This window comes from Ensifer sp. VA4, from assembly GCF_055710065.1.
Map to the genome: position 1 here is coordinate 111606 of NZ_JBVQPO010000010.1, position 54693 is coordinate 166298.

At 62.5% G+C, this 54693-nt stretch carries 57 protein-coding genes and 1 tRNA gene (2 of these 58 running past the window's edge); 28 read left to right on the top strand and 30 right to left on the bottom strand.

The window, feature by feature from the left end; translation table 11 throughout:
• The 5 genes in view from AC0C6X_RS18615 to hemP are tightly spaced (at most 21 nt apart) and all read right to left on the bottom strand, a layout consistent with a single transcriptional unit that may run on beyond the window.
• Positions 1–790, bottom strand: partial view of a heme ABC transporter ATP-binding protein gene (locus AC0C6X_RS18615; protein WP_472954546.1) — the 5' portion only. The gene continues 2 nt to the left of window position 1, outside the view; only the first 790 of its 792 coding nucleotides appear in the window; its start codon is at positions 788–790; its stop codon straddles the left edge of the window (only 1 of its three bases is visible, at position 1).
• A gap of 8 nt (positions 791–798) precedes the next feature.
• Positions 799–1917, bottom strand: a complete 1119-nt coding sequence (locus AC0C6X_RS18620; RefSeq protein WP_247958633.1) for a FecCD family ABC transporter permease — start codon at positions 1915–1917, stop codon at positions 799–801.
• Entirely contained in the window at positions 1904–2854 is a 951-nt protein-coding gene (locus tag AC0C6X_RS18625) for a heme/hemin ABC transporter substrate-binding protein (RefSeq protein ID WP_472954549.1), read from the bottom strand. The genes AC0C6X_RS18620 and AC0C6X_RS18625 overlap by 14 nt, the downstream gene beginning before the upstream one ends.
• Before the next feature lie 21 nt (positions 2855–2875).
• Entirely contained in the window at positions 2876–3934 is a 1059-nt protein-coding gene (locus AC0C6X_RS18630; RefSeq protein ID WP_472954550.1) for a hemin-degrading factor, read from the bottom strand.
• A gap of 10 nt (positions 3935–3944) precedes the next feature.
• On the bottom strand, positions 3945–4214 hold the full coding sequence (gene hemP, locus AC0C6X_RS18635; protein ID WP_173517555.1) for a hemin uptake protein HemP: 270 nt from the start codon (positions 4212–4214) through the stop codon (positions 3945–3947).
• A gap of 117 nt (positions 4215–4331) precedes the next feature.
• Here hemP and AC0C6X_RS18640 point away from each other — a divergent pair, with 117 nt between their 5' ends.
• From AC0C6X_RS18640 to hmuQ, 5 genes are all read left to right on the top strand, one after another.
• A complete protein-coding gene (locus AC0C6X_RS18640; RefSeq protein WP_472954553.1) occupies positions 4332–4769 on the top strand; it encodes a hypothetical protein in 438 nt (145 codons plus the stop codon).
• 77 nt (positions 4770–4846) lie between these two features.
• The gene (locus tag AC0C6X_RS18645) at positions 4847–5761 is read left to right on the top strand and encodes an energy transducer TonB family protein (protein WP_472954554.1); all 915 of its coding nucleotides are present in this window, start codon (positions 4847–4849) and stop codon (positions 5759–5761) included.
• Positions 5762–5973: 212 nt separating this feature from the next.
• A complete protein-coding gene (locus tag AC0C6X_RS18650) occupies positions 5974–6387 on the top strand; it encodes a DUF2325 domain-containing protein (RefSeq protein ID WP_173517552.1) in 414 nt (137 codons plus the stop codon).
• A 28-nt stretch (positions 6388–6415) separates the two neighbouring features.
• Complete coding sequence (locus AC0C6X_RS18655; protein WP_173517551.1) at positions 6416–6685, top strand: hypothetical protein; 270 nt, start codon at positions 6416–6418, stop codon at positions 6683–6685.
• A 98-nt stretch (positions 6686–6783) separates the two neighbouring features.
• Entirely contained in the window at positions 6784–7098 is a 315-nt protein-coding gene (hmuQ, locus tag AC0C6X_RS18660) for a heme-degrading protein HmuQ (RefSeq protein WP_472954556.1), read from the top strand.
• An 84-nt stretch (positions 7099–7182) separates the two neighbouring features.
• Here the strand turns inward: hmuQ and AC0C6X_RS18665 are convergent, their stop codons facing one another.
• From AC0C6X_RS18665 to AC0C6X_RS18675, 3 genes are all read right to left on the bottom strand, one after another.
• Positions 7183–7548, bottom strand: a complete 366-nt coding sequence (locus tag AC0C6X_RS18665) for a DUF423 domain-containing protein (protein ID WP_173517549.1) — start codon at positions 7546–7548, stop codon at positions 7183–7185.
• 6 nt (positions 7549–7554) lie between these two features.
• Positions 7555–7947: a group II truncated hemoglobin gene (locus tag AC0C6X_RS18670; protein ID WP_173517548.1), complete on the bottom strand. Its 393-nt coding sequence runs from the start codon at positions 7945–7947 to the stop codon at positions 7555–7557.
• Positions 7948–8156: 209 nt separating this feature from the next.
• Positions 8157–9179, bottom strand: coding sequence for a substrate-binding domain-containing protein (locus AC0C6X_RS18675; protein ID WP_173517547.1), 1023 nt, complete (start codon positions 9177–9179; stop codon positions 8157–8159).
• Positions 9180–9542: 363 nt separating this feature from the next.
• On the opposite strand from AC0C6X_RS18675, the gene AC0C6X_RS18680 reads away from it, so the two are divergent.
• The 6 genes from AC0C6X_RS18680 to AC0C6X_RS18705 all read left to right on the top strand — a co-directional run bounded on the left by AC0C6X_RS18680 (position 9543) and on the right by AC0C6X_RS18705 (position 15911).
• Entirely contained in the window at positions 9543–10805 is a 1263-nt protein-coding gene (locus AC0C6X_RS18680) for an ABC transporter substrate-binding protein (RefSeq protein WP_173517546.1), read from the top strand.
• 189 nt (positions 10806–10994) lie between these two features.
• Positions 10995–11981, top strand: a complete 987-nt coding sequence (locus AC0C6X_RS18685; protein ID WP_472954559.1) for a carbohydrate ABC transporter permease — start codon at positions 10995–10997, stop codon at positions 11979–11981.
• Complete coding sequence (locus tag AC0C6X_RS18690) at positions 11981–12811, top strand: carbohydrate ABC transporter permease (protein ID WP_173517544.1); 831 nt, start codon at positions 11981–11983, stop codon at positions 12809–12811. The genes AC0C6X_RS18685 and AC0C6X_RS18690 overlap by 1 nt, the downstream gene beginning before the upstream one ends.
• 123 nt (positions 12812–12934) lie before the next feature.
• Positions 12935–13963: an ABC transporter ATP-binding protein gene (locus AC0C6X_RS18695; protein ID WP_247958625.1), complete on the top strand. Its 1029-nt coding sequence runs from the start codon at positions 12935–12937 to the stop codon at positions 13961–13963.
• Positions 13964–14070: 107 nt separating this feature from the next.
• Complete coding sequence (locus tag AC0C6X_RS18700) at positions 14071–14862, top strand: ThuA domain-containing protein (RefSeq protein WP_173517542.1); 792 nt, start codon at positions 14071–14073, stop codon at positions 14860–14862.
• A 5-nt stretch (positions 14863–14867) separates the two neighbouring features.
• Positions 14868–15911, top strand: a complete 1044-nt coding sequence (locus AC0C6X_RS18705; protein WP_173517541.1) for a Gfo/Idh/MocA family protein — start codon at positions 14868–14870, stop codon at positions 15909–15911.
• A 235-nt stretch (positions 15912–16146) separates the two neighbouring features.
• Here AC0C6X_RS18705 and AC0C6X_RS18710 read toward each other — a convergent pair whose 3' ends face one another.
• Entirely contained in the window at positions 16147–17346 is a 1200-nt protein-coding gene (locus AC0C6X_RS18710; protein WP_472954710.1) for an alpha/beta hydrolase, read from the bottom strand.
• Between the two features lie 361 nt (positions 17347–17707).
• Between AC0C6X_RS18710 and AC0C6X_RS18715 the strand changes: the two genes are divergently transcribed.
• The 6 genes from AC0C6X_RS18715 to AC0C6X_RS18740 are packed head-to-tail and all read left to right on the top strand — an operon-like array spanning position 17708 to position 24078.
• Entirely contained in the window at positions 17708–18763 is a 1056-nt protein-coding gene (locus AC0C6X_RS18715) for a dipeptidase (protein WP_247958624.1), read from the top strand.
• A 47-nt stretch (positions 18764–18810) separates the two neighbouring features.
• The gene (locus AC0C6X_RS18720; protein WP_247958623.1) at positions 18811–20451 is read left to right on the top strand and encodes an ABC transporter substrate-binding protein; all 1641 of its coding nucleotides are present in this window, start codon (positions 18811–18813) and stop codon (positions 20449–20451) included.
• 60 nt (positions 20452–20511) lie between these two features.
• A complete protein-coding gene (locus AC0C6X_RS18725) occupies positions 20512–21555 on the top strand; it encodes an ABC transporter permease (RefSeq protein ID WP_173518188.1) in 1044 nt (347 codons plus the stop codon).
• Positions 21552–22484 (top strand): nickel transporter permease, encoded by a 933-nt coding sequence (nikC, locus tag AC0C6X_RS18730; protein WP_173517538.1) that lies wholly within the window; start codon positions 21552–21554, stop codon positions 22482–22484. The genes AC0C6X_RS18725 and nikC overlap by 4 nt, the downstream gene beginning before the upstream one ends.
• Positions 22481–23314 carry an ABC transporter ATP-binding protein gene (locus tag AC0C6X_RS18735; protein WP_173517537.1) on the top strand — a complete coding sequence of 278 codons (834 nt, stop codon included), beginning with the start codon at positions 22481–22483 and terminating at the stop codon, positions 23312–23314. The genes nikC and AC0C6X_RS18735 overlap by 4 nt, the downstream gene beginning before the upstream one ends.
• The gene (locus AC0C6X_RS18740; RefSeq protein WP_472954564.1) at positions 23311–24078 is read left to right on the top strand and encodes an ABC transporter ATP-binding protein; all 768 of its coding nucleotides are present in this window, start codon (positions 23311–23313) and stop codon (positions 24076–24078) included. Before AC0C6X_RS18735 ends, AC0C6X_RS18740 begins: the two co-directional genes overlap by 4 nt.
• 76 nt (positions 24079–24154) lie before the next feature.
• On the opposite strand, the gene AC0C6X_RS18745 is transcribed toward AC0C6X_RS18740, so the two are convergent.
• The 4 genes from AC0C6X_RS18745 to rfbF all read right to left on the bottom strand — a co-directional run bounded on the left by AC0C6X_RS18745 (position 24155) and on the right by rfbF (position 28144).
• On the bottom strand, positions 24155–24892 hold the full coding sequence (locus AC0C6X_RS18745; RefSeq protein ID WP_472954565.1) for a glycosyltransferase family 2 protein: 738 nt from the start codon (positions 24890–24892) through the stop codon (positions 24155–24157).
• Between the two features lie 179 nt (positions 24893–25071).
• A complete protein-coding gene (locus tag AC0C6X_RS18750; RefSeq protein WP_472954567.1) occupies positions 25072–26304 on the bottom strand; it encodes a methyltransferase domain-containing protein in 1233 nt (410 codons plus the stop codon).
• An 8-nt stretch (positions 26305–26312) separates the two neighbouring features.
• A complete protein-coding gene (gene rfbG, locus AC0C6X_RS18755) occupies positions 26313–27380 on the bottom strand; it encodes a CDP-glucose 4,6-dehydratase (RefSeq protein ID WP_472954568.1) in 1068 nt (355 codons plus the stop codon).
• Complete coding sequence (rfbF, locus tag AC0C6X_RS18760) at positions 27377–28144, bottom strand: glucose-1-phosphate cytidylyltransferase (RefSeq protein WP_173517532.1); 768 nt, start codon at positions 28142–28144, stop codon at positions 27377–27379. The genes rfbG and rfbF overlap by 4 nt, the downstream gene beginning before the upstream one ends.
• 215 nt (positions 28145–28359) lie before the next feature.
• On the opposite strand from rfbF, the gene AC0C6X_RS18765 reads away from it, so the two are divergent.
• Complete coding sequence (locus tag AC0C6X_RS18765) at positions 28360–29580, top strand: glycosyltransferase family 2 protein (RefSeq protein WP_472954570.1); 1221 nt, start codon at positions 28360–28362, stop codon at positions 29578–29580.
• Positions 29581–29639: 59 nt separating this feature from the next.
• Here AC0C6X_RS18765 and AC0C6X_RS18770 read toward each other — a convergent pair whose 3' ends face one another.
• The 7 genes from AC0C6X_RS18770 to AC0C6X_RS18800 are packed head-to-tail and all read right to left on the bottom strand — an operon-like array spanning position 29640 to position 35585.
• Positions 29640–30752 carry a DegT/DnrJ/EryC1/StrS family aminotransferase gene (locus tag AC0C6X_RS18770; RefSeq protein ID WP_472954572.1) on the bottom strand — a complete coding sequence of 371 codons (1113 nt, stop codon included), beginning with the start codon at positions 30750–30752 and terminating at the stop codon, positions 29640–29642.
• Between the two features lie 15 nt (positions 30753–30767).
• Entirely contained in the window at positions 30768–31478 is a 711-nt protein-coding gene (locus tag AC0C6X_RS18775; protein ID WP_173517529.1) for a metallophosphoesterase family protein, read from the bottom strand.
• On the bottom strand, positions 31475–32473 hold the full coding sequence (locus tag AC0C6X_RS18780) for an ATP-grasp domain-containing protein (protein WP_472954574.1): 999 nt from the start codon (positions 32471–32473) through the stop codon (positions 31475–31477). The genes AC0C6X_RS18775 and AC0C6X_RS18780 overlap by 4 nt, the downstream gene beginning before the upstream one ends.
• On the bottom strand, positions 32470–33342 hold the full coding sequence (locus AC0C6X_RS18785) for an NAD-dependent epimerase/dehydratase family protein (protein WP_173517527.1): 873 nt from the start codon (positions 33340–33342) through the stop codon (positions 32470–32472). Before AC0C6X_RS18785 ends, AC0C6X_RS18780 begins: the two co-directional genes overlap by 4 nt.
• A complete protein-coding gene (locus tag AC0C6X_RS18790) occupies positions 33339–34064 on the bottom strand; it encodes a class I SAM-dependent methyltransferase (protein WP_173517526.1) in 726 nt (241 codons plus the stop codon). The genes AC0C6X_RS18785 and AC0C6X_RS18790 overlap by 4 nt, the downstream gene beginning before the upstream one ends.
• Positions 34061–34774 (bottom strand): WbqC family protein, encoded by a 714-nt coding sequence (locus tag AC0C6X_RS18795; RefSeq protein ID WP_173517525.1) that lies wholly within the window; start codon positions 34772–34774, stop codon positions 34061–34063. Before AC0C6X_RS18795 ends, AC0C6X_RS18790 begins: the two co-directional genes overlap by 4 nt.
• Before the next feature lie 58 nt (positions 34775–34832).
• Positions 34833–35585, bottom strand: a complete 753-nt coding sequence (locus tag AC0C6X_RS18800) for a cephalosporin hydroxylase family protein (RefSeq protein ID WP_173517524.1) — start codon at positions 35583–35585, stop codon at positions 34833–34835.
• Positions 35586–35774: 189 nt separating this feature from the next.
• Here AC0C6X_RS18800 and rfbC point away from each other — a divergent pair, with 189 nt between their 5' ends.
• From rfbC to AC0C6X_RS18820, 4 genes are all read left to right on the top strand, one after another.
• Entirely contained in the window at positions 35775–36320 is a 546-nt protein-coding gene (gene rfbC / locus AC0C6X_RS18805) for a dTDP-4-dehydrorhamnose 3,5-epimerase (RefSeq protein WP_247958618.1), read from the top strand.
• An 88-nt stretch (positions 36321–36408) separates the two neighbouring features.
• Positions 36409–36879 (top strand): aminoacyl-tRNA deacylase, encoded by a 471-nt coding sequence (locus tag AC0C6X_RS18810; protein ID WP_173518187.1) that lies wholly within the window; start codon positions 36409–36411, stop codon positions 36877–36879.
• Between the two features lie 565 nt (positions 36880–37444).
• Positions 37445–38122, top strand: a complete 678-nt coding sequence (locus tag AC0C6X_RS18815; RefSeq protein ID WP_173517522.1) for a L,D-transpeptidase — start codon at positions 37445–37447, stop codon at positions 38120–38122.
• Complete coding sequence (locus tag AC0C6X_RS18820) at positions 38119–38673, top strand: OmpA family protein (RefSeq protein ID WP_247958617.1); 555 nt, start codon at positions 38119–38121, stop codon at positions 38671–38673. Before AC0C6X_RS18815 ends, AC0C6X_RS18820 begins: the two co-directional genes overlap by 4 nt.
• Here AC0C6X_RS18820 and AC0C6X_RS18825 read toward each other — a convergent pair.
• The 3 genes from AC0C6X_RS18825 to AC0C6X_RS18835 form a co-directional block, all read right to left on the bottom strand.
• Complete coding sequence (locus AC0C6X_RS18825; protein WP_247958616.1) at positions 38647–38793, bottom strand: hypothetical protein; 147 nt, start codon at positions 38791–38793, stop codon at positions 38647–38649. The genes AC0C6X_RS18820 and AC0C6X_RS18825 overlap by 27 nt on opposite strands.
• 38 nt (positions 38794–38831) lie before the next feature.
• Positions 38832–39677: an arylamine N-acetyltransferase family protein gene (locus AC0C6X_RS18830; protein WP_472954579.1), complete on the bottom strand. Its 846-nt coding sequence runs from the start codon at positions 39675–39677 to the stop codon at positions 38832–38834.
• Between the two features lie 71 nt (positions 39678–39748).
• Complete coding sequence (locus AC0C6X_RS18835; RefSeq protein ID WP_173517519.1) at positions 39749–40225, bottom strand: cupin domain-containing protein; 477 nt, start codon at positions 40223–40225, stop codon at positions 39749–39751.
• A 99-nt stretch (positions 40226–40324) separates the two neighbouring features.
• Between AC0C6X_RS18835 and AC0C6X_RS18840 the strand changes: the two genes are divergently transcribed.
• Positions 40325–41218, top strand: coding sequence for a LysR family transcriptional regulator (locus tag AC0C6X_RS18840; protein WP_472954581.1), 894 nt, complete (start codon positions 40325–40327; stop codon positions 41216–41218).
• Between the two features lie 84 nt (positions 41219–41302).
• Here the strand turns inward: AC0C6X_RS18840 and AC0C6X_RS18845 are convergent.
• The 4 genes from AC0C6X_RS18845 to xylF form a co-directional block, all read right to left on the bottom strand.
• Positions 41303–41379, bottom strand: a tRNA-Arg gene (locus tag AC0C6X_RS18845).
• Positions 41380–41576: 197 nt separating this feature from the next.
• Positions 41577–42362 (bottom strand): ATP-binding cassette domain-containing protein, encoded by a 786-nt coding sequence (locus AC0C6X_RS18850; protein ID WP_173517504.1) that lies wholly within the window; start codon positions 42360–42362, stop codon positions 41577–41579.
• Between the two features lie 14 nt (positions 42363–42376).
• Positions 42377–43702 (bottom strand): sugar ABC transporter permease, encoded by a 1326-nt coding sequence (locus AC0C6X_RS18855; RefSeq protein WP_472954584.1) that lies wholly within the window; start codon positions 43700–43702, stop codon positions 42377–42379.
• A gap of 226 nt (positions 43703–43928) precedes the next feature.
• A complete protein-coding gene (xylF, locus tag AC0C6X_RS18860) occupies positions 43929–44966 on the bottom strand; it encodes a D-xylose ABC transporter substrate-binding protein (protein WP_173517502.1) in 1038 nt (345 codons plus the stop codon).
• Positions 44967–45312: 346 nt separating this feature from the next.
• Here xylF and AC0C6X_RS18865 point away from each other — a divergent pair, with 346 nt between their 5' ends.
• Positions 45313–46527: an ROK family transcriptional regulator gene (locus AC0C6X_RS18865; RefSeq protein ID WP_173517501.1), complete on the top strand. Its 1215-nt coding sequence runs from the start codon at positions 45313–45315 to the stop codon at positions 46525–46527.
• A 130-nt stretch (positions 46528–46657) separates the two neighbouring features.
• Positions 46658–49018, top strand: a complete 2361-nt coding sequence (locus AC0C6X_RS18870; protein WP_472954586.1) for a bifunctional diguanylate cyclase/phosphodiesterase — start codon at positions 46658–46660, stop codon at positions 49016–49018.
• Between the two features lie 91 nt (positions 49019–49109).
• Here AC0C6X_RS18870 and iolG read toward each other — a convergent pair whose 3' ends face one another.
• Entirely contained in the window at positions 49110–50102 is a 993-nt protein-coding gene (iolG, locus tag AC0C6X_RS18875) for an inositol 2-dehydrogenase (protein ID WP_173517499.1), read from the bottom strand.
• A 343-nt stretch (positions 50103–50445) separates the two neighbouring features.
• On the opposite strand from iolG, the gene AC0C6X_RS18880 reads away from it, so the two are divergent.
• Positions 50446–50700, top strand: a complete 255-nt coding sequence (locus tag AC0C6X_RS18880) for a hypothetical protein (protein WP_247958576.1) — start codon at positions 50446–50448, stop codon at positions 50698–50700.
• Positions 50701–50703: 3 nt separating this feature from the next.
• Here the strand turns inward: AC0C6X_RS18880 and AC0C6X_RS18885 are convergent, their stop codons facing one another.
• Complete coding sequence (locus AC0C6X_RS18885; RefSeq protein ID WP_247958575.1) at positions 50704–51153, bottom strand: hypothetical protein; 450 nt, start codon at positions 51151–51153, stop codon at positions 50704–50706.
• A gap of 118 nt (positions 51154–51271) precedes the next feature.
• Positions 51272–52252, bottom strand: a complete 981-nt coding sequence (locus tag AC0C6X_RS18890; protein ID WP_173517496.1) for a LysR family transcriptional regulator — start codon at positions 52250–52252, stop codon at positions 51272–51274.
• 288 nt (positions 52253–52540) lie between these two features.
• Here AC0C6X_RS18890 and chvE point away from each other — a divergent pair, with 288 nt between their 5' ends.
• Both chvE and mmsA read left to right on the top strand, forming a co-directional pair.
• Positions 52541–53608, top strand: coding sequence for a multiple monosaccharide ABC transporter substrate-binding protein (gene chvE, locus AC0C6X_RS18895; RefSeq protein WP_173517495.1), 1068 nt, complete (start codon positions 52541–52543; stop codon positions 53606–53608).
• 98 nt (positions 53609–53706) lie between these two features.
• A protein-coding gene (mmsA, locus tag AC0C6X_RS18900; protein WP_472954590.1) for a multiple monosaccharide ABC transporter ATP-binding protein crosses the window boundary here: on the top strand, positions 53707–54693 show its 5' portion. It continues 549 nt past the right edge of the window; only the first 987 of its 1536 coding nucleotides appear in the window; the start codon lies at positions 53707–53709; its stop codon lies off the right edge, out of view.

A 54693-nucleotide genomic window follows, 5' to 3' on the forward strand; every position in this document is an offset into this window, starting at 1 on the left:
AGAGCGATGCCGTCTGCGGCAGGACGAAAGGCACGTGCGGTGACGGCGCAACGCCCACCTGCATGCGGCAGCCGAAAACGGCTTCCATCGTCTCGTCGGTCAGAACCTCGCGGGGGGCACCGCCGGCGCGGACCTTGCCGGCCTTCATCATCACCATATGGTCCGCGAACATGGCCGTGAGATTGAGGTCATGCATCACGGCGACAACCCCGCCGCCCCGTTCGCAGAACTTGCGGGCGAGCTGCATGATCCCCAGTTGGTGGCGGATATCGAGGCTCGACACGGGTTCGTCGAGAAGCAGGTAGCGCGGCTCGCCGTCGATCACCGGATCGGGGATCTGGCAGAGGACGCGGGCAAGCTGCACGCGCTGCTGCTCGCCGCCCGACAATTCCTGGTAGAAACGCCCGGCAAAGCCCGCGAGATCCACCGCTTCCAACGCCTCGGCCGTGACGCGGTCGTGCGCGGCGGGATCCGCATTGGCACCGGCGGCAAGGCCCAACCTCACCACTTCGCGCACGGTGAAGGGGAAGGAAATGACCGTCGACTGGGGCAGCACGCCGCGCATCAGCGCGAGTTCCCACGGCTTCAGCCCGCTGAGGTCGCGGCCGTTGATGCGGATCGCTCCGCTCGACGGCGAAAGCTCGCCGGAGATCGCCTTCAGCGTCGTGGTCTTGCCGGAGCCGTTCGGTCCGACGATGGCGGTCAATGCGCCCGGCAATGCCTCGAGAGATACGCCGTGGATGACGGGTCGCCGGCCGAGTCGGACGGAGAGACTGGAGACGTTGATCATGCTTTCCTTCAGAGTCCCATGTTCGAACGGCCGCGCAGCAGGATCCAGAGGAAGAACGGCGCTCCGATGAAGGCGGTGACGATGCCGATCGGCAGTTCTGCCGGAGAAACGATGGTGCGGGCGATCATGTCGGCGAGGATCAACAGGGTGCCGCCGAGCAGCGCCGAGGCGGGCAGCAGGTAGCGATGATCGGGGCCGATGACGAGGCGCAGCAGGTGCGGAACGACAATGCCGACGAAGCCGATGCCGCCGCTGACGGCAACGGATGCGCCGGTTGCCGCCGCGACGCCGACGATCGCGATGTTCTTCAGGCGCTGGACGGGAATGCCCATGTGGAAGGCGGCCGCTTCGCCGAGCGTGATGGCATTCAGTCCGCGCGCCAGGAAGGGGGTCACCGCGAGCGAAGCGAGGATGATCGGCGCTGCGGCCAGGATTTTCGTCCAGTTGGCCCCCGCTAACGAGCCGAGCCCCCAGAAGGTGAGGTCGCGCAGTTGCTTGTCGTCGGCCCTGAAGACGAGAATACCGGTGATCGCGCCGGTCAGCGCGCCGAGCGCGATACCGGCGAGCAACAGGGTGGCGATCGACGTCTGGCCGTCGCGGGTGGCGATCCGGTAGAGCAGCAGCGTCGTGACGAGGCCGCCGACGAAGGCTGCGACCGGCAGCGCATAGAATCCGAACAGCGCGAAGAGCGGCCCGAACGCGGTGGTGCCGAGCACGATCAGCAGCACGGCGCCGAGGCTTGCGCCCGAGGAGACGCCGACGAGACCGGGATCTGCCAGGGGGTTGCGGAAAAGACCCTGCATGACGACGCCGGAAACGGCGAGCGAAGCGCCGACGAGCAGGCCGAGTACGGCGCGCGGCAGGCGGATATCGAGGATGATGATGCGGTCGCGGATGCTTAAGCCCTGGTCGGCCTCGCCGACCAGCCAGCGCCAGACATTGGCGAGCGATGCATCGGCGGCACCGGTCATGATCGAGCCGACGAAGGTTGCGACGGCAAACGCGATCAGGACGACGATCACCAGACGCGCCAGCCGCGAGCGGTTGCCCGCGCGCCATTCGTTGCGGATATCGGCGGCGAAAGCGGTCAGGCGCATGCCGCGGTCCACCGCCTCACTGCGAGGCATTGGCCTTCTTCCCGTAAATGGCGGCATTCAGTTCGCGCACGGCGCTTGCCGTACGGGGGCCGAAGCCGAGCAGGTGCAGGCCGTCCATGCGGATCAGCGCCTTGTTCTGGGCGGCAGGCGTGAGGCTCAGCGCCGGCAGGGCGAAAAGTTCGTCTGCCTTGGCGGAATGTTCGCCGCCGCGGTCCATCATCAGGACGATATCGGGCTTGGCCTCGACGATCGCCTCGTCGGTCAGCGCCTTGTAGCCAGGGAATGTCCCCACCGCGTTTACGGCGCCCGCAAGCTCGATGATGCCGTTGGCGGCGGTGCCTTGCCCCGATGCCATGACTTTTCCGCCCTGCGTGCTCAGGATGAAAAGCACGCGCTTGCGTTCGCCTTCCGGACGGGCGGCACTCTCGGAAACTGCCGCATCGAGATCGGCTTCGACACGCGTTGCCAGGGTTTCAGCCTTTTCCTCGACACCCAGGAAAGTACCGACGGCGCGGATCTTCGCGGGGATGCCGGCCTTGTCGAAGGTCTCGGGCACGCTGGTAAAGGCGATGTTCGCCTCCTTCAGCACCGCCAGCGCCTCCGGCGGGCCGCTGCCTTCGATGGCGATGATCGCGCTCGGGTTGGCGGCGATGATGCCTTCCGGTGCGAGCTGGCGCATGTAGCCGACATCGGGAAGCTTCTTTGCCGCTTCGGGATAGGTGCTGGTGGAATCGCGGCCGACGAGACGGCCTTCCTCGCCGAGCGCATAGATGATCTCGGTGATCGCTCCGCCGACGGAAACGACGCGCGAGACGTCGGCTTTCTGTATCTCCTCGGCCACCGCCGGCCGGATGAAGGAGGGGGCGCCGGGTGCGACCGCCGGCAGCAGGAAGGGTGCCGACAGGGCGAAGGCGGTAAGCACCAGTTCCCGGCGGCGAAGGCGACGGAAGTCGAGACCGTTGATCATCGAAGTGTTCCTATCCTGTTCTCAGGCGGCGACCGTCGTGTCGAGACGCGGCAGGCCTTCGGCGATCGAACGCCATTCCGGACGTTCGGCGAGACCTTCTTTCCGCTTGCCGAAGAACTGGATGATCATCTCGCCCTTTGCGTCGAGCGCCTCGATCGAGGTGACATGGCCGTCGGCCGTCGGCTTGCGCACGGCCCAGAGTTCGGCGATGTGGTCGGTGCGCAGGTGCAGGTGGAAGGTCGGGTCCATGACGTTGAGCCAGGGGCCCATCGGCGCGATCTTGGCGATCGGACCGGAATGGATCTGGATCATGCCGCGATTGCCGACAAAGCACATGATCGGCAGTTCGATCTCGGCGCTGGAACGCATCATGGCTTCGATGCTGGAGGGATCGAGCTGCCAGGCGAAATCCTCGCCGATGTTGCTGAGCGCCTGGCGGCGGCCGATCTTCAGCTTGCGCAGCATGCCGTGGAACTGATGCGTGTCGGTCATCTTCGTCCAGCGGTCACGCAGTTCGGTAACATCGACGACGGTCTCCGGCCTGTCATCGGTGGCGTGCACGCTGGCGTCGGCGGCGAATTCCTGCGACTGGTCGTCAAGGCGGAAATCCGCGACGATCTTGTCATAGGCTGCCACATTCGACTCCGGGCGCAGATGCACTTTGTGCACGGCATTGCCCCACTTGTCGAAGAACTGCAGGCTCTTGCGCGCTTCGCCCTGGTCGTCGGTTTTGGTCACGGCGAAGGCATGCGCCCAGGCGCTCGGGAAAACCCGGAGGTCGATCTCACTGCCGAGCACGATGCTTGCCATCTCGCCGGTGGTGATCTTCTCGTAGACGCCGATCTTTTCGTGGACCGCGCTTTCGTTGCGGGTCAAAGCCATGACTTCGCCGAGTTCCTCGACGCGCGAAAGGAAACGGTTGGCATCGGCATCGATGCGCACGGCGGTCAGCCCGCATTCGGCAGCGACGAGAGCGGCTTCGGAAACACCGAGCTGGGCTGCGATATCACGCTCGCGCATCTTCGGGTTCTCGGCGCGGTAGGCGCGGATTTCGGAAGGAGTGGGGCGGCTCTCGGTCATTTTCATCTGCCTATTTGTTCAGGATCAGTTTGCCTTGGCGGGTGATCTTCATGCGGTAGATCGCACCGTCGTGGGAAATGAGGATCTCGTTTTCGCTGCCGAAAAGTTCGCGACTTTCGATTATCCGTTGCGCCCGCCCGGCCTGGATCGGCGGCTCGGATGGGCGTGCAAGGTCATTGTCGTTGGTCACTGCGTTGGCCGTTTCGAGAGGGCAGGCCGCGCTGTTTTTCCAGCATTTCCTGCCGTGCAATTCGTTTACTATCTTGACTTCATTACTCATATTTATTTATGGACGCAATACCGGACTTTAGCACTCAAGTTAGTTATTGCCGGCTTGTGGACAAGGGCGTGCGGGCTCGTTCGGTGGCTCGCTGCAACCCTTTGGAGTGATGTCGTCATGAAGTTTTCCAGCCTTCCGATTGTTTCCGTTGCTCTTGCAGCCCTCATCGCTGCGAGCAGTGCCAAAGCGCAGGAGGCTGCGCCCGCCGCCGGGCTTACGATCGAATTGAACGACATCGCCCCTTCGCAGAAGGGCTGCAAGCTCACCTTCGTTGCCGGCAACGCCTTTGCGCAGTCGCTGAGCAAGGTTTCCTTCGAATTCGTGATCTTCGACCAGAAGGGGCTGGTCGAGCGCATGGCCGTGCTCGACTTCCGCGATCTTCCCGCCGGCAAGACCAAGGTTCGCCAATTCGATCTCCCCGGCACCAATTGCGATGCGGTGAAGAGCCTGCTGATCAACGACGCGCCGGCCTGTGTCGGCGACGGCGTGCAGCCGGGCGCCTGCATGAGCGGGATCAAGACCGGCTCGAAATCGGCGGTGGAACTCAAGGGCTGAGCGAACAGGGGCCGATTGAGACTGCTCCTTAGGGAGTGTGGGTTTGCGCCGTCCGCTGCGGCGAAGGTAAGGCTGTCATGAAGCGTATCGTCATCTGGACTGGGGCCGCGATCATCTCGCTTGCAACGCATGGCGTTGTTCTTGCCACCCTGTTCGCATCTTCGCCGCCGGAGGACGAATCGACGCTCATGATCGGCGGTACGGCGACGGAAGTTGCCGTTCTGGGTGACGCGTTTTCCGAAACGCTGCAGGCAGGTGATCCCTCCGAGATCGTCGAGCCGATTGAAGACGTTCCCGATGAGGTGAAGCCGGAGGAGCTTACGCCGGTCGAGGATCTGACTTCGACCACGCCGGAAATCGCTGCGGAAGAACCGCACGATCTGACGGCGGTCGAGGCCGACGTCATCCTGCCGGCCGAAGAGATGCCGACCCTCGAGGTTGCCGAAGCCATGGTCACCGCGAGCGTTGCGCCGGTCGAAGCCGTCGTGCCGGAAAAAAAGCCCGAGATCGTGGAGCCGAAGAAGCAGCAGGTGGAAAAACCTGAACCGAAGAAGGAACCGGTCAAGAAAAAGAAGGTCGCCCGCAAGAAGGCTGGCGACAAGGGTGAGCAGAAGCAGACCCAGGTCAAGGGCCAGGCGGACGGCGATATCAATGGTGCTTCCACGGCCGCCACCGGCCAGGGACGGGCAGCGTCGGTTGTCGGGAATGCCGGCGAGGAAAACTACAAGGGCAAGGTCCGCTCAAAGGTCCAGCGCGCTTTCCTCAGGAGGACCCGCGGGATCCGCAGTGACGAAGGCGATACAGCGACCGTTACGTTCGTCGTCGCCGCGAATGGAGGTCTGGCAGGGGTCAATCTCGTTCGCAGCTCCGGATCGGACCGTCTCGATAAGGCGGCCCTGGATTCGGTCCGCAGCGCAGCACCCTTCGCCGCCATCCCGGCCGGTTCCGGCAAGAGCAGCTGGAGCTTTACCGTCCCGATGTCCGTAAACTGACAGGCGGACGCGCCGTTTCCTGCCTGCGGGCGAAGAGCTGATTTTTTCTAGAAAAAATATGATTACAAAACTCATGTTTATACTTTACTCGGATTATCAGGTTTAATAGGTTGCGGCCGTCACGCAGCCGAAGGGCGTGTGTCGAGATGATGTCCCGATGCGACCGGCTGCCCATGAAGGCCCTTGTCGCACGATCAGACGGAGAGGATTGCATGCGCGGCAAGCGTCACCAGAATGCGGCGAAGAATGGCAAGGGTCGTTCGGGTTCGGAAGCGACCGAGGCACGCCAGGAGGCTGGCAAGGCAACGCTCGAAGGGCGCAGTTTCCTCTATGTCGGCGGCCGCGATTGTCAGGTGGCGCATCTGCGCGAAATCGCCAGCTCCTTCGGCGCCGAGCTGCTCCACCATGACGGCGGCCTGCGCGAGGCCGTCTCGCGGATCGATCGGGTGCTGCCGTCGGTCGACTGCGTCTTCTGCCCGATCGACTGCATCAGCCATGACGCATGTCTTCGCGTGAAGACCGGCTGCAAGAAGTGGGGCAAGGCCTTCGTGCCGCTGCGCAACGGCTCGAAATCGAGCCTGGAGCGCGCGCTTCAGGACCTGACCACCAGCCGCGACGAGCGGTAATCCTCCCAAGACAAGACGAGAGTTTGCAATGAACGAAGAACGTCCTGACCTCGCCATGATGATCGGCCTGCACAAGCTGGCGGTACAGAACGGCGATGGCCTGGTGCCGGAGCTCTACGAGATCCTGACGCGCCGCGCGCGCACGCTGGAAGAAACCACCAACGTCGCGGAGTTCCCAAGCTGGCAGGCGCGACCGCCGGTTCGCGATCCTCTCGGCCTTGCGGAGCCCAAGGAAGGAACTATTCTCGCCTTTCCGCGGGCCGCAAACGATGCCACCCGGAAAAAAGAAAGGGCCTGAGAGCAAGGCCAGGAAAAGTGCGATTTCCGTCCGGGATTGCGCCGTTTCAAAGAGCCGGATCGCTTCGCAGTTGGCGAAAGGGACCTACGGAGACCAAGATGTACGTTGCCATGAACCGTTTTCGTATCGCCATCAGCCAGGAAGAGGCTTTCGAGGCTGTGTGGAAGGGCCGCGAATCCAGTCTTTCGGAAATGCCGGGCTTCGTTTCCTTCCATCTGCTCCGTGGCGACAGCGTGCCGGAAGAGGGCTATACGCTCTTCGTCTCGAACTCGGTCTGGAAGGACAGGGGTTCGTTCTCGGCCTGGACGAAATCGGAAAACTTCCGGGCTGCGCACCGGAGTGCCGGCGATAACAAGGCGATGTATCTCGGTCCGCCGAAATTCGAAGGTTTCACTGCCGTCGAAGGTGCCTGATCCGCGCCGCGCCGGCTTGGTCCCTGATATCGCCTGTCATTCGCCTCCTGGATGGACCCGTCCGGGAGGCGCATTGCTTCTGAGCTAGGCCTTTCGCGGCAGGAAGGCGCCGAGCGAAACGGCGAGCCAGCCCGCCATGATCGTCGTGCCGCCGAGGGGCGCCGACATCGGGAACAGGCCGTGGCCCGAGGCATGGCGCATGGCGAGATCCGCCGAGAACAGCGCCGTTCCCGCGGCGATCAGCAAGGCCGCAGCAGGGGCGGTACGAAAGCTCGGCCAGGCTGCATAGAGCGCGACCAGTGCAGGCGCGTGCGCCAGGCACATCGCGGAAATGCCGGCGAGCAGTCTCGGATCGTTGCCGTGCGAGGCCGCGGCCGCGCTGACAACGCCGGTCAGCCCCATCAGCCCGGCAACAAAAAGCGTGGTTGCGCGAAATCCGCTCTGCGACATGTCACGTCATTCCTTGTTCTGCATATGAAGGGCGAGGCGGGTGATCGGCTCGAGAATGATCTGCCTGAGTTGCGGATGGGCGATCGTTTCCTCAAGCGCACGGGTGAAGCAGAGCAGCCATTCGTCCCGTTCCGCAGGGCCGATTTCGGCGACGAAATGGCGACGGCGCAGCATCGGGTGGCCGCGCTTCTCGACATAGATTGGCGGTCCGCCAAGCCAGCCGGTCAGGTACTCGTAGAACTTCTCCTCGCTGCCCGAAAGGTCGGGCGGATGCACGGCGCGGCATCGTGCCGCTTCCGGCAGCGTGTCCATCAACTCATAGAAGCGGCGCGTCAGCGCGCGAACCGTCGGGTCGCCGCCGATCGCTTCGTAAAGGGTGGTGGTTTCGGTTTCCGCCATGCTCGCGTCCTTCATTCCCGGCGGTCCTAGCGCGCGGCATCCGGTCCGACAACGGTTTTCCTGGCAACGGCTTTGCGGCGTTTCATCGCGGCCGGCCGGTGTCCCTTACGGCCGTTCGCGCCCGGGTCTCATCATGGCCGTGGTGGTGGTGGTGGGCCTCAACCCCTTTTCCAAGCCCGCCTTCCTTTGGGACTGTCAAAAGCCGGTCCTCACGCATCCTCGGGCGGCGGTGCTGTCGATTCCCGCAGGATCAGTTCGACCGGCCAGAGTTCATGAACCTCCTCGGTTGGCCTGCCGGAGAGAAGCTGCAGCACGAGGTCGGCCGAGCGTGCGCCGGCAGCGCGCATCGAAGACCGTGTCGCCGAGAGCGACGGCACCATGTTTTCCGCGGTCAGGTAGGGGAAGACGTCGTCATGGGCGATCACCGAAACCTCGCGGCCGATCTCCAGCCCCATGGACCGGGCCGCTCTGTAGATGCCGAGGGCGGTCATCATCGAGCCGGCGACGAAGGCGGTTGGCCGCGGCGTCTGCTCCAGGAAGGAGCGTGCGAAGCGGAAGCCCAGTTCATCGGTGAAATTGCCGTGGGCGACGAGACGCGGATCGAACGGAATGCCGCGCGCCTGCAGCGCGTCGCGATAGCCCTTGTCGCGGTGGAGCGAGAAGGTTCGTCCCTTCCGTCCGTTGATCATGGCGATGCGGCGATGGCCGAGATCGATGAGATGCGAGGTCGCCCGGCGGATCGCGCCTTCGTTGTCGATGTCGAGCCAAGCATGCGGCACGTCGATATCGGATCGACCGTGGACGAGGAAGGGCATGCCGAGCTTGTGGAGGAGCGCAATGCGTTCGTCGTTCGGTTCGGGCGAATGCACGATCACCGCATCGACGCGGCCACTGACGGCGAGCCGGCTATAAAGCTGGATTTCGCCCTTGGGATCCTTGTCATCGATCGGGCTGACGAGGATGTCGATATCCTCGGTGCCGAGCCGCTCGGCCAGCCCGCCCATGAACTCGGAGAAGTGAAATTCCCCCGATCGTCCCATGACGACGCCAATGGCGCCGGCGCGACCGGTGGCGAGCCTCACGGCATTGATGTTCGGACGATAGCCAAGGCGCGATGCCTCTTCGGCCACGCGTTTGCGTGTCTTTTCGCTGACCTCTGGGTAACCGCTCAGCGCCCGGCTGACGGTGGTTGGCGAAAGGCCCAGTTGCTGTGCGAACTCCCTCAGTTTCATTCGGTATGCGTTTCCTCAGCCTAACCCCGGTCCCAGAAATATACACCTTCCCCGTCGGTAACAATCAGTTTGTCGGGGCAGTCCCCTGCCTTGCATCCGAACAGGGTTTTGCCAAACCGTTTTAAATTATCGCTGTTCCCCTTGGATTTTATGGGTCGCCGCCCCTGCGTGCAGAATTCCCTCTCATTTTTATAAGCTATTGAAAATCAACAACTATACTCTAAAACTCGTCGCAATTCGACTTTTTCCAATGCATGGATTGACAGTTTTTTCGTCTTCTGCCAACTTTTTCCGATCCAAACCGCTTTCGATTTTGCTGAGGAGCTTTCGGGCGGTGGAGGGGAACAGGAGGAGTCGACCATCATGAGAACCATGCTCAATGCCCTGAGTTTTTGCGCCGCGATCATTGCAGCCGGGACGGCCAGCGCCGCCGAGCTTTCGCTCGCCGCCAACACGACCGGCAAGAACGTCAATTTCATCCGCGAGCAGCTCGACATCTTCGAGAAGCAGACGGGACACAAGGTGAGCCTGGTCACCATGCCGCCGTCGAGCAGCGAGCAGTTCAGCCAGTACCGGCTGTGGCTTGCCGCCGGAAACAAGGATGTCGACGTCTACCAGACCGATGTCGTCTGGGCGCCGCAGTTGGCCGATCAGTTCGTCGATCTGACGGAAGCAACCAAGGACGTTGTCGGTCAGCACTTCCCGTCGATCATTGCCTCGCAGACGGTCAACGGCCGTCTCGTGGCCCTGCCGGCCTTCACCGATGCGCCGGCGCTGTATTACCGCAAGGACCTCCTGGAAAAGTACGGCAAGACGCCGCCGAAGACCTGGGACGAGCTGGCGGCGACCGCCAAGGAAATCCAGGAGAAGGAACGCGCCGCTGGCCAGGGAGATCTTTGGGGCTACGTCTTCCAGGGCAACGCCTATGAAGGGCTGACCTGCAACGCGCTCGAATGGATCAAGTCGTCAGGCGGTGGCCAGATCGTCGAGCCCGATGGCACGATCTCGATCAACAACGAGAAGGCGGCCGCTGCGATCGACCGCGTCAAGGAATGGATCGGCGCGATTTCTCCGCAGGGCGTGCTCGCCTACCAGGAGGAAGAGTCGCGTGGTGTCTGGCAGACGGGCAATGCCGTCTTCATGCGCAACTGGCCCTATGCCTACGCGCTCGGCAATGGCGACGACAGCGCGGTGAAGGGCAAGTTCGCCGTGGCTCCGCTGCCGACGGCGACCGATGGCGACCAACCGTCCTCGACGCTCGGTGGCTGGAACCTTGCCGTCTCCAAATATTCCGACGACCAGGAAGCAGCGATCGCGCTCGTCAAGTTCCTCGCGTCCCCCGAGGTGCAGAAGCAGCGGGCCATCCAGCTCTCCAACCTTCCGACGGTTGCCGCTCTCTACGACGATGCGGAGGTCGCCAAGGCGCAGCCGTTCATGCCGGCCTGGAAGCCGATCTTCCAAAGCGCCGTACCGCGGCCGTCGGCTGTTACCAAGGTCAAGTACAACGAGGTTTCGGCCAAGTTCTGGAATGCCGTCCACAACACGCTGTCTGGCAACGGCACGGCCGCGGAAAACCTCGAACTGCTCGAAGTCGAACTCACGAACATGAAAGGCGATAGCTGGTGATCCTCCCGGGGGCGAGGGGAGTGCCTTCGGGCCTTCCCTCGCTCCACCGAGCCACCGCCGACGACGCGCTCTTTGAACCAGGTAATTCCGGACGCGATACCGTTTCACGCCGTGATTTGCCGAGAGCAGCGTCGTTCCTCTCGGGCCAACCGTCCGGCCGCGCGCCGAACGGCAAGGGTGAGTATAGACATGACCGATCTTTCACTCGCAGATCCCCCTTCCGCATTTGGACAACAGGCAGGGATCCGTTCAGATCTCAACGCCAGCCGCGTTCGTTCCGCCTGGATCTTTCTCGCGCCAACCTTGCTGGTGCTCGCGCTCGTCGCCGGCTGGCCGTTGCTGCGCACCATCTATTTCAGCTTCACCAACGCGTCGCTGACCAACCTCGAAGGCGCCGAGTTCGTCGGCTTCAAGAACTATCTGAGCTGGATCACGCTGAAGAGCGGGCGCACGGTCTATAACGGCCTGCTCGCCGATCCCGCCTGGTGGAACGCCGTCTGGAACACGCTGAAGTTCTCGGCGATCTCCGTCACCATCGAGACGGTGCTGGGCCTCGTCGTCGCCCTGGTGCTGAACGCCAATTTCCCAGGCCGCGGTCTGGTGCGGGCGGCGATCCTCATCCCCTGGGCCATTCCCACCATCGTTTCCGCCAAGATGTGGGCCTGGATGCTCAACGACCAGTTCGGCATCTTGAACGACCTTCTGCTCGGCCTCGGGCTGATCAGCCAGAAGATCGCCTGGACTGCCAATCCGGAGACGGCGATGGTTGCGGTGCTGATCGTCGACGTCTGGAAGACGACGCCCTTCATGGCGCTCTTGATCCTTGCCGGCCTCCAGATGGTGCCCTCCGATATCTACGAGGCGGCCAAGATCGACGGGGTCCATCCGCTGAAGGTGTTCTGGCGGCTGACGCTGCCTCTGATTCGGCCGGCGCTGATGGTCGCGGTGATCTTCCGCATGCTCGATGCCCTGCGCATCTTCGATCTCATATATGTGCTGACGCCCAACAACGCCCAGACGAAGACCATGTCGGTGCTGGCGCGCGAGAACCTGTTCGACTTCGACAAGTTCGCCTACGGCGCAACCGCCTCGACGATGCTGTTCCTGATCATCGCGGCGATCACCGTCGCCTACATGTGGTTCGGCCGCGTCAATCTCGAAGGAGGAGAACGCTGATGGTCGCCACCTTAGCCAAGCGCACGGCGTTCTACGCCCTCGTCGCCGCCATCATCGTCATGGCCGTCTTTCCGTTCTATTACGCCGTGCTGACGAGCTTCAAATCCGGAACGGCGCTCTTCCAGGTCGATTACTGGCCGACCGAGATTTCCTTCGAAAACTACGCCGGGGTCGTGTCGAGCAGCGGCTTCCTGCGCAACCTCGCCAACTCGCTGCTGGTCGCAACGATCGTCGTCGCCGTGTCGCTGCTGCTGGCCGTCACCGCTGCCTACGCGTTGGCGCGGGTGCGGTTCCGCGGACGGGGGCTCTTGCTCCTGACGATCCTGTCGGTGTCGATGTTTCCGCAGATCGCCGTGCTTGCCGGTCTGTTCGAACTCATCCGCAGTGTCGGGATCTTCAACACGCCCTTAGCGCTGATCTTCTCCTACATGATCTTCACGCTGCCCTTCACGGTATGGGTGTTCACCACCTTCATGCGCGATCTGCCGGTGGAGATCGAGGAGGCGGCGATCGTCGATGGCGCCACGCCCTGGGTGATCATCACGCGCGTTTTCATGCCGCTGATGTGGCCGGCGCTGGTGACGACGGGGCTGCTCGCCTTCATCGCCGCCTGGAACGAGTTCCTGTTCGCACTGACCTTCACGTCGTCCGATAGCCAGCGCACCGTCCCGGTCGCGATCGCGCTGCTTTCGGGGAGCAGCCAATACGAAATCCCGTGGGGCAACATCATGGCCGCATCGATCATTGTCACCGTGCCGCTGGTGATCCTCGTCCTGATCTTTCAGCGGCGGATCATTTCCGGGCTCACGGCCGGTGGCGTCAAAGGATAGAGCGGGGTGAGGAAAAGTGTGTGCGGTTTTCCGCCCGCATCCCGCTCTAACCCATTAGAATCGATCACGTTTATTGTTTTGGGTCGGCCCGACCCAAAACAATCGTGATCTAAGGAGGAAAACATGGCAGAACTTCAATTGCGCAACATCCGCAAGTCCTTCGGCGCCTTCGAGGTCATCAAGGGCGTCAGCATGGATATCCGGGCGGGTGAGTTCATGGTCTTCGTCGGGCCGTCCGGTTGCGGCAAGTCCACGCTGCTGCGCTTGATCGCCGGGCTTGAGGACATTTCTTCGGGCACGCTCTCCTTCGACGGGCAGGTGGTCAACCAATTGACGCCGTCGAAGCGCGGCATCGCGATGGTGTTCCAGTCCTATGCGCTCTACCCGCACATGACCGTCTTCGAGAACATGTCCTTCGGCATGCAGCTTGCGGGCAAGGACAAGGAACAATGCCGGAAACGCGTGGAGGCGGCAGCCGAGATGCTGCAGCTGACCCCCTATCTCAAGCGGCTTCCCCGTCAGCTCTCCGGCGGCCAGCGGCAGCGCGTCGCGATCGGCCGGGCGATCGTGCGCGACCCCAAGGTCTTCCTGTTCGACGAACCGCTCTCCAATCTCGATGCGGCGCTCCGGGTGGCGACCCGGATCGAGATCGCCAAACTGCATCGCAGCATGCACAAGACGACGATGATCTATGTCACCCACGACCAGGTCGAGGCGATGACACTGGCCGATCGCATTTGCGTGCTACGGGATGGTCGGGTCGAACAGATCGGCACGCCGCTCGAGCTCTACGAGAGCCCGAACTCGGTGTTCGTCGCCGGCTTCATCGGCTCGCCGAAGATGAACTTTCTCACCGGCGCTCTTGCCGCTCCCTACGATGCACACACGATCGGCATCCGGGCCGAACATCTGGAGATCAGGGCAGGGGATGGCAAGTGGTCGGGCACGGTGGTGCATTCCGAAATGCTGGGATCCGACAGCTATATCTATCTCGACATCGGCGCTGCTGAACCGGTCATCGTCCGGGAAGGCGGCACCTCGCTTCACCGGCCGGGCGAGACAGTGCAGATCTCGCCGGTCGGCGACAACATCCACCGCTTCGATGCGGAGGGGCAGGCCTTGGGTCGCATGCCGATGAAAGGGGCGGCCTGACAAACCCTGATGAACAACGAGGCAGTCTTGAGCTTCGGGGCCGCAAATTCCCGGCGGCCCCATCTATCGTACGACGACAGGCCCGCAACGGGCAAAACGCAAGGAGAATGACCGTGCCTATCAGAACAGTCGTTTGGGGCGAAAACATCCACGAGCAGACCAACGAGGTGGTCCGCAGCATCTATCCGAACGGGATGCACAACACGATCGCAGCGGCGCTGAACACGGAAAGCGCGATCGAAGCGACGACCGCGACGCTGCAGGAGCCGGAGCACGGGCTCAGCGTCGAGCGTCTGGCCAATACCGACGTGCTCCTGTGGTGGGGCCACAAGGACCACGGCGCCGTCAGCGACGAGGTGGTCGAGCGGGTCGCCAAGCGCGTCTGGGAGGGCATGGGCCTGATCGTGCTGCATTCCGGCCATTTCTCCAAGATCTTCAAGCGCCTGATGGGAACACCCTGCGCGCTGAAGTGGCGTGAGGCCGGTGAACGCGAGCGCGTCTGGGCGATCAACCCGCGCCATCCGATTGCCGAGGGGCTCGAAGAGAATTTCGTGCTCGAGAACGAGGAAATGTATGGCGAGCAGTTCTCGGTTCCCGAGCCGCTCGAAACCGTGTTCATCTCCTGGTTTGCCGGCGGTGAAGTGTTCCGTTCGGGTCTCACCTGGCGTCGCGGCGCCGGTAACATCTTCTATTTCCGCCCCGGCCATGAGACCTACCCGACCTATCATGACGCCAATGTGCAGAGGGTGCTGCGCAATTCGGTGAAGTGGGCCTACAACGCCGACAATCGCTACACGGCGATCCATGATGCGCCGAACGTGCCGGTCGAAAAGGCGCTGGAGCCGATCGTCGAACGTGGGCCGAAGCTGCACCAGGCCGGCGAAGCAGGATATAGGTGAGAACGATGCGTCTTCTTGTTGTTGGAACCGGCGGCATGGCGAACAGCCATGCCCAGGCCTTTGCCAAGATCGAAGGCGTCGAAATGGTTGGCGCCGTCGATGTCGATCCGTCGCGCGCCCGTGCCTTTGCCGAGAAGCACGGGATCGCCGAGGCCTTCACGTCGCTCGACGAGGCGATCGCCTGGGGAAAGTTCGATGCGGCGACGAACGTGACGCCGGACAAGGCGCATCACCCGACGACGCTGGCATTGCTGGCGGCCGGCAAGCACGTGCTCTGCGAGAAACCGCTCGCCGAGAACTACGCCAAGGCGGCGGAGATGGCGGAGGCGGCCGAGCGCTCTGGCTTGGTGACGATGGTCAACCTCACCTATCGCAATGTCGCGCCGCTGCAGAAGGCGCGGGCGATGGTGCTCGCTGGCGAGGTCGGCCAGTTGCGCCATCTCGAGGCCTCCTATCTGCAGAGCTGGCTCGTCTCCAAGGCCTGGGGCGATTGGGCGACGGAATCGCAATGGCTGTGGCGGCTCTCGACCAAGCACGGCTCGAATGGCGTGCTCGGCGATGTCGGCATTCATATCCTCGATTTCGCCGGTTATGGCGCGGGCACGGATGCCGCCCGGATCTTCGCCCGTCTCAAGACCTTCGACAAGGCGCCCGGCAACCGCATCGGTGAGTATGACCTCGACGCCAATGACAGCTTCGTCATGACGGCGGAATTCGGCAACGGCGCCATGGGCGTCATCCATGCCAGCCGCTGGGCGACGGGACATCTGAACGAACTGCGGCTGAGGCTGCACGGCGACAAGGGCGCGCTCGAAGTGGTGCACACACCCGATGACTCCACGCTGCGCGCCTGCCTTGGCGCCGATGTCGAAACCGCCACCTGGCGCGATGTCGATGCGGGCACCGTTCCGACCAACTACCAGCGGTTCGTGGCGGCCGTGCGCGAGGGCAGGGCTGAGGAGCCGGGCTTCCGCCATGCGGCAAACCTGCAGAAGGTGCTCGACCTGGCCATGGAGACGGAAGCCGGACGACGCGAACTCGCGGTTTGACGCACTGGTAGTGCGGGCGGCGTAACCATTGCCACCCGCTGCCTTGTTCAAGGGCTGATTTCAGCTCCCTGAAAGCCCATTCGGCGATCCGTGTTTGACAGCACGGATCGCCGAATGCGGTACTGGACCCCGCGTTTTCTGAGGCACGCTAGGGCCGTTGTAACACCCTGAACTGCTGCATAATATCGCCCTCGATCGATTCCGATTTGACGATTTATGCAACAGGGTCCGCGCGTCAGGGTGTTACCGTTGCGCCGACGGTGTTTTCCACCGACTGGCCGAGACGTCGTACTTGCTCGTCGTAGTTCTTGCGGGTGTTGGGGTCGAAAATCATGATCGGCGTCGAGACCGCGAGGCTCGCCGCGTTGCCGACGGTCTGCGTGGCGCCGAGCGTGACGGCGCCCAGGCGTTCGCCAAGCCCGACATCGGAATCGGTCACGGTCTGGCCCGCGATCAGGCGGTTGCCGAGCAGGCGCACGACTTCCGGACTTTCGGCGAACTTGCCATGGTTCAGCTTGTCGCCGCCCTTCAGCGCCGTCAGGTCGATGACGCTGATGCCGGCCTTTTCCAGTTGCGTGCGGTAAGGCTCAGCGGTCGGATCGATCTGCCCAAGGCGGTCGACATTGCCGGAAATGCGCCTGGACAAGGTCAGCGCCCGGTCGTCGCGCGACACGAATAGCGTGAACTTCGGCCGCTTGTCGCCCATGGCGCGGATCTGCTGGCCGAAGACATCGACGTCGAGATCGGGCGAAGCCAGGATGACGTCGGTGATCTTGGGCGCGATGCGTTTGTCGCGGATCGCCATCTGGCGCAGAGCCTCGACCGTCAGCCACGAGCCCATGGAGTGGGCCATGACGGTAATTTCACTGACCTGGGGGTTGCTCGAGGCACGTCGAAGCAGTTCCTCCAGCGCATCCCGCGAATAGTTGGTGCTTTCCTTGTCGTAATTGTAGTCGAAGATGCTGGCGCGCGAGGGCCAGGTGAAGATGACCGGGGCGACGTCCGTGCCGGAATCGTGCACGATCTGGGCAAAGCGGTAGACGGCATCTTCGTAGCGATTGTTGAACCCGTGCACGAAGATCAGCACACGACGGCTCTTCGGCAGGTTACCCTTCAGCCAGCTTTGGACGTCGTTGCCCTGATGCAGCGGCGTGACGCTGACCGTGGAAAAGTCGCGCTCCGGATTGGCCGGGAGCTTCTTCGGCCATTGCACTTGGCCGACTTCGCGGTTCTTTTCCGGTGGGATGGAAACGACGATTTCCGTCAGGGAAAGCTGGTCTGACCGTTCGCCGCTGAAAAGCACGCCCGGTTCCGCCGTGGGGGCGCGTGTTGTCGCGACCATCAGGTCGACTTCGGAGGCGCCACCCGTCGTGCCCGAAGGAACGAGCACGCCCACCGGACGACCGGCACAGGCAGCGAGGGTTACGGCAAGCAGGAGCGTGGCGGCGACGCGGCTCCAATGCCCTTCCGAACCTGCCAGTGAAAACGGACGCAGCAACCAAACCCCCAGTACCGCATCATGCGGTGCGACATCCCGGCCATCGGGACCAAGCTATTTCCTTGCATTAGAAACGGCAGATTTTCATCCCTTGATCGATATTGCGCACCTGTTGCCGCTGTGTTTGACGGAGAGATTGCGGCAATCATGCAACATTTCGCTACAGGCAGGCCTGGGTAAAACCCCCTGATATTCATTGAAAAGGCTTTGGCCTTTCAATAGCATCGCCACGACTTTCTCCCGGACACGGCGGTAAACGGCCTGTTCGATCTCCTTGAAATGATGAGGGAATTCAGGAATGCAGGCGGTTTTCGATGGCCATAACGACGTGCTTCTGCGCCTGTGGCAGAACGCCCGGAAGGGGTCCGACCCGGTCCGCGAATTCGTCGACGGTATCGGCGAGGGCCATATCGATGCGCCACGCGCCAGGGCGGGCGGCCTCATCGGCGGCCTTTCGGCGATCTACGTGCCCTCGGGCGATCTGATCCTGCAGCCGCCGGATGAAAACGGCCACTATGAAACGCCGCTTTCGGCGCCTCTCGAACACTTGCCGTCGCTGGCCGTCGCCATGCAGCTCGCAGACATCGCCGTTCGGCTCGACCGGGCAGGGGCGTGGAAGCTCTGCCGCTCGACTGGCGAGATCCGCCGTGCAGTCGAGGCCGGTGTCTTCGCTTCCGTCCTGCATATGGAAGGCTGCGAGGCGATCGGCGCCGATCTTTCGGCACTTGAAACCTTCCATGCCGCCGGGCTGCGCTCGCTCGGGCCGGTCTGGAGTCGCCACAACGTCTTCGGCCATGGCGTGCCGTTCTCCTATCCGAAGTCGCCGGATACGGCGCCCGGCTTGACCGGGGCGGGTTTTGAACTGGTGCGCGCCTGCAATCGCCTCGGCATCCTCATCGACCTCGCGCACATCACCGAGCAGGGTTTCTGGGACGTCGCGAAGACGACAGATCAGCCGCTGGTCGCCAGCCATTCGAACGCGCATGCGCTGACGCCGGTTGCGCGCAACCTCACCGACAGGCAACTCGACGCCGTCAGGGAAAGCAAGGGCCTCGTCGGCCTCAACTATGCGACGACGATGCTGCGCGCCGATGGCCAGGAGAATGCGGCGACACCGCTTTCCGACATGGTTCGCCATGTCGACTACATGGTCGAGCGCATGGGCATCGAATGCGTGGCGCTCGGATCGGATTTCGATGGTGCGACGATCCCCGAGGGGATCGCCGACGCAGCCGGTAACCAGGCGCTCGTTGCCGCGTTGAGAGGTGCCGGATATGGTGACGCCGAACTGGCAAAGATATGCCGGGAGAACTGGTGGAGAGTTCTGGGACAGGCTTGGCACGAGGCCGCCTGAACCATGAAGAAGGGGCCCAAAAGGGCGCAAACGAGGGAACTGCAAAAATGATGCACAAGCTCAATGGACGTCTTCGCCTTCTGACCGCTTCGGCGGCGCTGGCCATGGTCATGGCCGCCACCGCGCCGGCCTTCGCCGAAACGCCGAAGGACACGCTGGTCGAAGCCTTTGCGATCGACGACGTCATTTCGATGGATCCGGGCGAAGCCTTCGAGCTGACCGCCGCCGAAATCACCGGCAACACCTACAGCATGCTGGTGCGCCTCGACATCAACGATACCTCCAAGGTCGTCGGCGATCTCGCCGAGAGCTGGACCGTGTCCGACGATGGCCTGACCTACACCTTCAAACTCAAGTCCGGCCTGAAGTTTGCCTCCGGCAACCCGGTGACCGCGGAAGACGTGGCCTGGTCATTCGAGCGCGCCGTGAAGCTGGACAAGAGCCCGGCGTTCATCCTTACCCAGTTCGGCCTTACCGGCGACAACGTCACCGAAAAGGCGAAGGCAACGGACGAGCAGACCTTCGTCTTCACCGTCGACCAGCCCTATGCGCCGAGCTTCGTGCTCAACTGCCTGACGGCGACCGTCGCCGCCGTGCTCGACAAGAAGCTCGTTCTCGAACACGCCAAGGCAGTAACCCCAAGCGACGACTTCAAGTACGACAACGACTTTGGCAACGAATGGCTGAAGACCGGCTATGCCGGCTCCGGTCCGTTCAAGCTGCGCGAATGGCGCGCCAACGAGGTCATCGTTCTCGAACGCAACGACAACTACTATGGCGAACAGGCAAAGCTCGCCCGCGTCATCTATCGCCACATGAAGGAAAGCTCCGGCCAGCGCCTGGCGCTCGAAGCCGGTGACATCGACGTTGCCCGCAACCTTGAGCCCGGCGATCTCGATGCCGTGTCGAAGAATGCCGATCTTGCCGCCACCAGCGCGCCCAAGGGCACGGTCTACTACATCAGCCTCAACCAGAAGAACGCCAACCTCGCCAAGCCCGAGGTGCGCGAGGCCTTCAAGTACCTGGTCGACTATGATGCGCTCGGCTCGACCATCATCAAGGGTATCGGCGAAATCCACCAGAGCTTCCTGCCGAAGGGCGTACTCGGCGCTCTCGACGAGAACCCCTACAAGCTCGACGTCGCCAAGGCGAAGGAACTGCTCGCAAAGGCCGGCCTTGCCGACGGCTTCACCGTCACCATGGACGTTCGCAACGGCCAGCCGGTCACCGGCATTGCCGAATCCTTCCAGCAGACGCTCGGCCAGGCCGGCGTGAAGCTCGAAATCATCCCTGGCGACGGCAAGCAGACGCTGACGAAGTATCGTGCCCGTAACCACGACATGTACATCGGCCAGTGGGGCATGGACTATTTCGATCCGAACTCGAATGCGGAAACCTTCACCAGCAACCCCGACAATTCCGACGAAGGCAAGAACAAGACGCTTGCCTGGCGCAATGCCTGGGATGTTCCGGAGCTGACAAAGAAGACCAAGGAAGCTCTCCTCGAGCGTGACGGTGCCAAGCGCGCCGAGACCTACAAGGAGCTGCAGAAGACGGTGCTCAACGAAAGCCCCTTCGTCATCATCTTCCAGCAGACCGAAGTCGCCGGCTACCGCGGCAACGTCAAGGGCCTGAAGCTTGGCCCGAGCTTCGACACCAACTTCGTCGCCGGTATCACAAAAGAATAGGCCGTCTCGAAGGAATAAACCGAAAGGATCGTTCCCTTGAGCATGAGCGGAACAGAGACAGTGGGCGGGCGCAAACGCGCCCGTCCCGGCAAGATCGTTGCAGCCGTGCTGCGCTTTCTTGTCGTTGTCGTCACGACATATCTCGGCCTTCTGGCCGTCACCTTCTTCATCGGCCGGGTAATCCCGATCGATCCGGTTCTCGCCGTCCTCGGCGACCGGGCGCCGACGCACGTCGTCGAAAGGACGCGCGAGGCGATGGGGCTGAACCTGCCCCTCTACCAACAATTCTTCATCTATGTCCGCCAGGCGCTGACCGGTGAGTTCGGCGTTTCGGTGCTGACGACCAATCCGGTTATGACCGACATTCGCCGTGTGTTTCCCGCGACGATGGAGCTTGCGACGCTCGGCACGCTCATCGGCGCGCTGATTGGCGTGCCGCTCGGCGTGCTTGCCGCCGTGAAGCGCGGCAGCATCGCCGACCAGATCGTGCGCGTCATCGGCCTCGTCGGCTATTCGGTGCCGATCTTCTGGCTGGCGCTCCTGTCGCTGCTCGTCTTCTATGCGCGGCTGAAGTGGGTCGCCTATCCGGGCCGCATCGATATCGTGTTCGAATACACGTTCACCCCCATTACCGGCTTTTATCTCCTGGATTCGCTCTGGCAGCGGCAATGGGACGTCTTCTTCGACGTGTTCCGCCACATCATCCTGCCGGCCGCGCTGCTCGGCTACTTCTCGCTCGCCTATATCAGCCGCATGACGCGCAGCTTCATGCTCAACGAACTGCAGCAGGAATACATCGTCGCGGCGCGCGCCAAGGGATTGTCCGAGACCCGGATCATCTGGGGACATGCACTGCGCAACGCGGCGGTACCGCTCGTGACCGTGATTGCGCTCTCCTATGCCGGCCTGCTCGAAGGCTCGGTGCTGACCGAAACCGTCTTCGCCTGGCCGGGCCTAGGCCTCTACATCACCAACTCGCTGCAGAATGCCGACATGAACGCCGTCCTCGGTGGCACCATCGTCATCGGCTCGGTCTTCATCGGTATCAATCTGCTGTCCGATCTTCTCTACCGGACACTCGACCCGAGGACGCGTCAGCGATGAGCACCATTACCGAAACACGTCCGATGACGCGCCGCGAATGGCTGCTGTCCGATCGCCCGCAGTCGCGCACCCAGGCCCGTCTCGGCCGCGCCTACATGACCTGGCAGCGCTTTGCCGCCAACAGGCTCGCCGTTCTCGGCCTCATCATCCTGTTGGCGCTGGTCTTCGTTGCGGCCTTCGCCGATTTCCTGGCGCCGCATTCCCCCTATCTCGGCGATCTCGCCAATGCCCGGCTGCTGCCGCCCGGAAGCCCCGGCTACCTGCTCGGCACCGACGATCTCGGCCGCGACATCCTCTCGCGGCTGATCCATGGGTCGCGGCTGACGCTCGCCGTCGTGTTGCTCGTTGCAATCATCGCGGCACCCATCGGCCTGATCGTCGGTGCCGTCGCCGGCTATGCGGGCGGTTGGGTCGATGCGGTGCTGATGCGTATCACCGATATCTTCCTGGCCTTCCCGAAGCTGGTCCTGGCGCTCGCCTTCGTTGCGGCACTCGGCCCGGGCATCGAGAATGCGGTCATCGCGATCGCCATCACCTCCTGGCCGCCCTATGCGCGTATCGCCCGCGCCGAGACACTGACGGTGCGCAACTCCGACTATATCGCCGCCGTGCAACTGATGGGCGCGTCGCCCATTCGCATCGTCTTCCGTCACGTGATGCCGATGTGCATGTCGTCGCTGATCGTGCGCGTCACGCTCGACATGGCCGGCATCATCCTGACCGCGGCCGGCCTCGGCTTCCTCGGCCTTGGCGCACAGCCGCCGCTGCCGGAATGGGGCGCGATGATTGCTTCGGGCCGCCGCTTCATCCTCGACCAATGGTGGGTGGCAACCATGCCCGGCATCGCCATCCTCATCGTCAGCCTCGGCTTCAACCTGCTTGGCGACGGCCTGCGCGATGCGCTCGATCCCCGGGAGAGCGGCCAATGAGTGCGCTCCTGACCGTTGAAAACCTCAAGGTTTCGTTCCCGACCCGCACCGGCCTCGTCGAAGCGGTGCGCGGCGTCTCCTTCACGCTCGGCCGCGAACGCCTCGGCATCGTCGGCGAAAGCGGTTCCGGCAAGTCGCAGACGGGCCGTGCCATCATGGGGCTGACGCCTGGTCATGCGCAGGTGACGGCAAAGCAGCTGTCCTTTGACGGGATCGATCTGCTCTCCGCTTCCCCGAAGGTCCGCCGGGATCTCAGGGGCAAACGGATCGCCATGATCCTGCAGGATCCGAAGTATTCGCTGAACCCGGTCATGAGCATCGGCCGGCAGATCGTCGAGACGCTGCGGCAGCATGAAAACGTCAGCCGGGCGGAAGCCCGGGAGAGGGCGCTCGACATGCTGGCGGCCGTGCAGATCCGCGATCCGAAGCGCGTCTATGATCTCTATCCGCACGAGGTTTCGGGCGGCATGGGGCAGCGCGCGATGATCGCCATGATGCTGGTTGCCGGGCCGGAACTCCTGATTGCCGACGAACCGACATCGGCGCTCGACGTGACGGTACAGCTCGAAGTGCTTGGTATCCTCGACAAGCTCGTTGCCGAGCGCGGCATGGGCCTGATCTTCGTATCGCACGACCTGCGCCTGGTCTCGTCCTTCTGTGACCGGGTCATCGTCATGTATGCCGGCAGGATCGTCGAGGAACTGGCGGCATCCGAACTCGCCAACGCCAGGCATCCCTATACCCAAGGTTTGCTGAACTGCATGCCGGCGATCGGGTCCGATCGCCATCCCCTGCCGGTTCTCGACCGCAAGCCGGAGTGGGCTCAATGACATCAGCCGTTTCCGTCTCGAACCTCTCCGTCACCTATGACGACTTCAAGGCGCTGAACGACGTCAGCGTCGAGATCGCGCCGGGCGAATCCTTCGGGCTCGTCGGCGAATCCGGATCGGGCAAGTCGACTTTGCTGCGGGCGATTGCCGGCTTGGCGCCAGCCACGGGCGGCACTATCCGGGTTCATGACCGCGCGCTGCAGGGGACCAAGCGCGACAAGGCCTTCTATCGCGCCGTGCAGATGGTCTTCCAGGATCCCTACGGTTCGCTGCACCCGCGCCAGACGATCGACCGGCAATTGCTGGAACCCCTGGCGATCCACGGCGTGGCCGACGGCGAACGCCGCATCCTGAAGGCGCTTGACGAGGTCGGTCTCGGATCCGGGTTCCGGTTCCGCTATCCGCACCAGCTCTCGGGCGGTCAGCGCCAGCGGGTCGCGATCGCCCGCGCGCTGATCCTCGAGCCATCGATCCTGTTGCTCGACGAGCCGACCTCGGCGCTCGACGCCTCGGTGCAGGCGGAGGTCCTGAACCTGCTGGAACAGGTCAGGCGCAACCACAGGCTCACCTTCATCATGGTCAGCCACGACCTCGGCGTCGTCACCCATATGTGCGACCGGCTGGCGGTCATGCAGGGCGGGCGTGTCGTGGAGCGCCTGTCCTCGGCGGATCTCGTCGCCGGGCGGATCGGTGAGGACTACACGCGCAGCCTGATGGTCGCGAGCAAGGGCTTCCAGCGCAAGGACGTAGCCGCGACCGCGTGACGAGACTGCTGCAAGCGGGGCGGTCGTCCCGCTTGGATGCTTTTCGTCGCAAGGAACGGCGCTAAGTCCGGTCCATTTAGGCGCTTTGCCGCCAGACCGAGGTCGAGTCGGTGATCACCTTTTGGATGCGGCGCTGCTCACGCCATTCTCGTCCCATGTCCTTGATGACCGGGCGCGCCTCCGGCGAGAAGATATAGTTCCGGGAGCGGGCGACGTAGGCTTCCATTGCGGGGTTCACGCCCGAATAGAACTGCTTCTCCGGATCGCGGGAGAGATCCATCAGGCCGGCGCAGTGCCGCGCAAATCCACCACGCAGGATGGACGGAGACGTCGTGAATTTCGGGAAGGTGCGGAACAGCGGGATCTTGATCCCGAGCAGACGCGCATACTCGTTTCGCCGATGGAAATGGCCCTTGCGTCGGATATCCCAGTTCTGGTCCGCGGTGTGGAACGACACCTGGGTGACCGCCGGATCGGCGAAGGGCGCCAGCAATTCCTCGCCCATGTCCCTCAAGGCAATCCAATCGTCTTCGAGATGGAAGACATAGTCGGCGCTGGTCGCCGACCAGAGTCTCGCGACAGCCGCGCAGAAGCCGGGGCTTTCCGGCTGGAAGACGACCCCGTCGGGGAAGTGGCTGCGGAAGATCTCGACACAGGCACCGTGATCGGCCGTCGATCCGAAGACCGGGTCAAGATTGAGATAGGCTTCGCCTAGTTCAAGGTTGCTGAAAATTCTCTCCCGGAAACTGGCAAGCGTCTGAGCAAGCAGATCCGGGCGCCGAGTGGCGACAAGGCATAGGTCAAAGGTAGACATGGCACCTTCCTAGGCGCTTTGTTTACAACCGTCAATACCCACGCTGCCGCTGAATTTGACGCTGATTTCGGCTATTTTGGGGCAAAAGCGTTTCAGTGCGATAGTTTTTTGATTTTCGTTACTTAGCGAAAGTGCCAGGCGGAAAAGACGTCGACATCTCTTAGCGCCCGGCTCCCTGATCAGAGGATCTGAATTTCCGGAATTGCAACGACAAATTGCCCGCCCCAGGCGCGGATCGCGGCATTGTCGGCGACAATTTCGTCCGTGAGATTCCATGGCAGGATCACGAGATAATCGGGCTTCGCCACTTGCAGATGGGCCGGTGCGTGCACCGGAATGTGGGTGCCCGGCAACAGCTTGCCCTGTTTCAAGTCGTTGCGGTCGACTGCGAAGGCAATCTCGCCCGGCTTCACGCCGCAGACATTGAGGAAGGTGTTTCCCTTGGCCGCGGCGCCATAGGCGGCCACCGTCTTGCCTTCGGCCTTGGCGCGCGCCAGGAACTCCCGAAATCCTTTGCAGACGGCGGCGATCCGGTCATCGAAGGCAGAATAGGTTTCCATCCGCATCAGGCCGGCAGCGGCTTCCTTTTCGCGGACGGCCGCGAGCCTTTCGGTCGCTTGGCGCTTGCCCGAGGCAAGCTGGGCAAACACGCGCAGCGAGCCGCCGTGGGTGGTGAGTTCCTCGACGTCGAACACGTTCAGGCCGGAGCTTGCAAAGATGCGTTCGACGGCGGCCAGCGACAGGTAGGAATAGTGTTCGTGGTAGATCGTGTCGAACTGTATGCCTTCCATGAGGCGCAGGAGATGCGGGAACTCGAACGTCGCCACGCCATCGGGTTTCAACAGGATGGCGAAGCCACCGACGAAATCGGCGATATCGGGAACATGCGCCAGCACGTTGTTGGCCGCCGTCAAATCGGCGCGGATGCCGCGGTTGACGAGGGCCGTCGCGGTTTGCCGGCCGAAGAAGGCCACCTCGGTCGGAACCTTGCGGTCTTCGGCGATCCGCGCCGCATTGGCGGCGGGCTCGACGCCGAGCACCGGCACACCTTTGGCGACGAAGTATTGCAGCAGGTAGCCGTCGTTCGAGGCGATCTCGACGACCTGCGACGAGTTCCCGAGTCCAAAGCGGTCGGTCATGGTGTCGGCGTAGCGGCGAGCGTGCTCCAGCCAACTGCTCGAGAACGAGGAGAGATAGGCGTAACCGTCCGTAAAGATCTCGTCGGCCGGCACGGTCTCCGTCGTCTGCACCAGCAGGCATTCAGAACAGACCATCGCCTTCAGCGGGAACGAGCGTTCACGCGCGATGGCTTCCTCGGTCGGCTCCAGGAACGAGTTCGACCAGGGCGTCGATCCCAGGTCAGCGACGACGGTCGCGAGCGGCGTCGCGCAGAAACGGCAGTTGTGGGACATTGAAGTCGTTAGCCTCTCATGAATGCGTCGATTTGGCCGAGCGTCAGGTCGCGGGCGGAGCCGCCGCGACGCCAGCCATCATACCAGTGCGCCGTCCAGGCGATCGCCTGATCCTGCGAGAGCCTGGCGGTCCAGGACAAGGTTTTCAGCGCGAGCGCGGGATCGAGGCCGAGCGTCTGCATCTCGCGGGGTTGATCCGCCGACGAGTTGTCGCGCCATTGCGTCGGCAGGCCCATGGCGGCCTGGATCGCGCCGGCGACATCGCGCACGGGAATCTGCCGTTCTGCGGGGGAGGGGCCGAAATTCAGCGCGGCAGCTTCGGTTTGGCCCTCGTGCAGGGCCTCGGCATAGACGAAATAGCCGTTGAGGCAATCGAGCACATGCTGCCACGGCCGCGTCGCCATCGGGCTGCGGATATCGAGCATCTCGCCCGACAGCGCGGCACGGACGATGTCGGGGACCAGCCGGTCGACCGAGAAGTCTCCACCGCCCAGCACGTTGCCGCCGCGGGCGGTCGCCACACGGATGCCGCGCTCGCGCAGGAACGAATCGCGCCAGGTGGAGACGACCAGCTCGCAAGCGGCCTTGGAGCCGGAATAGGGGTCATGGCCGCCGAGCATGGCCTCTTCCGGAAAATGCCGGCCGCTTTCGTCGTTGCGGTAGACCTTGTCGGTGGTCACGACAACGATCGTCTTGAGAGCCGGCGCCGCGCGGGCGGCCTCCAGCAGCCGCACGGTTCCCATGACGTTGACGTCGAAGGTTTCGGCCGGCGTCCGGTAGCTTTCGCGCACCAGCGGCTGGGCCGCCATATGCAGCACGATTTCCGGGTCGAACTGTCGCATGGCCGTCGCGAGCGTATCGCCGTCGCGGATATCGCTCAAATGTTCGCCTGCGATTTCGCCAGGCCCGAGCAGGGCGTGCAGGGATGGCTCCGCGGCAGGCGGCAAGGCGTAGCCGGCAACGCGGGCGCCCATTCGAGCCAGCCAGAGCCGCGCCCAGCTTCCCTTGAAACCGGTGTGCCCGGTCAGAAGCACGCGCTTGCCGGCCCAGAAGGCGGGATCGGCCAGCCGGCTCATGACCAGACTTTCCAGGGCGCCGAGCCGTTTTGCCAGAGCTCTTCGAGCTGGTTCTTGTCGCGCAACGTATCCATCGGTCGCCAGAAGCCGTCATGCGGGAAGGCCATCAACTGGCCATCGCGGGCCAGGCCCTCGAGCGGCGTTGTCTCGAACGAGGTGTGGTCGCCCTCGATGCGATCGAGCACGGCCCTGTTGAGGACGAAGAAGCCGCCATTGATGCGGCTGTTGTCGCCGGCGGGCTTCTCGATGAAGCTTTGAACCCGTCCGTCGCTGACGGCGAGGGCGCCATAACGGCCCGGCGGAACCACGCTGGTCACGGTCGCTTCGCGGCCGTGGCTGCGATGGAAATCGGTAAGCGCCTTGATGTCGATGTCGGCAACGCCATCGCCATAGGTGAGGCAGAAAGTATCCCCCAGATGGTCGGCGACGCGCTTCAGGCGTCCGCCGGTCATGGAATCCGTGCCGGTGTCGACGAGCGTCACGCGCCACGGCTCTGCCTTGTTGGAATGAAAGAGCGTCTCGCCGGTCGCCATGTCATAGGTGACGTCGGATGAATGCAGGATGTAGTTGGAGAAGTATTCCTTGATCATATAGCCGCGGTAGCCGAGGCAGATCACGAAATCCGAGAAGCCGTAGTGGCTGTAGATCTTCATGATATGCCAGAGGATCGGCCGCCCGCCGATTTCGATCATCGGCTTGGGTCTCAGATGACTCTCTTCCGAGATGCGCGTGCCGTAACCACCGGCAAGTATGACGACCTTCATGCTCTCTTCCCGCTGTCGCTAGATGCCCATGCAAGGATACCGGGCGGATTGACAACGTTGGCAGCTTCGACCAGAAGTCTATCGGTTCCAGGCACGGGTAGTTATGGCTGAGCATTGAAGCATTTCCCGATTCTGTGCAATCGCGATCAGAATATTCGCTGGTCTATATATGAATATATGCGCACGTACATGACAATCTCGACAAGACCATCACCGTGACGCAAGATTCCGCCTCCCCGGTCTTTTCCGTTGTCATTCCGACGCGCAATCGGCCGGATATCCTGGTCGATGCTGTAGCGAGCGTACTCGAGCAGACCTTTTCCGACCTCGAGCTCATCGTCTCGGACAATTCGCAGTCCGCTGACAGCGAACTCACCCAGGTTGCTCTTGATCAGTTTCGGTCCGACCCTCGCTTTCGCTATATTCGTCCCGACCTTAACTTGCCGATGGTCGATCACTGGGAGTGGGCACTTACCCACGCGAGAGGCCGATATGTCGGTGTCGTCACCGATCGAATGGCGCTGCGTCTCTATGCGCTTGAAGAGGTCTATACGGCGATAGAACGGACCAAGGCGGCAACTGTCGGCTACGCGACGGCGAACGCGCGAGAACTCCCGGGATATCGCGGCCTACGGCGTGGACATGGGGGCGTCGCCACGCGAGAGATCGCGACTGCGGACAAGCTACAGCAGTTTGCGCGCGGCGATTGGCCCAAGGACACGCCGCGGATGCTGAATTCCTTCACGCATCGGGATTTGCTCGCCTCTCTCCGGGAGCGCTATGGCACTGTTTTTACGGGTATATCGCCGGACTATGCCTTCGCGTTCCGAACGCTCGAAGCGTTGAACAGCTACGTGTACATCGACTTTCCATTGCTGGTGACACAGGGAGAAGCGCGGAGCAACGGCAACGCGCTGACGATCGGCGCCGTCACACAAGAGACCACGGACTTCCGGCGGCGGATGCTGGAGGAGCAGGGGGAGTGGCTAAAATATGGACCGATGCCGGGCGATACCAGCGTGCTCCTAAACGGCATCTTGCGTGAATATGCGCTGGCTGCGGAACAGAGCCGGTCCAGCCGATTCCCTCAAATTGAACCCGCAGATTTCTATCGGGGGGCGATGAGCCAGGCCGCGGGTTGGGCGCGCAAGGCGATGCTTCCGCCGGGCGTCGTGAGTGCGCTCGACGAGTATCGGGTAACACACGGTCTGAACCCGATCGCGCTGCCGCACCCGAAGCCGCGGGTTCGGCGCTGTGTGAACCTAGTCGCCGGCGGGAAGATGGGGCCGTTGTCATTGCGGCGGACGATCGCGTCCCTGAGGCTTTCGATCGAGCGCGGCCTCATGAAACTCGGCATAGGTTCGCATTTCGCCGGCCGGACGTTGAGAGATGTCATCCGACAGGACCTGCGCCTTCGTCAACGCGAAGGCAAGTAGCGATTGTATCACCGCGGCTCATGGCAGCGGCGCTTGGACATTTCTTTGGAAACTCGGACTCAGGCGGTAGCGCAGTCGCGCAACACCTGCACGACCCGGCCGATCTCTTCGGCCGTCATGTCGTGATAGCTCGGCAGATTGATCGCCCGGCCGGGAAGGTCATAGGCAACGGTGTTTTCCGGCACGCTTTCGAAGGGTGGCAGCGAGCTCAGCGGCCAGAAGAAAACGCGGGCGTCGATGTTCTCGGCGGCGAAAGCACCCTGCAGTTTTTCCCGCGTGACGTCGGTTTCCGGCGCGAAAACGACCGTCGGCATCCAGAAGCCGTTCTTCGTATCCGCCGGTTCCGGGTTCATGGAAATGGCGTTCACGCCCGCGAGTTGTTCCTGATAGGCGTAGAAGATCTCGCGCTTGCGCTCGACCAGTTCGTTCACGCGTTCGATCTGGGCGAGACCCACGGCCGCCTGCAGGTTCGACATCTTATATTTGAAACCGACCTCGTCCGGCCAGAACTGCTTCTTTTGTCCGCGCGCCCGGCCGTGATTGGAAAGAGTCAGCACCTTTTCGTAGAGCTTGCTGTCGCTGGTGACGAACATGCCGCCTTCGCCGGTCGTCACGGTCTTGGTGCCGTGGAACGAAAATGCACCGAAGGCGCCGAGCGAGCCGGCCTTGCGTCCGCGCCATTCCGATCCGAGTGCTTCGGCTGCGTCCTCGACAACGGGGATGTCGTGCCGCGCGCCGATTGCGAGCAGGCGGTCCATGTCGCAGAGATTGCCGTAGATGTGCACGGCGATGATCGCCTTGGTCTTCGGCGTGATCGCCGCCGCCGCTTTCTCGGGATCGATGCACCAGCTGTCGGGGAGCACATCGACAAAGACAGGCTTTGCTGCGAGGTGGACGATCGGGGCGGCGGATGCGGTCCAGTTCGTGTCGGCGAGAATGACTTCATCGCCCGGCCCGACGCCGAGGGCGGCAAGGCCCATGTGCAGCGCGCCGGTGCAGCTTGACGTCGAGATCGCATGGGTGACGCCGAGATGGGCGGCAAAGGCGGCCTCGAAGCGGTTGATGTAGTCGTAGCAGCGCTCGCCCCAGCCGTTCGCCGCTGCGTCGGTGGCATAGGCGACTTCGCGTTCGGTGATTGAGGGCTTGGTGTAGAGGATGCGAGGTTTCGTCATGTGGGCTGCCTGTGCTCAAGCCGATCGGTCGTTGGTTGCCTCTGCAGCAACGATCTTGTCAATCCGGCCGCCGATCTGCGCGCCGAGATAGAGGTTCTCGTAATAGCGGTCCGGGAAGCCGGCCTGCCGCATATGATGGGCAGTCCGGTCGATGTCATAGGGGACGCGATGGAGCTCGATACCTGCCTCGGAAAGCGTCGCGAAAGCGGCGCGCGGGTCGCCGTCGCGCGGCTGCCCGACCGAGCCGGGATTGCAGAAAGACTTGCTTCCGATCTCCAGACGGACCTGCACATGGGTATGCCCGGCGAACAGCCGTTCGCACCCGTCGGGGAACTGCGCTTCCGAGATCTTGTAGAGATATTCGTCTATCGGATCCTGCCAACTGCCGTGGACGAAGTAGGTCGATCCGTCGATGACATAGGATCGCGATCCGCCGAGCCAGGCGCGTTGATCGGCCGAGATGACGCCTCTCTGGTACTCGATGATGTCGTTGACCATCTTCGATCGCGGGCAGCCTTCGCCGCTGACGATGTAATGGTCGTGATTGCCCATGATGTTCACAATGCCGCGTGCTTTCAGCGCGTCGATGCACTCGCCCGGTTGGGCGTAGTATCCGACGACGTCACCAAGCGAAAGCACTGAGCTGCAGCCGAGTTCGTCGATGCGTGCGAGTACTGCCTGCAGGGCAGGAAGGTTGCCGTGAATGTCGGAAATGATGGCGATCATAGGACGACCAGATCTTCTGAGTAGCGCCAGGCACGGCCCGTTTTGATCTCCGGTGCCTCGGGTTTTTTCCCGTATGCGTAATAGTCGAGGGCCATCGCCGCCTCGTTGTAGCCGAAGGCTGCGCGCAGTGACGTACTGCTCGAGAAGCGGGGATTGATTTCGAGCAGATAGGGGGTCGTGCCCTCTAGCCGGAACTGATAGTTCGTCGGCCCAAGCGGCTTGAAGTGTTCGGCAAGCTGCTGAACCGCTTTCGTGATGACGGGAGCATCGACGACCTCGGCATATTGCGTGTTGCCGGCGACCGACAATCTCCGACGGAAGATGATCGGCGGCAGCATCGTGCCGTCGCCGAGGCCGAATGCACCGACGGTGTATTCTTGATCGTCCGTGCCGACACGTTTTTGAATGAGGAAATCGTCGGCGCTCTTGTGCGTCCAGTAGTCGAAATCCGCCTTGTCACGAAGCAGCACGATGCCTCGTGAGCCATTTCCGCGGCGGGGCTTCAAGAGCAACGGCAAGGGGCCCAGTTCGCGTTCGCAGTCGGCAAGGTTCCGGTTGAGCGTACTCGGGATTGCCGGAAGTCCGGCCTGCAACAGGACCGTGCCCATGTCCCATTTGTCCTGAGCGAGGGCAATCAGATGGGCCGTGTTCAGCGCTATCCGCGTCGCTATCGTGTCGAACACGGCGCGGTGTTCGTTGAAAAACAGAACATCGTGCTCCAGGCCAGGCAGCACCACCGCGACGTCTTCGCGCTGCAGCAGATCCAGCCAGAAATCGAGATACTCCGGTGAGGCCTCGTCGCAGGCCGGCTTGGCGACGAAATGGTCGCACCAATGCCGGCCGATGCCATCGGCGTCCCGATCGACGCCGACGATGCGGATCGGGGTATCCAGCTTTCGCAGCGATGCGGCGATCCCTTGGCCGATGATCGCGCCGACTGCCGTTACGACAACCGTGATCGTCCGTTGCGGCTGCTTGTCGGCTTTGTCCATCATTTCACGTCCATTGGTCCGAAGGCGCTGGCCGTACCGGCATCCCGGATGCCGCTGATGCCTTCGTGCATTGTGGCCAAGGAGAGCTTCCCCAACGTCGTCAGCGTCCCCTCCGCTGCGGGGGTGTCAACAGGCCGGAAGGACGTCTTTTCCGGTGCGACTTCGACCGCTCCGCCACGACCGAACACGTCGTAAGCGATATCGGCGATATCACGGTAGCTCAAGGGATCGGGGTGAACTGCCGCATGGACACCCGACAGCCCTTTTTGCGCCGCACGTATCATCAGATCTGCGGCATCGCGTACATGGAGGAAGTTTTGAGAACCCCGCGAATCCGGCATCCGAATGGTCGCACCACGAGAGGCGTAGGCGATGATCCGGCCGAACCACGGCTGATGGGCGCAGCATCGCCCTTCGGTATCGTACAGTTGTGACAGTCGAAGGCTGCAGAAGAGCTTGCCCTGCTTTTGCAACTGCCAGCTCAACAGCTGCTCGGCCAGAGCTTTGGTGAGCCCATAGGATGTGAACCGGTCTCGGTTCAGGTTTTCATAGGACCAGATTGAGCCGGCATAGACCAAGGCTCTTGCATTCAGCCGAAGGACGAGTTCGGCAACGCCCAGGGAGCTCGTGGTGTTCGTTGCGTAGTTCTGCCTCAGGCCGGCATCGCTGTCGTCGCCAAAGCTCGAGGCGCAATGGAAGACGATATCGGCGGACGCGCCGGAGGTGCCGGCGAGAGCGCCTTCCAGGTCAAAGAAGAGATCGTCCTCGGACGAGCGCCCGACGCTCAGCGTTTCAATGCCGCACGCTCGAAGCTGTGCAACCACATGACTGCCAAGCATCGATCGTGCGCCGATGACGGCCGCCTTCTTCATGTCGGCTCGGCTTCCATCAAAAGGCCGACGCACAGATCCGGGAATTCGATGCCGACCTGCAGCATGGCCTGCAAATTGGCCTGGAAATCGGGCAGCGTCTGTAGCACCGGCAGCGGCAGCGGTTTCAGGTAGATGCCTTCCTCATGCACGACCCGGAACCCATGGTTTTGCAACTCGCTGCGGAACGTGTCGCGGCAGTATTGGCGCTTGTGTCCAAGGGCGAGATCGTTGGCGTTCAGGCTATAGATGTCATCGATCTTGCCGAGCTCCAGGCCGAGCCGGCGGTTCAGGGATTTTGCATTCGGCACGGCAGCAAAGAGCCGGCCGCCGGGCTTGAGGAAGCGCTTGAAGCGATCCAGCACATAGCCGGGATCGTCCACGTGCTCGAGGATGAAGCCCATCACGATGACGTCGAAGCGCTCGTCGGTGTCGAAGTTCTCGAAATAGGAGAAAACGATTTCGCCGGCGAAATCGGGGCTCTTCTCCTTGAAGAGGTCGATCACCAGCTGCGATCCTTCGACGATCACATGACGCTCGCAAACCGCGTTGAAGAGATGCGGGGTGTAGCCGTGACCGATGCCAAGGTCCAGCAATGAATGGCAGGACCCGAAGCGCTTGACCACACGCTGCGGATACCAGTTGAGGATCAGGTCGTTTTCAATGGCGGTCGGCGCATTCGGAAGGTATTCCGATGCGACGGCATCCAGGTTCTCGGAGGTCATTGCGTAAATTCCTTCCAATCGATCGCTCCCGACCGCACGACACTTGCACCTTCCGGCCCACAATTGGCAACAAGATCCAGGCCGGTAACATAAGGGGTGAATTCGCCATAGAGTTGCGGATAGGGGGTGAGCTCGTAGCTCATGTAGCGCACGTTGATGCCGTTGCGCTCGAAGAGTTCGTGGTCGAGATAGTTTTTTGCCCCGTGGCCCGTGACGTAGATGCTGCCGTCGAGCCGGGTGACGATATCGTAAAGCCGCTGGCTACCCGAGCCGCCGATGCCGAGCGCGCGCGCGTTCAAGAACTCCGGGGCCGGGAGATCGAAATAGCGCACGAGCTCGAGGATCGAATGACGGGCAAGCTCGGCCAATGTCGGCGCATTCCGATTAAAGACCTTGTCCACGATCTTCAGCATGTCGTCGCGGAATGGGGCCTTCTGGTAGGCGTGCTGCAGGACCTTTCGGTGCTTGCTTCGCCAGTCTTCGCGGTCATCGATGACGACCTCGTCGATCAGGTCGCCCTGGTGATGATCCCGCAACGGAACCGTGATCCAATTCCGGCCGCCGCTGGTCTTCACCTGCACCCTGTTAAAGAAGCCCCGGGCAAACTGAACGTCGTCGTAGTGCACAAAGACATCCGCCAGGCGGACCTGTTCGAGCAGTCCAACCCAAGGGAAATACATAGATTGCGAGACAACGATGGTGCGGTCCATAAGCTGTTCGTTCGTTACCTTGCCGTGGGGATAGTTTCCTTGGCCCTGGTTGCCGGCGTCAGGCGCTGACGCATTTCAGATAGCCGCGCGGCGAGCTTGAAAGCACGAGCTTGCCGTTCAATGCCTCGTCGGCCTCAAAGCGGGTTGTCTCTTCCATGTAAGCCGTGAGCGCCGCGTAGGGCTCGTCGCCGGCGCGCCAGATTTTTGAGCGCTTGGTGGGGGTCTGCGATGCGTCGGCCCAGCCGAGAACCGTATCCGCCACCACCATGTACTGGCCTTCGGTGACGAGCGGGCCGTAGGCGCGCAATTCGTCCAGCACGTGGTCGCGGCTATGGTCGCTGTCGAGCACCACCATGACCGAGGCGCCCTCCGGGATTTCGGCCTTCACCTTCGCCAGCGTTTCGGCCGTCGTCGACGGGCCCTCGATCAGCGTGATGCGCGAGGACATCGGGTGCTTTTCGATCGAGTCGCGATTGTGGGCGCGGATGTCGATGTCGACGCCGATGACCCTGCCCTTGCCGATCAGTTGCAGCATCGCGGCCATGAAGATCACCGATCCGCCACGGGCGACGCCCGTTTCGATGATGACGTCCGGCTTGGTGTTCCAGATGACTTCCTGGGTTGCCATGACGTCGGCCGGCATCTGGATGATCGGCACGCCCATGAACGACCAGAGGTAGGAATAGTCGTATTTGTCGAGCGTCACCAGCGTGTCGAGAGATTGGCGAAAGGCGGCGTCGTCCTTACCGAGCGCCAGCGCCATTTCCTTCTTGTGAGCCTCGAATGCGAGACGATCGTCTGCTACTGCCATAACTGCTGATGTCCTTTTTCGGATACAATCCACCAATATGCCGGAGGTCGCGATTCGCGATCTGGCAGCCTCGTCGATTCGTAATCGCTTTCCTGTGAACGCTTTCATGTCGGCAATTGCAAATACGGTCAAGGCCGGTTTCTTAAGGGGGAAAAGAGAGGGCGTCTCGCTCGCTCGTGGAAGTTTCAAATGTCGCGCTTCAACCGAGTTCCCACACCCCTCGCGGGTCTCATTGTCGTCGAACGTCAGCGCTTTGGCGATGATCGCGGCTTCTTTTCGCGCTTCTTCTGCCGCGAGGAACTTGCCGATTTTGGCGCAGACGGTTCGATCGCGCAGATCAATCACACGTTGACACGAGCGGCAGGCACGGTTCGCGGCATGCATTTCCAGCGGGCGCCGCACGACGAGACGAAATTTGTCTCTTGTCTTGCCGGCACGATCTTCGATGTTGCCGTCGACATGCGGCCGGACTCCCCGACCTACCTCCAATGGCATGGCGAGGTGCTGAGCGCGGAAAACGGGAGATCGATGATGATCCCCGGTGGTTTCGCGCATGGGTTCCAGACGCTTTGCGCCGACTGCGAGTTGATCTACCTGCACGACAAGCCCTATGCGCCGCAGGCCGAAGGCGGCCTCAATGCCCTGGATCCAAGGCTGGGGATCGCCTGGCCTTTGCCGGTCGCGCAGATGTCGGCGCGCGATCAGGCTTTCTCCATGCTCAAGGCTGAGCGCTGACTGCCGCACGCTGACCATCGTTGACTTCATGGTGGATGGGTGGACAATGACCTTTCCGCGCCACCACGAGAGAGAAGGGGTGTCGACGATGACGATCGCCAGAAAACTTCAAGACTATATCGATGATGCGGGTGTTGCCTATGACACCGTCGCCCATCATCGTACTTCCACCACCAGCCAGACTGCGAGAGCGGCGCATGTACCCGGCAACAGGCTTGCCAAATCCGTGGTCGTCCACCACGAGATGGGCTACGTGCTCGCCGTTGTGCCGAGCACGCACCGGGTTGAACTCTCCACCTTGCAGGACGTGATGGACCGGCGCCTCGGTCTCGCTTCGGAGGAGGAGGTCTGCAACCTCTTCGCCGATTGCGATATCGGCGCGGTGCCGCCCATCGGTTCGGCCTATGACGTGCCGGTGTTGCTCGACGAAAGTCTGGGCGACGTAAACGACGTCTACTTCGAGGGCGGCGACCACAAGACGCTGGTGCACATGAGCGGGTCGAACTTCCGCAACCTGATGAAGGGTGCGCAGATCGCTCGCTTCAGCCACCCGGCGTAACGGCCGCGCAGTGGTGAATTGCCAAGACCGGCGGTTCGCCGGCGGCGGCGTTCGTGCGCGCGAATCGCTTGGACCGGAAATGATGGCCAACCGATGGTGAGCATGGGCGCGCTGGAACGCTACCTGTCGGGCCTATCGGAGCGGCGGCGGGGGAACTCGGACCGCGCCGGCCATCGAGCCGATTGCGGGCAACGTGATTGGCAAGCGTTGCATCGGCTCCACGAGGCCGCGACGGCGATCTTCGCCTAAATGTAATCCGCCGATGTCGTGAAATTCGACAATAACCAGCGTGCCGTTGTTGCGAATGCCGAGTAGAGCCAATCGACTATGGCGCATTCGCAAACGTCACGTTCCGGTATTGTTCACTGGGTGGCCGCTCCGGTGACAAATCCCATGTTCTAGACCTGCAGAGCATGCAAAATCGTCCGATGGTCTGCAGCTATCGGCAAAACAATCCTTGCGAAATAGTCACTGAAAGAATCGGTATCTGACAATTTTCCGTTGTGACAAATGAAAAATCTGCTTTACTGCGCCTCGCTGCTTGGCTTTTCGGGGGATATTGCCGATGGAGTGTACCCGCAGGGATATTATGCTTGGTGGTTTGGCGCTGCTCGGCGCCGGCGCGGTCCAGAAGCCGGCCTTTGCCGCAGCGACGTCCTATTTTGCCGGCCCGGCTGTCGACAATGGCGTGACCTATCGAAGCACGAATTTCGCCAAGATCGACAGGAAATGGCAGCGCCAGGTCGTCAAGTATTTCAGCAGCGAGCCGATCGGCACCGTGGTCGTCGATACCAGGCACCATTTTCTCTACCTGATCATGGAGAACAAAACGGCCATCCGCTATGGCGTCGGCGTCGGGCGCGAGGGCTTCAAATGGTATGGCCGCGCCACGATCGACCGCAAATCGCTCTGGCCGCGGTGGACGCCGCCGCCGGAGATGCGGGAGCGCCACCCCGAACTGCCTGAATTCGTCGACGGCGGCTCGCCGAAGAACCCGCTTGGCCCGCGCGCAATGTACCTGCTTCGCGATGGCGTCGATACCGGCTATCGCTTCCACGGTACGCTGGAGCCGGGCAGCATCGGCAAGGATGCTTCCAGCGGTTGCATCCGCATGTTCAACGAAGATGCGATCGATCTTTATCAGCGGTGCCCGATCGGCACAGCCGTGCAGGTCCTGCCGCATATTGCCGACAAGGCCCCCGAGGTCAGCCAAGCAACCCCGGTCGCAAATCCGGTCGAATGAGGAAAATCACCCTGATGCCCGCTATGCCCGGATATACGAGGCTGCTTTCTGTTGCGGCCATTCTGCTGACCTTGACCGCCTGCAGCACCACCGAGATTGCCGCGGTCGAAGAACCGGCCGTGGCGCCGATGACCGGACAAACCGACGATCCGGCGCCCGGTTTCGAAACGGTTGCCGCTGGCAGCGAAGAGGACTTCATCCTCAATGTCGGCCGCCGGACCTACTTCACGCAGGACTCGGCCACGCTCGATTCCGTCGCCAAGGCAACGTTGGACAAGCAGGCCATCTGGCTGAACAGCAATCCGCGCTGGCTCGTCAAGCTGCAGGGCTTTTCCGACGATTCCGGTTCCGCGTCGAAGATGGCGACGCTGTCGCAGCAACGCGCCGATGCGGTCATGGCCTATCTCAGCTCGAAAGGCGTGGACCCGAACCGCATGTGGGCCAAGGGCTACGGCAATGACCGCGAGGTCCGCGACTGCACGGAGCGCTCCTGCAAGGTACAGAACCGCCGCGTCGTCTCCAATCTACGCACCGAGCGCGACGCGATCTGATCGCGCGCCGGACGGGTCGGTCTTGTAGGCTCCGGCGGGAGCCTGCTCAGTGAAACCTGCGACAACGGCAAGAGCCGTGTTCAGTGCGAAACCGATACAGAATGCGACTATACGAAGCATGGATGTTTCCTTGAAACCATCGTGTTGAAAGGGGCTATTCAGGCCGCCTTATCGCGGCCAATCGCCTGGATCTTGTCCCAGATGTCTCCGGGGCGGGGAACGTCGAGGTCGAACACTATTTCGAACATGTCCGCGAGATGGTCCGCGCTTGTAATGCGCCGCTCGCTAACGCCGTTGGGCGTGACCGTGCGCAAGCGGTCGTTCTGCAGGGCGACATAGCCGTCGGCGGTATGACGCAGGACCGCCAACGCATTCGTGAACGGTGACCCGGGATCGCCCATCAACCAGCCCTGCGTGGCGGCCATGGCGGCCTCGTCGCTGTGGTCGGCCCGGAAATCGAAGCTGCGCGCGATGCCATGCGCGTGATTGTTGAAGCGCAACCAGCCGTCCTCCGTCGGCATGATCGAAAAATCGAAACCGCGCTGGCTGATCGGTCCGACGGCAAGCGGCACGGGTTCGATGATGGCATCGGCCACGCCGACCTCGGCGAGATAGGCGCGGTCGAGATCGACACGCAGGGTCAGGTGATTGCCGATGGCGATGTCGCCCAGTTTTTCACGATCAACGCCACCGCAAAGGCGGGTCACCCGGAAACCGAGCGCATCGAGCGCTGCGCCGAAGAGACCGTTCATCTCGTAGCACCAGCCGCCGCGCCTGCCCTTCACCATCTTGGCGAAGGCGGATGCCGGGATGACCGAGGACGGCCATCCCATGAAGGCATCCAGCGCCTCCCAGCTGAAGGTCAGCAGGTGAGCGCGGTGCAGTTTCGACAGGCTGTGCAGGTCGAGAGAAGATGGCCGCTCGACGCCGATCCTTGCGAGATAGGCGTCCAGCTGGGCGGCTGTCAGGGTCATTGCGTTTTCGTTTGAAGGCATGCGTGTCATCCTTCGGTCTCCTTTCGATGGACCGTTGTTGCGGTTCTCGGTGCTGTGGTTCAGGGCGGGCAGTCGCTGGATCAGGCGACCTTGCGATCCTTGCCGGGGCGATCTTCGTCGGGCAGGAAGGTCAGGCCGAAATCCATTGCGACGGCGGCGATCTGCTCGGGCGTTTCAGGCTTGCAGAGCTCGATGATCGGAAAGAAGCTCTCGAACCCGCCCGGTGTTACGACGACCATCAGATGGCCTTCCGTCTCTCCAATGTTCCGGAAGCGATGCGGCACGCCGCGCGGCAGCGCGATGCAGCCCCCCTCTGCCAGTTCGACGTAGTCGCCGGCACACCAGAAGCCGAAGCAGCCGGACAGCACGCGGAAGAACTCGTCCTCGCGCTCATGCACATGAAGCGGCGGTCCCTCTCCGGGCGGCACGATGGCCTCAAGCATGCCCAGCGCGCCGCCTGTATTGGCCGCCATCATGCGTATGATGTGTTTGCCGAACGCCATTGCCGGCGTTCCATGGCCGGGCGGTGATGCCGCCGCATAGGTGAATGTCTTCATGTCGGGTCTCCATCTGCTTGAGGACACCCATCGATTACTTTGTGCCGCGTCTCATGATAAGATCGATGAATTGACATCATTGAGTGGATAATCGCTCTCATGAAAACGCTCGATCCGCTTGACGGGATTGCCGCCTTTCTGTCGGTTTCCACGCATCTCAGTTTCTCCAAGGCGGCGGACGAGCTCGGCATGTCGCGCGCGACGGTGGGGGCGCAGGTGAGGCAGCTTGAGGATCGCCTCGGCATCCGCCTCTTCCAGAGATCGACGCGCAAGGTCGCCCTGACCGAGGCGGGCGCTGCCTACCGGGAAGCGCTCTCGGGAATCCTGCCGCAGATAAGGGAGGCCGAACGGGCGGCAACCTCGTTCCAGAAGGAAGCCGTCGGGCGATTGCGGGTGTCCGCGCCGCCCGATCTCGGGCATCTGGTGATCGTCCCGGCGGTTTCGGAGTTCCTCAAGCTGAACCCGGCTGTGTCCATCGAACTCGACCTGTCGCATCGGGCCGTAAACCTGATCGAGGATGGCTTCGACCTTGCAATTCGAGGGCGCCTTTCGGTCGATATCAATCTCATCACCCGGCAACTGGCGACATCGTCAATCATGATTTGCGCTTCGCCCGCTTACATTGCCGAACATGGTGCACCGGAGACGCCGCATGACCTCGCACACCACTCCTGTCTCCACTTTGCCGAACTAAGATGGGGTCGGATCTGGCCGTTCAGCAGGAACGGTGAGGAGTATCGCATTCCGATCGTGCCCCGGCTGGAACTCAATCACAGCCTTGGCCTGCGCGACGCCGCCTTGCTGGGAGTCGGTATCGTTCTCCTGCCCGATTTTATCGTCGGCGAAGACCTCAGACAGGGCCGGTTGATACGTCTCCTTCCCGACTGGGATATCAGCACGATACAACTGCAAGCGGTCTATCCGGCTAATCGCCATATCGCGGTGAAGGTCCGACGCTTCGTCTCGTTCCTGGCGGGAGTGCTGCGGCCGTAGCGATGAGATATGTCAGCGAAGCGTGTGATAATCGCGTTCGTCGGTGTGCGTTTGACTGATAACTCAATGATTTCAAGGGGAAATTGGCGCACCCGACAGGATTCGAACCTGTGACCTTTGGAATCGGAATCCAACACTCTATCCAGCTGAGCTACGGGTGCATCCGTTGGCGGCAGGGCCGCCGAAGCAGGCTGTGAAGCGGTTCATAGCTTAGCTTTGGCGCCGCATCAATGGTGAAAAGGCGGAGTTCGCAGGGGAATTTGCCGTTGTTGCTGAAAATGCAACTGCTTGCCCTGCCTCTGCCGGTCGGCAAAGGTGCTCGGCGGCGGACCGGTGAGGCGCGCCGCCGAGGATTGCTTCAGGCGACCTGCATCGCGCCGGGGCCGGGGATGGCCTTCGGCGGCACCTTGCCCATGATGATCATGCCGAGCACCTCGTCCTTGGTCACGTCCTCGGTGCGGGCCTCGCCGACGACCTGGCCGTTTTTCATCACCGACACGCGGTCGGCGAGGTCGAAGACGTCGTGGATGTCGTGGCTGATCAGGAAGATGCCGATGCCTTCGCGCTTCAACTGCTTGATGAGGTCGCCGACCTGGGCGGTTTCCTGCGGCCCGAGGGCCGCCGTCGGCTCGTCCATGATCAGGATGCGGGCGTCGAAGAGGATTGCGCGCGCGATCGCCACCGATTGCCGCTGGCCGCCGGAAAGCGCCTTCACCGGTTCCTTGAAGCGCTGGAAGTTGGGATTGAGACGTCCCATGACCTCGCGGGCCTTGGCCTCCATCGCAACGTCGTCGAGCGTACCCCAGGGGGTCCTGAGCTCACGGCCGAGATAGAGATTGGCGGCGGCGTCGACATTGTCGGCGACGGCGAGCGTCTGGTAGATCGTCTCGATGCCGTATTTCTTGGCGTCGCGCGGGTTGTTGATGTCGGCGGGCTCGCCATTGATCAGGATCTCGCCGGCATCGCGCTTGTAGGCGCCGGAAAGGATCTTGATCAGGGTCGACTTGCCGGCGCCGTTGTGGCCGAGCAGGGCCACGACCTCACCGGGGTAGAGGTCGACGGAGGCGTTGTCCACCGCGTGGATGCCGCCGAAGGAGATGGAAATGTTCTTCATTTCCACGAGCGGAGTGCGTTGGTCTTTCATGGTCGACCTCCTTCTTACTTGGCGCGGGCGCGGTAGATGGTGTCGAGCCAGACGGCAACGACCAGAACCACACCGACGACGATGCGCTGGAATGGCGAGTCGATCCCCAAGAGCACCATGCCCGACTGTAGTGATTGCATGACGAGCGCGCCGATCATGGCGCCGGCGATCGTGCCGACACCGCCGGCGAGCGAGGTGCCGCCGATGACCGCGGCGGCGATCGTGTAGAGTTCGTCGAGTTCGCCCTGCGCGTTGGTTGCCGCGTTGAGGCGGGCGGTCGAGATCGCCGCGGCGATGGCGCAGAGAATGCCCATCAGCGTGAAGATCTTGACGGTGACCCAGCGGGTCTTGATGCCGGCGAGTTCCGCAGCCTCAGGGTTGCCGCCGAGCGCGAAGACATAGCGGCCGAAGCGGAGCCGTGTGGCGATAAAGGTCATGACGATGCCGACGGCGACGGCGACGAGCACGGGGATGGCGATACCGTGCGAGATCTGCAGGCCGCCTTCGGGCCAGGCGATGCCGTTGGCGTCGGCATATTTGCGGGCGATGTTGGTCGGCCAGTAGTAGCTGTTGGCGACAGCGATCGCGCCGAGCACCAGGATACAGCCGAGGATCGCCAGGAAATACTCCGCCCAGACCGGACGCAGCGGGAAACGGAAGCGCTTGCGCTGCTTGCGCGAATTGAGGATGGCGGCGACGATGGCGATGCAGGCGAGGATGCCGACGATCCAGCTTGCCGTGGCGCCGATCGAGCCCTCGGTGCCGCCGCCCATCAGGCGGAAGGTGGTGTTCATCGGCGCGACCGTCTGGCCGCTGGTCACGAACCAGGTGGCGCCGCGCCAGACGAGCAGGCCGCCGAGCGTGACGATGAAGGCCGGCACGTTGAGGAAGGCGACGATCGAGCCCTGGAGCGCGCCGATGGCGGCGCCGACGGCGATGCCGCTCAAAAGCGTGATGATCCAGATGGCCGGATGCTCGAGGCCGAGATATTGCGGCAGGAACTTCACCTGCATGACGCCCATAACCATGCCGCAGAAGCCGAGCACGGAGCCGACGGAGAGGTCGATGTTGCGGGTGACGATGATCAGCACCATGCCGGTCGCCATCACGGCGACGGAGGAGGTCTGGACCGTCAGGTTCCACAGGTTGCGCGGCGTCAGGAACAGGCCGCCGGTCATAATCTGGAAGCCGACCCAGATGATGACGAGCGCGCCGACCATGCCGAGCAGTCGGGTGTCGATTTCGGTGGCGCGGAAGAAGCGCTTCACCGGGTTTTCGTCCGCTGTGCGGGCGCGATTCGCTTGTGCGCCCTGCGTGTTGCCTTGTGTGATGTCGGCCATGGACGTGCCTTCCCCCACTTTTTGTGTTGATGTCGCCGCGTCAGATGGCACCAGGAGCCGGGATCGACGCGACAAGTCCGGTGCGACGGCAGAGATCGAGCGTTTCGTTGCGTTGCGCCGGTCGCGCGGGCGGCATTGTCCGCTCGGTGCGTACCTTGCGCAAGCGCCGCAACGGGTTGCGTTGCGGCGCTTGTCTGACGTCAGCGCTCAGTTCTGCTGATGCGGTTTACTTGCAAGCCGCGACGTCGCCCTTGACGCCCTGGCAGGCTTCCGCCTTGGAGATCCAGCCCGCGTCGATGACGACGTTCAGGTTGTCCTTGGTGATCGGCAGCGGTGCGAGGAAGACCGACTGCATGGCCACGCCCTTCGGTCCGCCGTTGAAGGTGGTGACGCCGGCGATTTCTTCCATCTTCTTGCCGCCGGCAAGATCGACGGCGACTTCTGCAGCGCGCTTGCCGAGTTCGCGGGAGTCCTTCCAGACCGAGACGGTCTGCGTGCCCAAGGCAACACGGTTCAGTGCCGCCTTGTCGGCATCCTGACCGGAGACCGGGACCGAGCCGGCGAGGCCCTGTGCATCGAGAGCCGCGATCGAGCCGCCCGCCGTACCGTCGTTGGAAGCGACGACTGCGTCGACCTTGTTGTCGTTGGCGGTCAGGAACTGCTCCATGTTCTTCTGGGCGTTCTCCGGCTTCCAGCCGTCCGTATAGGCTTCGCCGACATTCTTGATCTTGCCGGCGTCGACGGCTTCCTTCAGCACTTCCATTTGTCCGGAGAAGAGGAAGTCGGCGTTCGGATCGGCCGAGGAACCCTTGATGAAGACGTAGTTGCCTTCCGGCTTCACCTTGAACACTTCGCGGGCCTGCATGCGGCCGACTTCCTTGTTGTCGAAGGTGATGTAGAAGGCGGCCGGATTTTCGATCAGGCGGTCGTAGCCGACGACCGGAATGCCTTCGGCGGCGGCCTTTTCGATGGCCGGGCCGATGGCGTCGCTGTCCTGGGCCAGCACGATCAGTGCATTGGCGCCCTGGGCAATCAGCGACTCGATGTCGGTCAGCTGCTTGGCTGCGGACGACTGCGCGTCGGCGGAGATGTACTTGTCACCGGACGCTTCCAGGGCGGCCTTGATGGCGGCTTCGTCGGTTTTCCAGCGCTCTTCCTGGAAGTTGGACCAGGAAACGCCGACGACCAGGTCCTTCGCCTGGGCAACGGAATGCAGGGAAACGATGACGGCAACCCCTGCCATCAGCTTCAAAACGGATTTCATTTCATCCTCCCGAGTGAGGGCCGGCCGAGCGTGCGAACCTCCCGCACCATCCCCCGCCAGCCTTGAATGCTGTCGGAGATCGCGCCGCCACATCGTGCGGAATTATTTTCTCGACAGTCGAGAAAATGAATGTCATGGATTTTGGAGGCTGTCAACACGGCGTGAATGCGGTGGTTGCGGCATCAACAAAGTGCTTCGCGAGCGGTCTCGTGCGTTGTTTCCCGACCGTCGGGAAAATCGGTGCCACAAGGCTGTCGACAAGGCTGTCGGCGCCTTGTCTTGCCGTTCAACAGATGCTTTGGGAGGGGCATGTGTTCGAAGGATCTGCCACTGACAGGGACGTCTCATGCTGACAAAGTCCAGCACTGAGCTCGTGCGTCAGCAGAACAGCGCGCTGGTCCTTGCGGCGCTCAGGCGTGCCGGCAATCTCTCCCATACGGAAATTTCTGCCGAGACGGGGCTTGCCTCGGCGACCGTTTCCGTGATCACCGCGGAACTGGAGAAGGCCGGGGTGCTCGCCAAGGCGGAGCAACAGGTTCAGGGCGGGCGAGGGCGGCCCCGTGTCCTCTTCACGCCGCGGCGCGACTACGGCCACCTCGTGGTCGTCAGGATCTCCTCCGACATCGTGCAATATTCGCTGATCGATTACGGCGGCACGCTTCTCGACCGGTTCGACGAAACGCGAAACCACGGCGAGCGCGGCACGGTTCCTTTCGCCCGCGCATTCGTGGATGCGCTCGAACGCCTGCTGCAGCGTTCGAGGCTGGAGCGGGATCGGGTGCTCGCCGTTTCGATCAGCAGCAAGGGGCTGGTCGACAGCGCGGCGGCGCGGCTTTTGTGGTCGCCGGTCTTCGGCCGGGAAGAGCTGGATTTCGCCGCGTTGCTTGCGCCGCAGTGGCGCGCGAAAGTCATGCTCAGCAACGAGACGCTGCTGGTCGCCCAGGCGCTCGCCGCCCAGGCCGAGCGCAAGCCGGAGGGCGGGTTCAGGGCGCTTGCGGCGATCTCGCTCGGCCACAGCATCGGCCTCGGCGTCGCCCGCAAGAGCCAGAGCGGGGACATGGATGTCAGCGCGCCCAACTTCGGCCATATGCTGCATGCGCCGTCGGCCGGCCTGTGCCGTTGCGGTGCCTATGGCTGCATCGAGGCGGCGGCTGGTTTCTATGGGATTCTGCGTGCCGCGTTCGAGGTGCCGGCGGATACCATCCCCGCCAAATTCGTTCCCGTCGCCGAGCTCGACAAGATTGCCGCCAGTGCGCGGCAGGGGCACCGCATGGCCGGTTATGCATTCCGCCAGGCGGGCATCGCGCTCGGCAACGGCATCTCGCGCATGCTGAGCCTTTATGAACGCATGCCCGTCCACGTCACCGGCCCCGGCATCCGCTACTTCGATCTCATGCTGCCGGGTATCGAGGAGGGACTCGCCCAATCGATGCAGGTTCGTCTCCAGGGCGCTCCCGAAATATCGGTCGTGCCCGACGAGCAACGCCTCGTCTTCGAGGGGCATCTGGAGCGGGCGCTGGGCGCGATCGATGCCGATATCGCCACCACCGGCCTTTCGTGATGACCGGCTGAAGCGCATCGCCCGGCGTGACCATTTTTGGGCTTGTGCCGAAGGCGAACGCCTTTTGGTAATACAATTTACAGTTATTTAGCGACTCCTTGTCAATGTGGCCGTGACGCGGGAGACGTCTATGTTTTCAGTGATTGCATGCATACGCGACGATCATGACTGGCGGCTCATCGTGGCCGCCGCGATCGTCTGCCTGGCAGGCAGCGTCGCAACGATGTTGCTACTGCTGCGTGCCGAGCGAAGCGAAGGCGGCCAGCGCAGCCTCTGGGTTGCCGCCAGCGGCCTTGCCTGCGGTTTCGGCGTCTGGTCGACGCACTTCATCGCGATGCTGGCCTATGACGGTGGCGTGCCGGTTGCTTACGGTCTCTGGGGCACCGCCCTGTCGATGGTCGTAGCCATAGCCGCGTCGTGGATCGCTTTCACAATCTGCCTCAGTGGTGGTTCGCGTCTCTCGATGTGCTGCGGCGGTTTCGTGCTTGGTGCGGGCGTTGCGGCGATGCATTTCACCGGCATGCAGGCGATCGAGATCCACGGGCACATAGCCTATGATCTGCGAGCGACTGGTTCGGCGGTCGTCGCCGGAATGCTGCTGGCGGGTGCTGCGCTCTACGCTTTTCATGTCCTGCGCAGCATGCGGCGGTTGGTCGTCTCCTCACTGCTGCTGGTGCTTGCGATCTGTGCCTTGCACTTCATGTCGATGAGTGGCGTGACGCTGGTGCCAGAGGCCAGTGTCGCCGTCGCCGATACCATTCATCCCGCCTGGCTCGCCGGTGGCGTCATCGCCGCCTCGACCACATTGATCGTGCTCGCCTTCGGTGCGCTCTTCGTCGATCGGCACCTGACCGATCTCCGAGGGCTCGCCAACGCCTCGCTCGAAGGCATGGCGATCGTTTTCGATGGCGTCATCGTTGAAGCCAATGAGCGGTTTTCCGACCTCACCGGTCGACCGCTTGCGGACCTGTCCGGGCGTCGCCCGTCCGAGATCTTCGTCTTCGGCGAGGAGGGGCTGGAGGGACACAAGCGCGGGGACGGTCCCGGCGAGATCGACCTTCTGAATGCCGACGGGCGCACCATCCCCGTGGAGTTCATGTGTCGGACGATCGAGTATCGTGGACGCGAATGCGAAGTGATCTTCGTGCGCGACTTGAGGGCAAGGAAGGAAGCCGAGCGCACCATCGAGCATCTGGCCCATCACGATGCGCTCACCGACTTGCCGAACCGCGCCTTCTTCGACCGCAGGCTGGCCCAGACGCTGGCGGCGGCTTCTGCGCGAGGCGAGGAACTCGCGATCCTCTGCCTCGACCTCGACCGCTTCAAGGCGGTCAACGATATCTTCGGCCACGGCGAAGGTGACCGTATCCTGCGCAAGGTTGCCGACATCCTGCGGGCGGCTGCCGGAGAGCAGGACACGATCGCCCGTCTCGGCGGTGACGAATTCGCAATCATTCAGGTGGGCGGCAGGCAGCCGCAGGCGGCGCGCCTGGTGACGGACCGTATCCTGGCGCTGTTTGCCGCGGAAATGGATACCAATCGCGACCCGACCGCCGTCGGTGTCAGCATCGGCGCCGCGCTCTACCCGACCGACGGGCAGACCGCAGATCAGTTGCGCAACAACGCCGACACGGCGCTCTACCGCGCCAAGCAGAGTGGCAAGGGTATCGCCTGTTTCTTCGACCGGGAAATGGATGAAGCGGTTCGCACCCGCCGGCAGATCGAAAACGACCTGCGCCATGCGGTGCTTCGACGCCAGTTCTTTCTCGAGTACCAGCCGATGGTCGAGGTTCAGAGCGACAGGATCATCGGCTACGAGGCACTTCTGCGCTGGAGCCATCCGCAGCGTGGGCTGATCGGACCCGACGTGTTCATCCCGATCGCAGAGGAAAGCGGCTCGATCATCCAGATCGGCGAGTGGGTGCTGGAGCAGGCTTGCACGGAAGCGGCAAAATGGAGTGAACCGCTGCCGATTTCCGTCAACATTTCGCCGGTCCAGTTCCTGCTGCCCAATCTCTTCGACCAGGTCGCCAGCATCTTGCGCCGGACCGGCCTCGATCCCTGGCGGCTGGAACTCGAAATCACCGAGGCGGCGCTGATGCACAATCGCGAGGACGTGCTGGCGGTACTGGTTCGCCTGCGTATCCTCGGCGTCAGGATCGTCATGGACGATTTCGGCACCGGACATTCGTCGTTGAGCAACCTGCAGACCTTCCCCTTCGACAAGCTGAAGATCGATTGCAGCTTCACTGCCGCCCTCGAAAAGGATCCTTCGGCGCAGGCGATCGTCCGGGCGATCATCGCGCTCGGCCACAGCCTCAAGCTGGCAGTCGTGACCGAAGGCGTCGAGACCGAACGACAACGGCAGATCCTGGCGGAGGAAGGCTGCCTGCAGATACAAGGATTTCTTTCCGGGCGGCCGGGTGCTGCGCCCAGCACCGGCCGGGAAGCGCCACGATGGGCGAAGGTGCCGGCTTGCGCCGAAGGCTGAGACGCCTGGAGCGCCGACTTGCCGCGTGCGGGTGCAAAAAAAGGCCGGGCACGCGGCGCCCGGCCTTTTTGCTTGCTTGGGAGGCGAAGTTCTAAGCCACGCTGATCTGGCGCTTTTCGACAACCGACTTTACGGCTGCGTCGGCGAGCGCCAGTGCGGCAAGGCCGTCCTTGCCGGAAGGCGTGATTTCCGCGCCCTTTTCGATCGCGGCGATGAAGCTCTCGATCTCGTTGGCATAGGCTTCGGTATAGCGGGTCATGAAGAAGTCGTGCAGCGGCGGGCGGGTGTAGCCATCGCCGTTGGCGATCTCGATCGACACCGGCCGCTGGTTCTCAGCCGAAACGGCGCCCTTCGAGCCGTGCACTTCGATGCGCTGGTCGTAGCCATAGGTGGCGCGACGGGAGTTGGAGATGATGGCCTGCTTGCCGGATGCCGTCTGCAGGATCACCGAGACGCTGTCATAGTCGCCGGCTTCGCCGATCGCCGTGTCGACGAGAACGGCGGCGGTTGCTGTCACCGAGACCGGCTCCTCACCGAGCAGGAAGCGGGCCATGTCGAAGTCGTGGATGGTCATGTCGCGGAAGATGCCGCCCGAACGCTTGATGTAGTCGACCGGCGGGGCGCCGGGATCGCGCGAGGTGATCGTCACCATCTCGACGTCGCCGATCTTGCCGGCGTCGATCGCCTGCTTGACGGCCATGAAATGCGGGTCGAAGCGGCGGTTGAAGCCGACCATCAGCTTGGCCTTGGTTTCGTTGACCACCTTGAGGCAGGCCCTGACGCGCTCGACGTCGAGATCGACGGGCTTTTCGCAGAAGATGGCCTTGCCGGCGCGGGCGAAACGCTCGATCAGGTCGGCATGGGTGTCGGTCGGGGTGCAGATGACGACGGCGTCGATGTCCTTGGCGGCTTCGATCGCCTCGATGGTGCGCACGTCGCAGCCATACTGCTTGGCGATGGCTTCGGCAGCGGCGGGGAAGGCATCGGCAACGGCAACAAGCACGGCGTCCGGATTGCCGCTGACGGCTTTCGCGTGAACCTTGCCGATGCGTCCGGCGCCCAGAAGACCAAATCTGACTGTCATCTCTGTTTCTCTCGAAGTCCGGTTCGCGACCGGGAAGGGGCGTGATGATCGGCGCTCATCGCGCAAAGGCGCCGCGGAATGCTGTTTCCGCGAATGGGTCGAAAAGTAGCCACGAAAGATCGCGCGTTGGAACGCTGCGCCGGCGCCTCTCCCTTGGTACCTCCGCTGTCCGTTCGGCCACCCAACCCCGCATAATCGGAATGAAACGGCCGATACGCACATTTTCGGAATTTTTATTCCATTTTGTGCTTTCCCGTCAAGGGGCGTTCGCGGTCCCGGGCTTGCCGTTGTGGACGAACTTCTCGTAAATGGAGCACTCGAGATGAGGCTGCCAGAGGATAGAATGCTCAAGTTCATCGACCCGGACCACCCCTTTTACCGCCCGCTGTGGATCCGTCTACTGATCGTTCTCTTCTGCGCCGTGTGGACGGTGGTCGAGTTCCTTGGCAAGCAGACACTTTGGGGCATGATCTTCCTGGCGATCACCGCCTACGCCTCGGCGGCGCTGCTGATCTTCTACAGGCCGAGCGAGAAGGGCGAGGCAAAGGCCGGGGACGAGGAGCAGGACAAGGGCGACGAGGGTGGCCCCACCGGCTGAGAATCAGGGGCCCGGACTGGTCGCACGCACCTGCCGAGAGGCTTCGTCGATCAGCATGTTGGCGAGTTTCATCCGCACGGTCGCATTGGTGCGGAAGGCAGCCGGTATCCGGTCCGGGTGGTTCAGGGCAGCGAATGCCCGCCGCTTCGCAGCAAGCGTCACGTGCGTTTCGTCGTCTGCGAGCGCCAGTTCCTCGGCGACCTCCGCAAGGCTCGTGCGGCTGAGAAAGTCGGGCATGACGGGCGGGGGCGGCGGTTCCACGAAAGATGCGTCGAGATAGGCGCGCTCGACCGCGCCGAAGGAAGCCAGGCCAATGCTTTCGGCGGCAAAGCTGCTGTCGAACGCCGGGGCATAGGGCGTGGCGACACGCGTCGCTTCGGCCGGTGCAGGTTCGCTATCCTCTTCCTCTTTCAGCCGCTCGAGCACTGACTGAAAGACTGACATTCCAAACATGACGCCTCCAATGGAGGCGCACCATGGCAGCCGGAGATTATCCCGGGCTGATCATCTGATCATGCCGGGCTGATCATTCGATGATGCGGGGCTGATCACTTTGATCATGCCGGGCGGGTCATGCTCGTCCCTGCTTCAGGATGAGGTCGTAGAGCAGTTTGGCGCTTGGCGGCAGTGCGCGTCCCTCCGCCGTGATCAGCCCGTAGGGCTTGATGCGGATCGGGATTTCGGTCTTGAGGATGCGGATTTCTCCGGCCGGCGTACGATTGCCGGCAATCAGGTTGGCGACGTCGAGCGCCACCGGCGCGATCGCATTGGTGTTGCGCACGATGGACAGCGTCAGGATGATCGACGAGGTGTTGATCACGGTTGCCGGCAGCCTGACGCCGGCGGACACGAAGCTGTCCTCGACCGCGCGTCTGAGCAGCGTGCCCGGCGGCTGGAACACCCAGTCATAGGAGGGCAGGTCCTCGGCGCCGACCACGGGCTTGTCAAGCAGCGGATGGCCGTCACGCACGATCAGGCAGACCTCCTCGTAGCCGATTTCCACCATGTTGAAGAGCCGCGGCGGCTGGTCGTCGGGGATGCGCCCGATGATGAAGTCGTGCCGCGCGGCGAGCAGTTCCCTCGCCAGCACGTTGCTGTTTTCGATCTGGACGTTGATTTCGATGCCGGGATAGGCGGTGATCACCTGGCGAATTGCGGGGACCGCGAGGTTGAGCGCCGGGCCGGTGACCGAGCCCAGCGAGACCGAGCCGCCGCTGCCGGTCTTGAGTTCGCTGATTTCGCGCGAGGCCTCCCGAAGCTCCAGAAAGATCGTGCGCGCGCGCCGCGCCAGCGCCTCGCCATAGGGCGTCAGTTCGACGCCGCGGGCGACGCGTTCGCAGACCGGCGCCTTCAGCATAGTCTCGATTTCCGACAGCATGCGCGAGGCCGCCGGCTGCGAGATTCCAAGGGCTTCGGCCGCGGCGCTGATGCGCCGGTGATCGTCGATCGCGAGAATCAGCCGCAGGTGGCTGATCTTCAGGCCGGAACGGAAGAGCGCCGAATCGAAGAGTTCGCCGGTCGTGCCGGCGGTGCCGGGCTTCTGGTCGCGCATTCTCAGCCTCCTTCATTTTCCCCTTGGTTTTCAAGGATTTTCAAAAATCACACTGTTTGCAGGTGCTATATCATTTTTGGTATGCATTCAAAGCGATATTGTATTTGACAGTTATATGTTTTGATTCCAGTTTTCACCCATGTGCCAGCGCATGTGGGAGCATGCGAGGCGGGGAGGCCTCTCCTTCACCTTGATCCGCAGCCAGGGACGAAGATCTCGGGCGGTGGATTACTGCGCATAGACGGAAAGGCTCTGCCTGCCGGCTTCAACTTTTTTGGGAGAGAACTGATGAAATTGATGACTTCGCTTCTCGCAGCCGCTGCGATTTCGATCGCGTCCTTCGCTGCGCCGGTATTTGCGCAGGACAAGGGCACGGTCGGCATTTCCATGCCGACGAAGACGTCGACCCGCTGGATTTCCGACGGCGAGACGATGGAGAAGCTGTTCAAGGAAGCCGGCTACACCCCGGACCTGCAGTTCGCTGACGACGACATTCCGAACCAGCTCGCCCAGATCGAGAACATGGTGACCAAGGGTGCCAAGGTTCTCGTCATCGGCGCCATCGACGGCACGACGCTTTCCGACATCCTGCAGAAGGCCCATGACGCAGGCGTCAAGGTTATTGCCTATGACCGTCTGATCCGCGACTCGGGCAACGTCGACTACTACGCCACCTTCGACAACTTCCAGGTCGGCGTGCAGCAGGCGACGTCGCTGGTCCAGGGCCTCAAGCTCGACGGTGCGACCGAGCCCAAGAACATCGAGCTCTTCGGTGGTTCGCCGGACGACAACAACGCCTTCTTCTTCTATGACGGCGCGATGTCGGTCCTGCAGCCGCTGATCGACAGCGGCAAGATCGTCGTCAAGTCCGGCCAGAAGGGCATGGACCAGGTCGGCACGCTGCGTTGGGACGGTGCGGTTGCCCAGGCCCGCATGGAAAACCTGCTGTCGTCGAACTACACCGATGCCAAGGTCGATGGCGTGCTCTCGCCCTATGACGGCCTCTCGATCGGCATCATCTCGGCGCTGAAGGGCGTCGGCTACGGCTCGGGCGACATGCCGATGCCGGTTGTCACCGGTCAGGACGCGGAACTGCCGTCGGTCAAGTCGATCCTCGCCGGCGAACAGTATTCGTCGATCTTCAAGGATACGCGCGAACTGGCAAAGGTCACCGTCGGCATGGTCAATGCGATCATGGACGGCAAGGAGCCGGAAGTGAACGACACCAAGACCTATGAAAACGGCGTCAAGGTCGTTCCGTCCTACCTCTTGAAGCCGGTTGCCGTCGACAAGTCCAACGTCAAGGACGTGCTCGTCAGCTCGGGCTACTACACCGAAGACCAGATCAACAACTGATCTTTTTGAGCATGGGGGCCCGCGCGACGGCGCGGACCCCTTTTATCCAGATGACGGAGCCGGTACTCTCTCGCAGACTGCCGCTGGAATGACTGAACATGGACAATATCATTCTTGAAATGCGTGGCATCACCAAGACGTTTCCGGGCGTCAAGGCGCTGGACAATGTCAGCTTCAAGGTCCGCGAAGGTGAAATTCACGCACTCGTCGGCGAAAACGGCGCCGGCAAGTCGACGCTGATGAAGGTGCTGAGCGGCGTCTATCCCGCCGGCACCTATGACGGCGAGATCTACTATGACGGCGAAGCCCGCCGCTTCTCGACGATTTCCGACAGCGAAGACCTCGGCATCATCATCATCCACCAGGAACTGGCGCTGGTGCCGCTGCTTTCGATCGCCGAGAACATCTTCCTCGGCAACGAGATCGCCAGCAACGGCGTGATCCACTGGCCGCAGACCTTCGCCCGCACGCAGGAGCTCCTGAAGAAGGTGGGCTTGAGCGAATCCCCGGCAACGCTCATCACCGACATCGGCGTCGGCAAGCAACAGCTGGTCGAGATCGCCAAGGCGCTATCGAAGAAGGTGCGGCTGCTGATCCTCGACGAGCCGACCGCCTCGCTCAACGAAACCGATTCCGATGCGCTGCTGAAGCTCCTGGTGGAGTTTCGCACGCAGGGCATGACCTCGATCATCATTTCGCACAAGCTGAATGAGATCCGGCAGGTCGCCGACCAGATCACCATCCTGCGCGACGGCGGCACGGTCGAGACGCTCGACTGTCACAGCGAAGACATCGGCGAAGACCGGATCATCAAGGGCATGGTCGGCCGTGCCATGGAAGACCGTTATCCGCCGCGCGAGCCGAATATCGGCGAGACGTTGCTGGAGGTGAAGAACTGGAATGTCTTCCACCAGCATCACCGCGACCGGCAGTTCCTGCATGACGTCAATTTCACCGTGCGCGCCGGCGAGGTCGTCGGCATCGCCGGGCTGATGGGCGCAGGGCGCACCGAAACGGCGATGAGCCTCTTCGGCAAGTCCTGGGGCCACAAGATCACCGGCGAGGTGACGATGCGCGGCAAGCCC

What these genes read in the sequence shown, in the direction of transcription:
- AC0C6X_RS18620 (WP_247958633.1), bottom strand. Translation starts at nt 1,917, where the DNA reads ATGCCTCGCAGTGAGGCGGTGGACCGCGGCATGCGCCTGACCGCTTTC.
- AC0C6X_RS18625 (WP_472954549.1), bottom strand. Translation starts at nt 2,854, where the DNA reads ATGATCAACGGTCTCGACTTCCGTCGCCTTCGCCGCCGGGAACTGGTG.
- AC0C6X_RS18630 (WP_472954550.1), bottom strand. Translation starts at nt 3,934, where the DNA reads ATGACCGAGAGCCGCCCCACTCCTTCCGAAATCCGCGCCTACCGCGCC.
- hemP (WP_173517555.1), bottom strand. Translation starts at nt 4,214, where the DNA reads ATGAGTAATGAAGTCAAGATAGTAAACGAATTGCACGGCAGGAAATGC.
- AC0C6X_RS18640 (WP_472954553.1), top strand. Translation starts at nt 4,332, where the DNA reads ATGAAGTTTTCCAGCCTTCCGATTGTTTCCGTTGCTCTTGCAGCCCTC.
- AC0C6X_RS18645 (WP_472954554.1), top strand. Translation starts at nt 4,847, where the DNA reads ATGAAGCGTATCGTCATCTGGACTGGGGCCGCGATCATCTCGCTTGCA.
- AC0C6X_RS18650 (WP_173517552.1), top strand. Translation starts at nt 5,974, where the DNA reads ATGCGCGGCAAGCGTCACCAGAATGCGGCGAAGAATGGCAAGGGTCGT.
- AC0C6X_RS18655 (WP_173517551.1), top strand. Translation starts at nt 6,416, where the DNA reads ATGAACGAAGAACGTCCTGACCTCGCCATGATGATCGGCCTGCACAAG.
- hmuQ (WP_472954556.1), top strand. Translation starts at nt 6,784, where the DNA reads ATGTACGTTGCCATGAACCGTTTTCGTATCGCCATCAGCCAGGAAGAG.
- AC0C6X_RS18665 (WP_173517549.1), bottom strand. Translation starts at nt 7,548, where the DNA reads ATGTCGCAGAGCGGATTTCGCGCAACCACGCTTTTTGTTGCCGGGCTG.
- AC0C6X_RS18670 (WP_173517548.1), bottom strand. Translation starts at nt 7,947, where the DNA reads ATGGCGGAAACCGAAACCACCACCCTTTACGAAGCGATCGGCGGCGAC.
- AC0C6X_RS18675 (WP_173517547.1), bottom strand. Translation starts at nt 9,179, where the DNA reads ATGAAACTGAGGGAGTTCGCACAGCAACTGGGCCTTTCGCCAACCACC.
- AC0C6X_RS18680 (WP_173517546.1), top strand. Translation starts at nt 9,543, where the DNA reads ATGAGAACCATGCTCAATGCCCTGAGTTTTTGCGCCGCGATCATTGCA.
- AC0C6X_RS18685 (WP_472954559.1), top strand. Translation starts at nt 10,995, where the DNA reads ATGACCGATCTTTCACTCGCAGATCCCCCTTCCGCATTTGGACAACAG.
- AC0C6X_RS18690 (WP_173517544.1), top strand. Translation starts at nt 11,981, where the DNA reads ATGGTCGCCACCTTAGCCAAGCGCACGGCGTTCTACGCCCTCGTCGCC.
- AC0C6X_RS18695 (WP_247958625.1), top strand. Translation starts at nt 12,935, where the DNA reads ATGGCAGAACTTCAATTGCGCAACATCCGCAAGTCCTTCGGCGCCTTC.
- AC0C6X_RS18700 (WP_173517542.1), top strand. Translation starts at nt 14,071, where the DNA reads ATGACCGTGCCTATCAGAACAGTCGTTTGGGGCGAAAACATCCACGAG.
- AC0C6X_RS18705 (WP_173517541.1), top strand. Translation starts at nt 14,868, where the DNA reads ATGCGTCTTCTTGTTGTTGGAACCGGCGGCATGGCGAACAGCCATGCC.
- AC0C6X_RS18715 (WP_247958624.1), top strand. Translation starts at nt 17,708, where the DNA reads ATGCAGGCGGTTTTCGATGGCCATAACGACGTGCTTCTGCGCCTGTGG.
- AC0C6X_RS18720 (WP_247958623.1), top strand. Translation starts at nt 18,811, where the DNA reads ATGATGCACAAGCTCAATGGACGTCTTCGCCTTCTGACCGCTTCGGCG.
- nikC (WP_173517538.1), top strand. Translation starts at nt 21,552, where the DNA reads ATGAGCACCATTACCGAAACACGTCCGATGACGCGCCGCGAATGGCTG.
- AC0C6X_RS18735 (WP_173517537.1), top strand. Translation starts at nt 22,481, where the DNA reads ATGAGTGCGCTCCTGACCGTTGAAAACCTCAAGGTTTCGTTCCCGACC.
- AC0C6X_RS18740 (WP_472954564.1), top strand. Translation starts at nt 23,311, where the DNA reads ATGACATCAGCCGTTTCCGTCTCGAACCTCTCCGTCACCTATGACGAC.
- AC0C6X_RS18745 (WP_472954565.1), bottom strand. Translation starts at nt 24,892, where the DNA reads ATGTCTACCTTTGACCTATGCCTTGTCGCCACTCGGCGCCCGGATCTG.
- AC0C6X_RS18750 (WP_472954567.1), bottom strand. Translation starts at nt 26,304, where the DNA reads ATGTCCCACAACTGCCGTTTCTGCGCGACGCCGCTCGCGACCGTCGTC.
- rfbG (WP_472954568.1), bottom strand. Translation starts at nt 27,380, where the DNA reads ATGAGCCGGCTGGCCGATCCCGCCTTCTGGGCCGGCAAGCGCGTGCTT.
- rfbF (WP_173517532.1), bottom strand. Translation starts at nt 28,144, where the DNA reads ATGAAGGTCGTCATACTTGCCGGTGGTTACGGCACGCGCATCTCGGAA.
- AC0C6X_RS18770 (WP_472954572.1), bottom strand. Translation starts at nt 30,752, where the DNA reads ATGACGAAACCTCGCATCCTCTACACCAAGCCCTCAATCACCGAACGC.
- AC0C6X_RS18775 (WP_173517529.1), bottom strand. Translation starts at nt 31,478, where the DNA reads ATGATCGCCATCATTTCCGACATTCACGGCAACCTTCCTGCCCTGCAG.
- AC0C6X_RS18780 (WP_472954574.1), bottom strand. Translation starts at nt 32,473, where the DNA reads ATGATGGACAAAGCCGACAAGCAGCCGCAACGGACGATCACGGTTGTC.
- AC0C6X_RS18785 (WP_173517527.1), bottom strand. Translation starts at nt 33,342, where the DNA reads ATGAAGAAGGCGGCCGTCATCGGCGCACGATCGATGCTTGGCAGTCAT.
- AC0C6X_RS18790 (WP_173517526.1), bottom strand. Translation starts at nt 34,064, where the DNA reads ATGACCTCCGAGAACCTGGATGCCGTCGCATCGGAATACCTTCCGAAT.
- AC0C6X_RS18795 (WP_173517525.1), bottom strand. Translation starts at nt 34,774, where the DNA reads ATGGACCGCACCATCGTTGTCTCGCAATCTATGTATTTCCCTTGGGTT.
- AC0C6X_RS18800 (WP_173517524.1), bottom strand. Translation starts at nt 35,585, where the DNA reads ATGGCAGTAGCAGACGATCGTCTCGCATTCGAGGCTCACAAGAAGGAA.
- rfbC (WP_247958618.1), top strand. Translation starts at nt 35,775, where the DNA reads ATGTCGCGCTTCAACCGAGTTCCCACACCCCTCGCGGGTCTCATTGTC.
- AC0C6X_RS18810 (WP_173518187.1), top strand. Translation starts at nt 36,409, where the DNA reads ATGACGATCGCCAGAAAACTTCAAGACTATATCGATGATGCGGGTGTT.
- AC0C6X_RS18815 (WP_173517522.1), top strand. Translation starts at nt 37,445, where the DNA reads ATGGAGTGTACCCGCAGGGATATTATGCTTGGTGGTTTGGCGCTGCTC.
- AC0C6X_RS18820 (WP_247958617.1), top strand. Translation starts at nt 38,119, where the DNA reads ATGAGGAAAATCACCCTGATGCCCGCTATGCCCGGATATACGAGGCTG.
- AC0C6X_RS18825 (WP_247958616.1), bottom strand. Translation starts at nt 38,793, where the DNA reads ATGCTTCGTATAGTCGCATTCTGTATCGGTTTCGCACTGAACACGGCT.
- AC0C6X_RS18830 (WP_472954579.1), bottom strand. Translation starts at nt 39,677, where the DNA reads ATGACACGCATGCCTTCAAACGAAAACGCAATGACCCTGACAGCCGCC.
- AC0C6X_RS18835 (WP_173517519.1), bottom strand. Translation starts at nt 40,225, where the DNA reads ATGAAGACATTCACCTATGCGGCGGCATCACCGCCCGGCCATGGAACG.
- AC0C6X_RS18840 (WP_472954581.1), top strand. Translation starts at nt 40,325, where the DNA reads ATGAAAACGCTCGATCCGCTTGACGGGATTGCCGCCTTTCTGTCGGTT.
- AC0C6X_RS18850 (WP_173517504.1), bottom strand. Translation starts at nt 42,362, where the DNA reads ATGAAAGACCAACGCACTCCGCTCGTGGAAATGAAGAACATTTCCATC.
- AC0C6X_RS18855 (WP_472954584.1), bottom strand. Translation starts at nt 43,702, where the DNA reads ATGGCCGACATCACACAAGGCAACACGCAGGGCGCACAAGCGAATCGC.
- xylF (WP_173517502.1), bottom strand. Translation starts at nt 44,966, where the DNA reads ATGAAATCCGTTTTGAAGCTGATGGCAGGGGTTGCCGTCATCGTTTCC.
- AC0C6X_RS18865 (WP_173517501.1), top strand. Translation starts at nt 45,313, where the DNA reads ATGCTGACAAAGTCCAGCACTGAGCTCGTGCGTCAGCAGAACAGCGCG.
- AC0C6X_RS18870 (WP_472954586.1), top strand. Translation starts at nt 46,658, where the DNA reads ATGTTTTCAGTGATTGCATGCATACGCGACGATCATGACTGGCGGCTC.
- iolG (WP_173517499.1), bottom strand. Translation starts at nt 50,102, where the DNA reads ATGACAGTCAGATTTGGTCTTCTGGGCGCCGGACGCATCGGCAAGGTT.
- AC0C6X_RS18880 (WP_247958576.1), top strand. Translation starts at nt 50,446, where the DNA reads ATGCTCAAGTTCATCGACCCGGACCACCCCTTTTACCGCCCGCTGTGG.
- AC0C6X_RS18885 (WP_247958575.1), bottom strand. Translation starts at nt 51,153, where the DNA reads ATGTTTGGAATGTCAGTCTTTCAGTCAGTGCTCGAGCGGCTGAAAGAG.
- AC0C6X_RS18890 (WP_173517496.1), bottom strand. Translation starts at nt 52,252, where the DNA reads ATGCGCGACCAGAAGCCCGGCACCGCCGGCACGACCGGCGAACTCTTC.
- chvE (WP_173517495.1), top strand. Translation starts at nt 52,541, where the DNA reads ATGAAATTGATGACTTCGCTTCTCGCAGCCGCTGCGATTTCGATCGCG.